Origin of the sequence: Megasphaera micronuciformis F0359 (assembly GCF_000165735.1) — a bacterium.
GTDB lineage: Bacteria > Bacillota > Negativicutes > Veillonellales > Megasphaeraceae > Megasphaera > Megasphaera micronuciformis.
This window is the reverse complement of sequence record NZ_GL538209.1, coordinates 1-57,671: the sequence shown is the minus strand read 5'-3', so window position 1 is coordinate 57,671 and position 57,671 is coordinate 1. Positions and strand designations below refer to the sequence as shown.

Genomic DNA, 57,671 nt, shown 5'->3' with positions numbered 1-57,671 from the left:
AGCCGTCCGTTTCACCGGGCTGAGTCATTACATTACAAATATAAATTTTCTTTGCCTCGCTCTCTCTGATTGCCGCTGCAATATCAGGAATAAGCAAGTTCGGCATAATACTGGTATACAAGCTGCCGGGGCCAAGAACGATAGCATCCGCTTCGCGGATAGCCTGAATAGCGGATGTTACGGCTTTCGGTTCTGCCGGCGTCGTAAAGACCCGCTTTATTTTCCCCTTCACCAAGGGAATCTGCGACTCACCTTGTACAACAGTGCCGTCTGTCATTTCCGCATTAAGCAGAATCGTTTCCGCTGACGAAGGAATGACATTACCTCGTATTTTCAAAATCTTACTGGTCGCATCCATGGCTCCTTCGGCATCGCCCAATACTTCAATAAGTGCAGCAATAAAAAGATTGCCGAAGCTATGTCCCGATAAGTTACCGGATCCGCCGAAGCGATGGTCAAAGAGTTTTTCCATCAGCCCTTCTTTATCGGCCATAGCCACCAAGCAGTTACGTAAGTCTCCGGGGGCTATCATATCCAAGTCCTGCCGAATACGACCGGATGAGCCGCCGTCATCAGCAACCGTAACAACAGCCGTTAAATTATAAGTCTTACTTTTCAAGCCGCGTAGCAGAACGGATAAGCCCGTACCGCCGCCGATAACGACAACCTTCGGTCCCTTGGACAGTTTAAGATTTTCTAAAATCAGGTCACTGAAATTACCCGACTCACCGGGCATGACAATGGATAACATATTACGAACCAGCCGGCGAGTAGTCCACCCCATGACCAATAGACCTGCAAAAAGTATGACTATACCCGACGAAGCCAACACCGTATAGTTGTAATGACCTGTCACTTCATACAGCATGCGAAAAGTCCATTCTTCCAAAGCCCCAATCCATTCATAGTTGAAGGTAAGAATCAAACCGAAGCTGGTAATCATCATTCCGATACCAAAAAGAAATAGCCATCGTTTGACATGAACACCGGGACGCAACCATCTGAAAAGTTTCATAAGAAGTCTCTCCTATCGTTCGTCCCCTTCATATCCGGGGGCATCGCATTTTACTTCATTTTTATCCATATCGCGGTGTTCAATCGTCACCGGCACCTGTTGTTCACGCAAATGCTTATACATGGCTTCCGCCATCGCTACACTGCGATGTAACCCGCCGGTACAACCGACTGCAATCACCAACTGGCCCTTTCCCTCAGCTTTATAGTGAGGTAAAAGAAAATCGATAAAAGAAAACCATTTTTCTTTGAATACGCTCGTTACATCCGACGCTTCCACATAATCGCGAACTGCCGGAACTCGCCCTGTAGAGTGACGTAGTTCTTCCACATAAAAAGGATTGGGCAAAAAGCGTACATCTTCTACAATATCGGCATCAATGGGAATGCCGTATTTAAAGCCGAAGGACACTACCGTCACTGACAGTTTTTCATCCTTTTTTCGTAACGTATATTTTTTTCGAAAAACTTCCCGCAATTCCTTCATAGTCAGCCCTGTCGTGTCAAGGATGACATCGGCATGTCTTCTCAGTTGAGCAAAACGTTCTCTTTCCACCTCAATGCCCTTACTGATTCTCCCTTGTACGGCAAAAGGGTGAACCCTGCGCATTTCCTTATAACGACTGATCAAGGTTCGTTCCGAAGCTTCCATAAAGACAACTTCACAGGAAATCCCTCGGTCTCTCATATCTTTTACGGCCTTTTCCAAGCCGCCCAGATAAGCGTCATCGCCTATATCGGCACTGACAGCTACATGCCGAACCCGGTCTCCGCCGCTTTTGGCACAAATCGAAGCAAATTCGGGAATCAGTGCCGGCGGAATATTGTCGATACAAAAATACCCCATATTTTCCAAAATTTGCAATGCATGGCTCTTTCCCGAACCGGACATACCTGTAAGAATGATTAAATGAAACTGTCCCATACAAGTTCCCCCTCGTGTTACAAAACGAATCGTTCCAAGGCAACGGCGACGCCGTCTTCATTATTGCTTTCTGTCACAAAGTCTGCCGCTTTTTTCACTTCATCCGCACTATTGGCGACAGCTACGGAAAAGCCCGCTTTCTTTAACATTTCCGTATCATTTTGTCCGTTACCGAATGCCATAGCTCGACTCACATCAATTTTATAGTAATCACACACAACTTCCAGAGCCCTTCCCTTAGAGGTTCCCGAAGCCATAATTTCCAAATATTCAGAGCGTGAAAACAACAGTTCCGCTTCCTGCCCGGTCACCTTACGCAAATACTCCTTTACGGCCGGCAACTCATCGGCTCGTCCGTGTATGAGTATCTTATCAGCCCCTTGTTGAGGAATTTTGCCAATAGTTCCCGTTTCTACGGCGCATATACCCGTATGCCGTTCATAGGATTCTACAAACGCGTTCTTTTCTCTGACATATAAAGTATCATTAATATAGGTCTGTGCCGTCCATCCGTGTCTAAAAGCCTCCTTGTTAATCTGTGCCGTAAGCTCGGGTGACAAGGTCTTTTCATACAATTTTTCACCGGATATTTTCTGAATCAAGGCTCCTGAAAATAAGATCAACGGCATGTCGGGAAGTGCAAGCAAGTCCGCATAAGGTTTGGCCGTAGCATACATTCTGCCTGTAGCAATAACGGTGATAATACCCTCTTTTGCCAAACGGTGCAGGTCATGCAGCGTTCGTTCCGATATAGTCCCGTCATCACGCAACAATGTATCGTCCAAATCAAAGGCTATCAGTTCGGGCTTATTCATAATTCTTCTCCGTCGGCTTCCACTCGAAAGGCTTTCCTTCGCTTTTGTCTCCATGTGAAGTTCTCACATCAGCCGATAGCTCGTCACCAAACTCTTTGCTTAATGCATCTATTTTCTCAACCTGCTCAGGTGTCGCCTTATCCTTATTTGTAAGGGCCGTCTCCACCATTTTTATCATTTCGTAATGGGTAAGAGGGTAGGTCGGACTTACTCTATCCCGTCCGACTCCGGTCAATCCTGCCTCTGTCAGTTCTTTTACATATATATAGGCTTGCGATTTTTTCTCGACAGCATCAAACGGATTGGGAGCATACGGATTATAAGCCCATACTGACGAAGTAATCGCCCCTACTGCCAATAGGGTCATCATAATGGCTTTTTTCATTTTTGTCTCCTATGAGATAAAAAATATACTCTCCGGCAACTGCATTCGATACAGTCACATAGAGAGCATATCATGTCATTCAAAGCTTAATTTTCTTCCGATTCCACGGTTTCCGGCGTTTCTGCAACACCCTCTTCAGAAGAGCCGTCAATAACCATATCGTCCAAAAGGCGCAACTGGCTTGTCAAGATAGCTCTACATTTAGCACGGAAAGCATTCGTCTGAGCTTTCAGGCTGTCTACTTCCTGCTGCGTCGTCTGCATGTTAATAGACGTTTCGTCTACCATTTGCTTTTTCTTGTTTTCCGCTTCCTGTAAAATAAGCTCTGCCTCTTTACGAGCCTGTACCTTGACATTTTCCGCCGTTTCTTGAGCCAGCATCAAAGTACTGTTCATCGTTGCTTCCATTTTTTCATATTGAGCCAACTTATCCTGCAACGACTCACAACGTTCCTTCAGTTCGCTGTATTCACGATAAACTTTTTCATAATCTGTCGCAAGAGTTTCCATAAAATTATCTACGTCTTCTTCAGCATATCCGCGAAAGCCCTTTTTAAACTCTTTATTATGAATATCCATAGGTGTCAGCATAGTACAATTCCTCCTCTGATCCGTTTCTTTATATAAACCGTTTAAGCAATACGCCTGTGCGTCCCTTTCTTGACGTTCCTGTAATCTCCGCCACTTCCATACGCCCTTTGCCGCGTAAAGAAATAACCGTTCCGGCACCGACTTCCTGTGCCGGTCCCTTAGCAGGTTGCCAATTGACCTGTACGCGCTCGCCTTTAATAGCCTCAGCCGCTTTTGTCCGCGATATACCGAAACCGGACGAGACAATAGCATCCAATCGCAGAGAAGCTACAGTGGTCTTTACTTCCTTGACCTTCTCTTTTCGAGGCGGTATATCAGATAAAGGAATCTCCGTTACCGTTACGGTTACCATGGCTATTTTTTCCAGGTTTTGCCGCAAATAATCATACAAAGTCGAGTCAGCTAAAATAACGGCCCCGTCTTCATGCATAATAATATCGCCGAAACGACTCCGATCAATACCGAGACCCGTTAAAGAGCCCAATACGTCGCGGTGTCCCAACAGTCGATACCGTACATCCCATGTCAGGCGGCAAGCCGTAATACCGAAGTCCACAGGACCGTCATAGTCTTGACGTACAAAGGCCAGCTTTACTCGCTCCGCGCCTTCATAACCGCCGTTGATACGAAGTTCCAAGCCTGTGGCATGAGCCTTGACCGTCTCCCCGATTTGTACAGCACCGGGCGAAGCGAATTCGCTAACTGCATAAGGTCGCCCCTTATTGGTGCTATCCGCCAAGTCGATTAGGCGGGCGGCAAACTCGCCGTTATCCATTCCCTTGTAATAGCGAATAATATTATCTCTGTTTTTCACCCAAAACTCCGTTTATACGCGAGGCGGTTGCTGTGTTTCTTCTCCGCCTGTTTGCCACGACGTAAGTTGCGCCGTGAAATCACCGTAATCACGTTTACCATGGTCGACAGCTACATTGCTGGGCACACACAGGAAGATATCCTTGCCGACTTTTTGGATATTCCCGTCCAATGCATAGGTTGCCCCGCTAATGAAATCAACAACCCGTTTGGAAACATCTGCCGCCGTATTCTCGAAATTAATGACAACCGGCTTGCGTTCACGTAAATAATCGGCAATATTTTGAGAGTCATCAAAAGTTTCCGGTTCGACAATCATCATCTTCATCGGCCGATCGGACTGGGCACTGCCTAAGGAAGAACGACGAGGCGCTGCGACGGTGCGACGAGCCGGCTGTGCTTCTTCCACTTCATCTTCTTCATCTACATAGTCGTCATCATTTTCGTAATCGTCGTCATTGAACCCGCCTACGTTGTTAACTACTTTGTTCCATAAACTTTTCAATCCCATGATAAAATCCTCCTTAGTAATTTCTCGGTCCGAATATAGCCGTACCGACGCGGACAATATTGGCGCCTTCTTCAATTGCTATCTCAAAATCGTGAGTCATGCCCATTGATAAATAACGGACCTGCCCGTCAGGAAATTTTCCTTTCATGTCATCGTACAAGGCCTTTGCAATACGAAATACGGGCCTCGTCTCTTCGACATTTTCAAAGTTGGGTGCCATGCACATAAAACCGCAAACGCGTACGTGTTGAGCCTCCTTAGCCAAACAACACAACTTTGGAAACTCTTCGACGGCAGCTCCGGTTTTACTCTCTTCTCGAGCTACATTTACTTGCAATAAAATATCCTGTACTTTCCCGATTTTTTCCGCCTCTTTGTCAATCGCCGCCAGCAAATGTTGCGAGTCGACGGAGTGAATGAGGTCGAAATGAGCTACGGCCTGCTTCACTTTATTGGTCTGTAAATGACCGATAAGGTGCCACTTCAGCTTATTATCGGGGAATGCTTTTTGCTTGTCCGTTCCTTCCTTCACCCGGTTTTCACCTACATCGGTAACGCCGCATGAAGCCGCTTCAATCATATCCTCTACAGGATGATTCTTCGTAACGGCAACAAGAGTTACCGTATCGACTCGACCTGCTCGAGCCATAGCTGAAGCCATGCGCGAGCGGACATTTTCAAGGTTTTCTGCAATCAAGCCGTATCCCCCTGTCTAAAAAAAACTTATACGTTCCTATTATATATAGTTATCTGCACAATTACCAGTCTTTTTTACAAAAAGCTTTGTTATAGTAATAAAGCGAAAACCGTATTACGCCCGCAATAAATGCCTTGCCGTCGCAAAGAAAAAAATCGCTCTCTTTCTTTATAAGTACACGAGTTGCTGACGAATATATGCTGACTGTCGACTCCGCCCTGTTTCAGCTCCCTTTCAACCGCCTCTTTCATATTCACATGCACGGTTAATCCTATCTCACCTTGCTTTTTCATCAAAGCATCGGCAACATTTACGGTTACATACTCCTCCGAAGCAGCCGGACCGATATAGGCAAACAACTCTTCGGGTCTACTTCCGTAAATGATATTCATTGCAAAAAGGACGGACGAAACCAATCTACTTTTCAATTCCGGAATATCTGCCGTCACTACGGCACAGGCATGATGTTGTGCATCAAAAAGAATAAGCGGCACTGCATCGGCGGCAAACATGAATAAAGGAGTATCTCGCAAATCCGTCATCAGGGCCTTCGTTCTTTTTAACGCACAGAAATAATCTCCCGCTCCAGCCCCCCGCTCAGCTTCTCCTACGACGACAATATGTCCCGGCTCACCGGTTCCTGTCGTCGTAATGTTCAAAGGGTCGCAAGCTAAAGCGGCACAAAGACGTCGTCTGTTCTCTAACACGGAAAAAGCGGTATCACCGCCTTCAAAGTCACAGTTCAAGGAAGCATATTCTCCGGAACTGCATCCGCCAACCCGTTCCGTCACACCGTGTAAAAATGAGAAATTCCGTAATTCAGGCCAGTCTTCCCAGATTGGATCTATTTTCTTAGAGATTCGGACAGTCATGAGAACCTCCGCAAACTCGGCACCGTTTACAACCGTCAAAGCAGGGCAGTGTATACTCACCCTTCTCGGCTTTAACTAATTCTTCCTCTAAATAGCCTTCTTTCAATCCCGTATCAAGAACGGCCCAAGGCAGAATTTCATCTAAATCCCGCTGTCTGTATAAAAAGGCGTCACTGTCGAATTTCAACTCTTTCACAGCCCGTTTCCATCCCTTCACACCGCCGTACTCCCATGACTTTGCCAAGACGGCACCGACCCGTCTGTCGCCACGTGAAAGAATGGCCTGTATATAACATTCCCGAGTTGATTCGATTAACACTTCAATACGCCTGTCCTTTTTAAAAGCCGCCTTGATAGAGGCCAACCGGGCATCAACCGTCTTTTTGTCCGTTACGGCCATCCACTGAAAAGGTGTACACGGCTTTGGGATAAAGGGGTTGATACTCAGCGTAATTTTACTCATATTGCCTATGGACGACATGTGATCACGCACACGCAACGTCATGTCGATAATTCCCTGTATATCTTCGTCCGTTTCCATCGGCAGTCCCACCATAATGTACATACGGACATGTTTAATACCTGCTGCTGTAGCCAAATCGACCGAATGCATCAGATGTTCTTCTTCAATTCCTTTATTAATAATGTTACGCATATGTACACTGCCGGCTTCAGGCGCCAGCGTAATCGTTTTCTGCCCGCTTTCTGCAAGGCCTTTGACGATTACCGGCGTTATCGAATCGGCTCGCAAAGACGCACAGGAAAACGATAATTTTTCACTGCGAATAAATTCAACCAATTCGTCAATGTGTGGATAATCGGAAATAGCCGCTCCCATGAGACCGATTTTCTTTCCCGCCGCCTTGCCGCGCAAAACCGCCTCTTTTACATACGCCAGAGGTCGCATGCGCGGCTTACGATAGCAATATCCGGCCATACAAAATCGACAATGGCGACCGCAACCGCGCCCTACTTCCACCAAATACATGGCACCGAATTCAGTATGCGGCGTATCGACTACCGTTTCTCCCGGTAAAGTTAACTCTGCCCATTGCCGTTCTACCTTTAAAGGGGCTCCGTCATGCCGTATGATGGCCAATAACCGTCCCGTTTCATCATAGCGGTGTTCATATAAGGACGGTATGTACATTCCCGGTACCTTCGCCAGTGCCTTCAAGGTCTCTTTTCTCGTATATCCTCTTTCCTTACATTCATTAAGGCAATCAAGGAAGTCGGGAATCGTCGTTTCCCCTTCACCGACAATGCATACATCGATAAACGGAGTAAGCGGTTCGGGATTGAAGAAGGCTACCGGCCCACCCATAACAACCAACGGCTCGTCTTCCCCTCGTTCGGACGCAAGAACCGTGATCCGACTGCGTGCCAACAGTTCCGGTACATGGAAATAATCCATTTCAAAATTAACGGAAATTCCGACCACTTCAAAGTCTCTTACAGGACGGGCATTTTCTACAGTTAGCAAGGGCGTATTTGACTTTTCATATAAACCGGCCAACTTGCCGTCAGGCAGAAATGCTCGTTCGCATTGCCAATCATTCCGTTTATTGACAATATCGTAGACGATTTGAAATCCCAAATTACTCATGGCTACTTCGTATGTATTGGCGTAACAGACAGCCATAGTCCGTCTCGTGCCGAAGGGATATGAGTAATATCCCCGTTCTGCACTTCTTATATTTTTAAGTTCTTGTTCAATTTCCCAAGACACGAAGTTCCTCCTGCATCTACGTCAAACTCTATATGCCCTATTTTACCACATTCGATAAAGCAAGCTTAAGACGAAAAAAATCGGACCCGGCCGAGACCGAATCCGATTTTTATAAAACTTATGCGTTTTTCTTTTCTTTATCTACTGCAATAGCATCGGAGCAGCAAACGGCAACAACGTCCGCCACATCTTCTGCCGAAGCACCGCGAGACAAGTCAAGTACCGGTTTGGCAAGGCCTTGTACCAAGGGTCCTAAAGCCGTCGCATTGGCAAAACGCTGTACCAACTTGTACCCGATATTAGCCGCATCTAAGCTGGGGAATACAAGAATATTGGCATGACCTGCAACTTTCGAACCCGGAGCTTTATTTGCGCCGACTTCCGGAACGATAGCCGCATCGGCCTGAATTTCACCGTCAAATTCGAAGTCTACGTTACGGGACTTAAGTATTTCGACAGCTTCACGTACAACATCAACAGAGCCGCCACTGCCGCTTCCCTTAGTGGAATAAGAAAGCATAGCAACCTTCGGGTTAAGAATCTGAACAGTACGACGTGCACGATCAACACACATAGTAGCAATATCAGCCAACTGTTCAGCAGTCGGATCAGGAATAACGCCGCAGTCACCGAGAACGAGAATACCGTTATCACCGTACTGAGGAGTATTGGTAATCAAAATAAAGGCACTTGATACGGTCTTATTGCCCGGCTTAGGCCCGATAACCTGTAAACCGGCACGAATAACATCAGCCGAAGTCGTAGCCGCCCCGGATACAACACCGTCAGCATCGCCGAGAGCCAAGATACCGCAAGCAAACATAGTGTAATTATTCAGCATAATTTCACGAGCTTTTTCCGGTGTCATGCCCTTTTTTTCACGTTTTTTTGCAAAATAAGCACATAATTCGTCCATACGGGCATATGTTGCAGGATCGATAATTTCAGCACCTTCCAATGTGATTTGGAATTTTTCGGCATCTTTGTGAATCTGTTCTTCACTACCGATCAGGATAATTTTGGCAAAACCGTCCGCCAATACGCGTTCAGCTGCTTTCAATACACGACGGCTGTTAGTTTCGGGCAAGACGATTCTTTTCTGTGCCTTGCTTACGCGAGCCTTCAAGTCATCTGTAAATCTCATTGAGTACCACCCCTTAATAGCTACTTAATAACAATTAATACCAATACATTATAATACAAATACGGGTACCTGCAAACACTATTTATACTTTCCTTCTATATGAGAAGCCATTAGGCGTGCCTTTTCTTCTATCTTTTCACACGCAAGAATGCTCTTCGGTTCGTGTGCCGTCTCAACGAGGGCAAAATACGGCGGTAACATGAAATTTTTGTTAAGACACATGGTTGAGGCGATTTGCTCAGCCACAATGTCCCCGCCGCTATAACCGGAAACTACCAGAGCATACAAGCGCTTTGCCGCAAAATTATCGTATTCGGAACGAAACAGTGCCGTCAGACGATTAAAAAAGGCCGCCATATTAGCTCCCACGGCATCATTGTAATTGGGACATGCGAGCAGAAGGGCATTGCATCGTTTCAAAGCCGGATATACGGATTCCACCATATGCCCGCCGTAAAAGCAGGCACTCTGCTCCCCGTAATGCAAACACATTTCGTAAGCACACCCGCGACAATCAATCAGTTCCCCGTCAAGGAGGGAGATTTCTTCTACACACGTCGCTGCCGTCAAATTTTTTTTCACCATTTCCCATAAAAGTAAGGTGTTTGATGTGGAATGCCGGCTCGCATGCACGACAAGAAGCCTCGTTGTTTCAGGCTGTTGCGGTAAGGGGCCGGACAGCTTTTCTACCAGATCGCAAACGGCAAGTATATAGGCCTCTTTCTTGGAAACCTTTCTGATGCGGGCACGAACAGTAAAATTATATAATGATCCCGTGCCTTCTACAAGCGGGGTACCGGGAAAGATGCAACCGGCACGATTAGCTATAAATAACAACTCACGTGCCGTCTTTTTAGTAAATAATTCATCGGGTCCGTCAACAAGAATGCCGCCACGAACACCTGCCAACAAGGTCTTGTTTTCGTATAATACGGCAACGAGTTTTCTGTATGCCTCATTATAACCGCCTGCACCCAATGCTATGACAAACAGACACGCACTCCCCTCTAAGCGCCCCGTTAAGTCCTGCAACTCTTCCGGGGTCTCCGTCCGGATATACTTGTGTCCGACCAACGCTTGTTTTAAAGCCTCATCCTGACGCCTGCGTACCGTTTCGTCACCGCCTTGTAATCGGATGATGTACATGATATCACCGTCCTTTTTACGACAAAGTGCAAAGGGTCAAGTAAGCCTTACAAATCCGCCTATACAAGTCATCGGGAAGATCCGGGTCTTCATACTCTATATGTCCGGAGATAAATCTGTTTCGCACCCCCATAAATGCCCCCCGTTCTTCATCTCCCAACCACACTGAACCGTAATGCCATTGTCCGCGTAAGGCATAAAGAATAGACAGTGCCGCTGATGACAAGGCCGGGGCAATATACGGTTTGTAGCCCAAATCACGGACAACAAGATTAGCCGTTACGACCCTCTCCGTTAACTGTCGAGAAAGTTCGTCATCATAATCCTTCAAACTGTCGGCTACGACTAAATCGGCCCCGTGCGGCCCGTATACGCGCCCCTCGGCTTTAAATCTTTCACCTATACCGTTTTTTTCAGCATAATACAAGGCTCGTCCGTACATCACTCCCAAGCCGAATCCTTGCACATATCCGGGCGGCACTGCCGCTTCTTTTAAAAACACTCGACATAACGGATCCACGGGATCCGACACGATGCAGGTCAGCCCGGAGAATTTTCGTTCGCGAGCTAAACAAGCAAAATGCTTCACCAATCCTTTGTTTGCTTCGTACTGGGCCATGCGCACATCCCCTCCGACACTTACCGGCGGCACAGCCTTAGTAGCACAAAAGATAAAGACATCACAATCAAAGAGTGTCTCTTCCGTCACAATTTCAACGGGCGGCACCCGCACAGACCCGTCAGGATAAATGATTTGATTCATCTCCATTTCCAGCCGTTCCAGATTGGCCTTGTTAATGTCATACATACCGCATCGGTCAAGACAATCTCCGCCTAAAAGGCGCAGACCTGTCAGCATAGTAGTCCCTACATCACCGAGAGCCGCAATATTTACTTTCAAACGCCGTTGCGGCATTTGAAACGCAACTAAGTCTATAGTCTTAAGAATGCCCGCTTCCTTTGGTAAATCATGAATATACATGATATATCTCCTATTTAGAACCTACGAATTTTTCCATCGAAATCTTAGTAATTGTTCAATATCATTTTCTATAAACCGTGACGGATTCATACTCTTATCAAAGATTACTCCGGGGTTCATATCGGGAATGCGCAAGGGTGAAACCACCTCACCCAGACGTTTCAAAGTTAGGCGTCTTTCAAATGTCTGCTGATATGTCTCCTGCAAAGTTTCCATAATGTGCAGTGCATTTTTCAGGCAAGTGAGCGAATACCGGTATACGGCCTCGTCATCCCCCTTACCGATAAATCCGGGTTTTACATAAGGCAAGACAAGATTGATGAACGGATTGTCATCGCCGCTTCCGTCAGCCTGCATAATACTGTCGCCCCCTAAGAAAGGATAACAGTCGCGTTCATTCAGCCATACCTCCAGAGTAGGCAGAAAGTAAGCACACTCAGCCCGTATTCCCCATTCACTCATCATATCGGCCGCCCGACCTGTCATTACACCTGTTAAGACGGCCTTAATATCGATTCCGCATTCCTCTAAATAAGGAACGAGCATACGCATGCGATAACCCTTATGTAATAAATCGTCAATCAACATCACCGGCCGATTAAAGGAGCGGATAGTCTTTACCTGATTTATTACAGACGAATAGTACCGTGATTCCGCCATTTTAAAACCTCGCACAGACCGTTCAAAATACTTTTCTATGTGTAAAGCCTTCGTTACCGTATTGGGTATTAAGACATCACTTAAGGTCTTACCGAAGGGTACGGACATGTACGGACCGTAACGTCGTTTACCGTCATTTACTGCGGAAACCCCGTTCAAGCGCACGGCCTCATTAATAATCTTTTTGTGTACAACGCTCGGGGTAAAGGAAAGAATAAGCTTTCCCGGATAAATGCGTCGCATGGTTTCCAGCAACCGTTCATGAGCCTTATCCAAAGCCTGTAATACCGTAAGGTTCTTGTTAAACGGATTTTTCAAAACAGTTTCCACATCTCTAAAAAGAACCACGGGACTCTTCAGGCTGACGGCATATACCGGATCGGCTCCGGGCGGGGCAATATTCTGAAATCCTCTGTCTTGCAAGGCCTCAATCATCGCTTCATCCCCGTAGCCGCCGACCGCATCAACAGGGTGATACAAGGCATATGCATAATCTTGGGCAATAAGAGCGGTCATCAGCTCCGTAATAAGAATTTCCCGAATATCTCCCGCTGCAACCGCCATCCGGGTATAAAGGAAGCCGATGGACGCAACGGATCCTTCCGCAGCCTCACGGATGCGAGACGCAATATCCGTATCACCGAATTCGGTGTGCAATTCACGAATACCCACATGATGAGCCGCCGCATAAGCGATGACTTGTCGTTCCTTTTCGGTCCACTCTATATACAAAGAACGAACATCATCACGGCAAACATAGGATGAAACACACATACCGTCGTAGCCTGCGGCATTCAATTCTCCTGCAGACGGCATCTCTTCACTCTTTTGATGCGTTTCAAAGAGGCTTATATCCATGTTCTTTGCATCAAAAACGTGCTTGTATGCCGGTTCACGTAAATATAAATTATTTTCATAAATAAACTGCTGTGCCACCGCATCGATAAGATTCGATATATCCCGATTTAAGTCGATGTTCTCACGAATACGCGTAGAGCTGATATCCTCATAAAACTTATCCAGCTTTAAGGTGATTAAGTCTCCCTGTACGGGATGACAAAACGATTCGGGATCGTATTTTCCGTCTCTTGTCTCCCGCTCAAAAGCAATATGATTCAATGTGTGAACTGAGTGTTCCGACGGCTCATTTCTGTATGCCGACGCATTTTCTATAACGTCCGTACCGACAGCCAAGTACAGTTCGCGACCCGCAAAAATTTCTTTCAACCTCTTCAGGTCGGACGGGTTAGCCATATTGATAGAAATATCGTCGGGGAAGGGGTAAATATGCTCTTTATCGGCAACGGACATATTCATAATCTTCCTTCGCATCAAGCGCGGCTGTGTATGCTTCGACCAAGAAAATTCATCAAGTGCCAAATACACGTCAAAGCCCAAATCTCGAATCTGAATGGCAATCGCTTTATGGCCCAGGCTGAAAGGATCGAAGGTTCCCGGATAAAAGCACACCTTGCGAGGTGGGGCAAAATCAAAACGTTCCCGTTCCAATCGATGAATCCCGATATAGCGATAAATGTGATTAAGCACTGCCGCATTGTTATAAAAATCGAGAGCCTCTTCTCGTTGCTCAGACAATAAGACGAGCAATTTCTTATACGCATGAGAAAAGAAAAAATCCACTTCATCCAAAGACAAGACAGGGTTGGCAAAGATAAACCGCCCCATTTGTCTAAAGGCATCGCGACTCAGTTCCCTGTTAAAGTGCGCATATGTCTTAATCATGATATACAGTAATCGCCGTTTCCGACTCTCGTTTCGAATTTCTTCCTGGGGAAAGCGTTCGGCAAATTCCTGAAAATTGCCGACCATGACACCCACCGTATGAACCATTGAGGCGGCTACATGAGTCGTGGCCGTTACAATTTGATTTTCAATATTACCGATAAATTCATCCACTTCGCTCGGCGACAGTTGTAATACAAGCCGGCCTAAATATTCGGGAACATACTTTGATATGCGCAAATCTCCCAATTCGAGACCGTTAAACAGTTCCACGGCAATTTCATTGCGTTGTGTAAACGTCATATGGGAGGCAACTCGCAACAAAGCCGCACCGGCGGCGGCTCTAACGAAACAACTTTCGCTGACTTTCAAAACATTGGCTAAATGCGTGCCCAAGTGCATAACGCTGCTCGGCTGATGTGTCATTTGTAAAAAGTGTAAAAGAATCTCTATATTAGCGGCCTTAATGACCCAGTGAGTGCTCATCTTCAAATTGTCCAGAAAAAGAGCCCCCGATTCTTCATTTAAGTCCGCCTCATTAGCCGAAAGTCTCAAGGTCTTCAACAAGTCGGCAAAGTACATCTCCTCATCATACGCATCTACCAGAGTGGCTTTGCAACGCAAAGCCGCAACGCGTACATTTAAATCGGCATGACTCAAAGCCGCTTCGATAAAAGTCCCCAAGGTTTCAATAAATCCCGTTGCACCCTGTATAATATCAGCGCGATTCAAGGCAGTAAGCAAGACAATGAAAATCTCACTTTGATAGTTCGTGCGGCTATAGTATCGTTGTAAAATATCCAAATATTCCCGGCGCTCATCTTCATCACAATATTGTAAGGCACTTTGCACAAATTCTCCCAGGCAGTAGGAAATCCAGTTCCGATGTTGCTGCGTAAAACGCCAGCCGGGCTTTACGATTAGCGACATGTAATGTGCGAAAAGGCCGGCACTGGTTACCTCTCTGGGGGGTAAAGTAACGCCTTCGGGAATTTCCTTTCGATACTTTTCTTCAAAAGTCGCGACAATATTTCCCATCAATCTGGCAGCCTGCATACGAATGTCTACATCCTGATACGACAAAATTTCATAAAGAAATTGCAGTGTAATCGTTTTCTGGCGCTCCGTCATATATGTAAAATACTCTTCAAGCGTACTTATGTAATTACGTACATTCTTCCAACTGCGCTCACTGCGAGCCCCTTCCAAAAAACGTGAAAACTCATTCCCTTTTTGGAAAAGACGCATCATACGGATATTGTGATCAATAGCCGTATAGGTCAAAGCGCGAACGACCGATTCCCCTTCCTGCAACACAGGCTCCTCATTCTCACGTTTTCCCGGACTGGCCGGCCAATCGGAAAAATCATCAGGTAAAACCGTATTGACACCGGACATAGTCATATATTGTTCAAAGTCGGCCAACTTCTCGTACACTCTTTGATAGCGATGCTTTTTAGCCTCGTCTACATTATCCAGCTTTTGCAAAATAACATCAAAAGCTTCTTTTAATGTATAGAAACAAACTTTTTCACGACCGTTTTCTCGCCGACTTTTAACGCGAAAATCAGCATAAATTAATAACAACGCCTCAACCGGCAAGTTTTCCAGTTCCAAATCCCAAACAGAGTGGTTTGCCGCAATATGACCGATTTCGGGGATACCTACACGGCGACAACAAAGATCCGTATAAAAATAGTGCAGGTACGGAACTCTGCGTTCTTCGCTCTTCTTGGACCCGTACTTTCCTATGTCATGTACAGCTGCCGCTCCGGATACAATGGCTACATCAACGGGCACCCCGGCGGCAAAAAGTTGCCGTGCCGCGTATACAGCCACATAATGCACCCCTCCTATATGTCCCAGTGTATCGTAAGGGGTAATGGCATAGCCGATACGCATAAATTCATAAATATAATACTCCGTACTGATGTCGCGAAGTTTCAGATATTCTTCACTAAAGCCGTTTTCTATAATCTCTTCCGGCGACAAAAATCTCATTTCCCGTAAAGGAGAAAACGGAAGATATCGGCGTTCAAATCTATATAGGCTACGCAAAATCTGCAACACAACGGCACGTCCCAATCCGTACTCATCATCTCGAGACAGCACCGTTTCAATGTGATCGTCTGTCCAATAAGCCACATTTTCCGGATAAATACGGGCCAGTATATAGTAATAACAATATTTTAACCAACCGCATGACGGCTCGTTTACCAGCACCGGTATATGCCGCTTTAAAACACCCGGTACGGCCTCGGTTCTAAAACGACCGTCTTCATTTGTCATGAATGCGACTTCCGCAACGGCCTCATCTACAGAAGTTCGTGTAATAATACGGTCCAAGGCTTCTGCCGTAAGATTGATTTGTTTTAAAAATCGTCTTGTATGCAAGCCTTCTTTAACCATATCCGTCAAATTTGAAAGAGTGTATGCATTCATACCCGTTCTCCTATAATTATTTATCAACAGAACTATATATCTTGATTATATATCCTTACGCAGGGCGACGAAAGAACCCCACCGCTTTATACATACGCTAAGACCTTTTTATACGTCTACAGCATAACAAAAAAACCGCACCTTATCTAAAAGGCACGGTTTTCGTTACCCTGATCTATCAGTTTTACAAGTCGACATGATATAGTTCTTTAGCCAAGGTCTTCACCCACAGGCTGATGAGTTCTTCATATTTCTTATTTTGTTCTTGTGCCGCCTCAGTCGTTTGCATAACAAAATTGTGTGCCGTTTCATAAGTAAACCGGAAAAACTCGCCGCGACGATTATATAAGTCCAGCCCGTCCAGCAAAGGTCGGAAGATGTCGTCCGTTACCTGTATTACCCGATCCGTCAAGGGATATACATACGCTTGTCCACCCATATCGGATCGCATAAATACTAATCCGATAGCCCGACTATCTCCTTCTTGTGTGCAATAATCTATATGATACGACTCAAGAGGTAACACTTTACGATCTTCAGCCTTAATCAAACTGTAAGCACCGCTTTTGATGACCTCACAAATGCGATCGTCTACCGAGCTCTCAAGTTCGATAATCTTTTCCCTCAATTCCCCCCAGCTGCGCGTAATGCGACATGTATAATCACTTATGTCCCAATTACCGATTTTTTCAGCCAAAGCTTGTTCCGTAAATTCAAACTTCGGATCAGGCATATTCCAGACGGCGATTTTCCGTTTTTCATCCACATAAATGCAAGGAGCTTCTATGCGCACCCGTTCACCGCAATGCGGACATTCATACATAAACAAATTGCTGTCTGTAAGAATTCTGTCCCTCATTTGTGTCGTTCCGTCAATTTTCTCATATATTATGGTCGTGCCGGCCGCACTGCAAGCCGGACAATTTAGTGGCAATTCGCGTGTTTGCGTATAGGTTTCCGTTTTTTCAATACCCATTATCTTCCCCTCTTTCTTCGGCTCGTATTCCGCCATGTTTCCCGTACGCCCAGTATACCAAACAGAAAGCCTGCTGTCATCGTCAGCACACATTCCCCGTCTATTCATAAGCTACACATATACCGTTATGTGCTACACTGTATTACCCATTTGTATAGTACAGTGTACAAATATGATTTTTCCGCCTTTTCAACAAAAAAGGGGTATAGTAGAATAAAATATCATTTTATATAAAATGAATAAATCTTCTTAAGGAGGCCCTTATGGCTCACGTAAACGAAAACTACAACAAACTTCCCGGGAATTATTTATTCCAAACAATTGCCAAGAAGGTTGCCGACTATGAAAAGAAAACTGACAGACAAGTAATCCGTCTCGGTATCGGTGACGTCACAAAACCTCTGGCACCCGCTATTATTGAAGCACTCCACAAAGCAGTTGACGACATGGCAACTGCCGAAACATTTCACGGCTACGGCCCCGAACAGGGGTATGATTTTCTCCGTCATGCCATCATTAAGGGCGATTATGAAACCCGCGGAGTAAGCCTTGATACGGACGAAGTTTTTATCGGTGACGGAGCCAAAACAGATGTAGCCTGCATTCAGGAAATTTTTGGCCACAATCTTACCTTTGCAATTGCCGACCCTGTATATCCCGTATACCTCGACTCTAATGTTATGTTCGGCCATACAGGAGCCTTTAATGAAAAAACGGGGCGTTACGACGGCGTCGTCTACTTACCCTGCACGCCGGAAAACGGCTTTAAAGCTACCCCGCCTACTGAACCTGTCGACATCGTTTACCTGTGCAATCCCAGCAATCCGACGGGCACAGCCATGTCGCGTGAGGATTTGCAGGAATGGGTGGATTACGCTCATCGCAATAAGGTCATCTTGATCTATGACTCGGCCTATGAGGCTTATATTACGGAAAACGACGTTCCCCACAGTATTTTCGAAATAGACGGGGCCAAAGAGGTGGCCATCGAACTACGTTCTTTTTCGAAAAATGCAGGCTTTACAGGCACTCGTTGTTCCTACGTAGTCGTACCTAAAGCCTGTGTCGCTTATACTCACGACGGCATTAAAACCCCTCTAAACCCCATGTGGAATCGTCGCCAATGCACCTTCTTCAACGGTACGCCGTATATCATTCAACGTGCTGCCGAAGCATACTACTCCGAAGAAGGTCAAAAGCAATGCCGTGCAGATATAGCCTATTACATGGAAAACGCCCGTATCATTCGCGACGGTTTAACAGATGCGGGATATACTGTTTACGGAGCTCTCAACTCTCCTTATGCCTGGGTACAAACGCCTAAAGGCATGAAAAGTTGGGACTTCTTCGACCTGCTTTTGGAACAAGCCGGTGTTGTCACCACTCCCGGTAGCGGTTTCGGTCCGCACGGAGAAGGATATATGAGGCTTACGGCATTCGGTTCAAGAGAAAATACGGTTGAGGCTGTGGATAGAATTAAAAAATTAAGGTTTTAAGCAAAAATACATACACAACAAACGACGAATGTGATACAATAAAAACCGATTTATAGAAGTAAAGGTATTTATACAGGAGGCACGACATGGACAAAATTCGCATCGGTATTGTCGGTTATGGAAACTTGGGTCGCGGCGCGGAAGCATCCGTAAAATTACAGCCGGACATGGAACTGATAGGCGTTTTTTCTCGCCGTAAGGGTATTAAAACAGTAAGCGGCGTACCGGCTTATACAATGGATGAAATGCTTAATTTCAAGGGTAAAATCGACGTCATGATTCTGTGCGGCGGTTCTGCAACGGACTTAATTGAACAAACCCCGGCAGTAGCTGCCCACTTCACATGTATTGACAGCTTTGATACGCATCCGCGTATTACGGAACACTTCAATAATGTAGATAAGGCCGCTAAAGCCGCCGGTACAGCAGCTCTCATTTCCTGCGGTTGGGACCCGGGCATGTTCTCATTGCAACGTGTTTTTGCAGAAGCTATTTTACCGCAAGGTAAGTCTTATACATTCTGGGGGCGTGGAGTAAGCCAAGGTCATTCCGACGCCATTCGCCGTATTGACGGCGTCGTAGACGCCCGTCAATATACAGTTCCTAAGGATAAATACTTAAATGCTATCCGCAACGGTGAAATGCCGGAAGTTACGGGTCAAGAAGCCCACTTAAGAGACTGCTACGTCGTAGCTGCCGAAGGGGCTGACAAAGCTCGCATTGAAAATGAAATCAAAACAATGAAGAACTATTTCGTCGGTTATGAAACGGTCGTTCACTTCATTTCTCAAGAAGAACTCGATCGCGATCACAAGGGCATTCCCCACGGCGGTTTTGTTTTACGCAGCGGCGAAAGCACTCCGGGTACGAAACATGTTGTAGAATATCGCTTGCAACTCGACAGCAATCCTGAATTTACAGGTTCCGTATTAACCGCATATGCACGTGGTTTAAACCGGTTAGCAAAACATAAGGCTACGGGGGCGTTTACGGTATTTGATATTCCGCCTGCATGGATTTCCGTTCACTCAGACGAAGAATTACGCGCACATTCCTTATAAAATAAAAAAGAACCGCAACCCTATAACTTAAACGGTTGCGGTTCTTTTTTACTCCTAAAAAGTGCCAAGTGCGGATCTCATCACAAGGCCCCGTTTTATGGTATAATGTGTATTTGAACTGATAATTTTGATTATATATTAACGATTAAAGGTGATATGATGAGTACAAATCTTGAAGTCGGTATTGTCGGCTTACCGAATGTCGGAAAAAGCACGCTGTTCAATGCCATAACCAAAGCCGGTGCCGAAGCGGCAAACTATCCGTTCTGCACTATCGAACCAAATGTCGGGGTCGTAGAAGTTCCCGATAAGCGCATTTCCGTCCTTACGGATATGTATCATCCTAAAAGCGTCGTCCCGGCAGTTATGCGTTTCGTCGATATTGCAGGCCTTGTTGCAGGTGCCTCCAAGGGCGAAGGTCTGGGGAATAAATTTCTCAGCCACATTCGCGAAACCGATGCCATTGCTGAAGTAGTCCGTTGTTTTGAGGACGAAAACATAACCCATGTCTCCGGGTCCGTAGACCCGTTGCGCGATATTGATATTATTAACACTGAACTATGCCTTGCCGACTTGGAAACAACTCAAAAACGTGCAGACAGACTGAATAAAATTGCCAAAAGCGGCGACAAGGCTGCCAAAGCCGAATTGACAGTCCTCGAGAAAGTGCTCGCCTGCCTGGAAAACGGTGAAGGCGCCCGCAAGGCACAGCTGACAAAAGATGAGTTGCCCTTACTCAAAGAATTGAATTTATTGACCCTTAAACCCATTTTATATATTTGTAACGTAGCGGAAGATGAAGCCGCCACAGCTACGGAAAATCCGCTCGTACAGAAGGTGACGGAATTCGCTGCCGCCGAAGGTTCCCAAGTCGTTGCCGTATCGGCAAAAATAGAATCGGAAATCGCCGAACTTCCCGATGATGAAGCGGCTATGTTCCTGGAAGAGCTCGGTCTTCCCGAAGCGGGGCTTACAAAGTTAATCCATGCCAGCTATGCACTCTTGGGCTTAATTAACTTCTTCACGGCCGGTGCCGATGAAGTCCGCGCTTGGACGATTGTCAAGGGAACGCGGGCACAAAAAGCGGCAGGTAAAATTCATACGGATATTGAACGCGGTTTCATTCGTGCGGAAATTGTATCATACGACGATCTCATTGCCTGCGGTAGCGAATTAGCCGCTAAAGAAAAAGGACTCGTCCGCTTGGAAGGAAAAGATTATCCTATGCAAGACGGCGATGTCACCTATTTCAGATTTAATGTTTAAGATATAAAGAAAACAATCCCTTGGCTTATATAGCCAAGGGATTGTTTTCTTTATACATATTTATCGATCAACTGTTGAAATTCATCAGCATGCTCAACTTGCCAAGCTGCAAAGGTACTTTTTGTCGCTTCAATGGACTTGCCCAGATCGACTATAAATTGGGGGATATCGATAGCTGATAATACACCTCGCTCTTTCCCTAATTTCTCTTTACCTAAGTCTTCGGACCCACCGGTAAACAAGACAAAGGCCGGAACTGTTTCCCCGTTTACTCGTTTAGCACCTCCCATAAATCCCATACTTGCCAACTCATGAGTACCGCAAGAATTGGGACACCCTGAAATATACAGACGCGGCAAGACGCCTTCTGCAAAATGATACGGTTCGACTGCCGACAGTATATCCCGCAGAAGGCCGGCCGAATCACGCAACCCGATTTGACAGATTGTGCAACCTACGCAAGAAACAGACTTTTCAAACGATGTGCGAGCCGTGTGATTTTCAATGATCCCGGCAATTGTTTTGGCTTCACGAGCCGTTAAATTTGTAACATATGCAGTTTCCTCGGCACCGAGGCGCAATTGTGCCCCGTTTATGTCAATAATCGCGGAAATCAACTCCGTAAATTCGTCAATCGTCGGCGTTCCGCCTTGGGGATGATATTCCACATAATAGAGACCTTCTTGCTTTTGACGGTGTACACAGGGATGGATTATATCTCCGCTACAACCGTTTTTCTCCACTTCTTTTTCCTTCGACTTCACCGTAAGGTCGAGAGAACTTGCCTTCTCCAGATATGTATGAAAGAGTTTTCTGAATTCATCCGCACCGAGAGTAGTTTGGAAATAGCGGGTGCGATTACGAGCCCTGTTTTTATAATCTCCCGTTTCCGAGAAAAGCATGTACATAGCATGAATATAATAAAGTACGCGTTCTCGACAGACTCCGCTTTCGATTAAAACTCCCAAACGGGGATTCGGCCCCAAGCCTCCGGCGGCATATACATCGAACAACCCGTCAGGTCGTCCGACAAATCCAAGATCGCGAACTGTCGTATGCGGAGCATTGGTACCCGTATTATTAAAGGATACCTTTAATTTACGCGGCAACCCGACTACGCCGATAAAACTCAACAAATAGTCGGCCGCCGCTTTAACCAATTCCGTAATATCGAAGTATTCCAAAGGGTCGACCCCGCGTAAAGCAGGTGCCGTAATATTACGGGGAAAATCAGACCCGGCTCCTCGAGTTAATATGCCTTGTTCATAACACTCCTTCATCAAACCGAGTATTTGATTTTCCTTGAGATGATGAAATTGTACAGATTGACATGTTGTAAAATGAACAAATTTCAAATTATATTTTTTTATCGCTTCACGGAGTTGTATAAGGTCCTCTCGTTCCAGGATACCGCCTGTAAAACGTAGGCGAATCATGGTCGTTTCACCGCCACGTTCTCCATAGCACCCGAAACCGCCGGAAATTCCTTTGTATTCTGCCGGCTTCAATTCTTTAGCATAAAACTTACGCGTTGCATCATAAAATGTCGGTAAGTCGGCTTTAAAATGCTCCGTCCATCTTTTGTTCATAACAAGCACTCCCCCTTCACTTATGCGGCATGATAAAAATAAAGATCTTTATCATGCCGGTCGTAACACAAAGCAATGACGAGGTAAGCATAAGCTCCCTCGTCATTCCTTTATTTTTTAATATATACCTTTACTGGTATAAAGGCTATTTCTTCGATATAGAATTGAGGAATTCTTCCAATTCCTTTTCATCCATCGAGCCGACCCTCATGTTTACAATGATTCCCCTCGTATCTACGAGAACGGACATCGGTATTCCCGAAATGCGATAGTCACGGCTCACCTTTTGAATATTCGGCTGATACATGGGAATCGTATATTTTCCGTCACGCCAAAAGGCAACGCCGTCATCTTTTTTCTGGTCCATATTCACGGCAATAAATTGAATTTCCTGTTTATGTGCATCATAAGCCTTTTGTATGTCCGGCATTTCTCCGACACACGGCGGGCACCACGATGCCCAGAAGTTAATAAAAACAGGGCCTTGTGCGTATAGTTGAGAAAGTTTTACGCTCTTTCCGTCAGCAGCCGGCAAATCTATATCAGGTGCAGGCGCTCCGATTTTTAAATCCGCTACCGCTTCCGCTTGAGCCGTCTGTTGTTGGGCCTCGGCCTTTTGATTACCGCACGCCGTAAGTGAGACAACACATAAAGCGGCTGCCAATACAATCATATATTTTTTAAACATTATCTCTCTCCTCAACCTTTCTCATTATAAGTTTTCTCTTGTACACTGCATGGACAGGGCAAACATCCACGCATTCACCGCAAGAAATACATTCTTTATCTCCTGCCAGCGTCACATCCGATTTGCAAACAGCTGCACAGCGTCCGCAGTGAATACATTTGTTCTTATCCACTGCAATTCCCGTCAACGCATACCGATTAAAGAATCCGTATATGGCTCCCAAGGGACATATGAAACGGCAAAAAGGACGAAAAACGAAAGTCGACATCAGCAAAATACTCCCGGCCAACAATCCTTTCCATACCGTTAAGCTTCCGGCAGCGGAGCGCAAGCCTTCATTGACAACAAATAAGGGTAGCGCACCTTCTACTGTACCGGCCGGACAGATATATTTGCAAAACAAAGGCTCTCCCAACCCGATAACGGCAAATGACATAAGGGGACCAAAAAAAACCAGGCCCAGAAAAGCATATTTTACTTTCGTCAATTGTCTCGTAATCTTTGATTTTCTTATTTTTCTGCAAGGTACACAATCCAATAAATCCTGAAGTAACCCGAAGGGACATAAATAGCCGCAAACGACGCGGCCAAATAACACTCCGAAAAGGGCGATAAAGCCCAACACATAGAACGGAATCCGCGGAATAAACCCGCTAAGCGAACTTTGTAATGCACCTATCGGACATCCGCCGACCGCCCCGGGGCAGGAGTAACAGTTTAAACCCGGTACGCACAGTGCCTTAGTATCTCCGTTATAGATAGTACCGTCCCTGAATCCCTTCCAGTTGGCATTTGTAAGAAAAGCACTGATACCTTGAATAATTCTGCGACTAACCAAGACCGATACACTCCAAGCAAATCATTGAGCCCTTTTGCCAGACAGCCTGATCCTCACCTCGACTTAGCCCTAAAGCCAATAAAGCGGCTGCTACGAGAAGGAGAACCATTCTTTTTTTTAACATGTGCCGCCTCCTTTTTCCTATTATACCATCAGTTATTATAAGGATACCATACTAAAAGATTTTAAATCCATACAAATTCGACAGTCATATCTTTTCACCCATAAGCTTTCAGGATTAATATATAATATATAAGACAGTATGTATAGTAATCATCCGGGAGGGTAAGGACCATGAAAAATACGATCACATTAACCAGCCGATATGAAATACCGCTTCTTGGATTCGGTACCTATAAGCTGACCGACCCGAAAGCGGACGAAGCGGCAATTGTCACGGCAATTCATTCCGGATACAGGCTGCTTGATACGGCTCAAGCTTACAAAAACGAAGAAATCGTCGGAAATGCCGTAAAATACTGCGGCATAGCACGAGAAGATCTATTTTTAACCACCAAGATCTGGTTCACCCGCTTTTCCGACGGTAACTGTCGTAAAAGTCTGGAAGAGTCCTTGAAAAAGCTCTCAACAGATTATCTCGACTTGGTGCTTCTTCACTGGCCATACAACGATGTATACAGAGCGTGGCGTGACTTGGAACAGGCCGTTTCCGACGGTCTCGTGCGTTCCATCGGAGTATCCAACTTCATGCCCAGCCAACTTATAGACCTGATTCATTTCAATACCCTGTGCCCGACAGTCAATCAAATTGAGACCCATTTATACTGCCAATATTCGGAGCTTCAAAAGGTAATGAAAAAATACGGAGTCATCCATCAAGCCTATTCTCCCTTCGGCAGAAATAGAGATACGTCTATGTATAAAGAACCGGCTGTCACCATACCGGCTGAAAAGTACGGAAAAACACCCCACCAAATTGCCTTGCGCTTTTTAGTGCAACAAGGTATTTCGGTCTTGCCGAAATCGTCTCACCCTGACCGCATTGCCGCCAACGCGGATATTTTCAACTTTTCCTTAACGGATGTTGAAATGAAAGCCTTGGAAGCCCTTGATAGGAATAAGATTCTTGTCGGTAACAGTCAGGACGGCGCCTACACGGAAAATATGCTCACCAGAACCTTATAAACCCAAGGGGGTGCTGAAATGTCGGTACTGACTGAAAAACAAATAAAATACGGCTTCAATTATTATCATAACGATGACGCCCATCCTAAATCCGTAGTTACGGTGTCTGAATATACAGGTGAAAAAGAACTGGTTATTAATTGTACCCAGCTGGAGGATACTTATTCGTCACGAGACAAAAAGCGAATTCTCAGAGAATGGTGCGAATTTCTGCTAGAAAACCCTGATGCTTTCAGTAAACTCGTATTCTGTACAAGGATGCCCCAAGAGTTGTTTGATGCAGTATGTTGCCAACGTAAACTGACAGACCTGCACATTAAATGGGGCGTATATCCGGATATATCAAAATTAGAACACTTACAGTCCTTAAAGTATCTGCATCTGGGATCCGGCAGAAGTGTTTCCTCTATCAATCCGATTGCAAAACTGAAAAATCTGGTTGCCCTATCAATTGAAAATTTCCAAAAAATTGAAGATTATAGCGCACTGTCCGCACTGAAACATCTGGAAAGTCTTTCTCTGGAAGGTGATTTCGCAGCCCCTAGAAATTTACGACTTCAATCCTTGAGCTTCTTACGACACATGCCCCGTTTACGTTCCTTCAGTTTGTTGACCGCACGCGTACTGGACAAGGATTACAGCCCCCTTTTAGAACTTATAGAGCTCGAAAGTCTGACTTTGAAATCTTGCAAAGAGGTGAAGGATTTGTATCCTCAATTAATAGCCCTGCCTAAATTGAAGTACGGTACGCTGGTAACTCGCCCTTATTTATACAATGACAGCGTGCCAATCACACACACCCCGAACACTTCACCGAATTAATGCCTTTGAAGGAGATTCTACTATAGATGTGTAATATACAATCAAGTAAAGATTTTTCTCAACTATACTTTTAATTTATATAGTCCTGTCGACTCTGCAAGAGTCATTTGGGTTGATTGGCATAAAAAGGTACTGATCATCCGAAAAGAGCAATGGCAAATTAATTTAGATCAATAGATGAAGGGCAAGAAAGACGGCAAACAGACTAAAAACGCATTTATGTCAAAGCACGGAGCATGATGACAACACAGAAATCATACGAGCAGATTATCCCTGCCCTATCGGCCGTCGGGTTACAGTTTACAAAAACTGATGCACTTGTAGGCAGCGGTATAACTTAACGATATCTCCATCTAAAAAGAGCTGTAAGAAAATGCGGTTTTCCGCACATACTTACAGCTCCTTTTATTAAAACGCATCCCATTCGGCAAAACGCTCATTCATACGCCGTCTTTTCACTTTTTTATTTTCATCTTTTCGTTCTTCCTCAACGGGAAAGGTCAGTTTCCCCGTCGCTGCCGTCCGTTTATAAAACAGGGCCACCGCTTCTTCTTCCGTAAGACCCGCCTTTTGAAAAACCTCGACAGCCGCATCCTTTATTTGTTGTTCAACCTGTATTTCCACTTACACTCCCCCCTTACGACGCCTCTTGGCATTCTTGTTCACTTCGTCAAGAGTTCCCATATGGCCTATGGCATACATCAGGGATTGCATAAGCGATACGGCCAATACGGCTCCCGTTCCTTCTCCTAAAGAAAAACCGCAATGTAAAGGGATTTCAGATTCATCCATGTCGATAATACGCAGAGCCAATGTCATCCCCGCTTCTCGTGACAGGTGCGATAAGAGGGCATAATCCCTCACGTCATCACGTATTTTAACAGCACAAACCAAGGCCACAGCCGTAATGAACCCGTCTACATAAAAAGGAATTCTTCGCTCCGCACAAGCCAACATAGCCCCTGTAATCGCCGCTAAATCGAAGCCTCCGACGTACCGCAATACATCGATAGGTCCAAACATAAGACTGCCGTATTGTTCCATGGCTTCGGAAATAAGTTCTTCTTTATGCCTCAACAGGCGATAATTGCCCTTAGCCGACCCGTATCCGGCAATTAAAGACGCATAATCAGGTGCCAGAGCCGTCAGTACAGCTGCCGATGTCGTCGTGTTTCCGATGCCCATTTCCCCGAAGGAAAGTAAATTATATCCCATATGAGCCGCAAAGCTGACCCGTTCCCGTCCGACTTCTACAGCCCGTTTTACTTCCGCTTCCGTCATAGCCGGTTCTACGGAGAAATTCCGCGTCCCTTGCCGGATTTTATAATTCAATCCCACTGCATCGGGAGAATCAATCCCCACATCGACGACTTCATAAGGAATTCGATTGTAATCACAAAAACAGGAGATAGCCGCCAGTCCGTCTACCATATTACGAGTCTGTAAATATGTAATTTCCGGCAGTTGCACAGCCGCTCCGGACCAGACTACACCATTATCGGCGGCGAAAATAATGTGCTTGGGCCTAAGGTCCGGTTCTGTCTTCTGCCAAGCCAAAAATATCTTTTTTGCTTGCTGCTCCAATAGCCCGAGACTTCCCGGAGGTTTCGCTAAATTCCGCAGTTTCTCTTCTACTTCTTCTTTAAAAGTCATGGCAACGCTCTTTCTTTATTAAAGTGAATGCATAATCTATCTTTATTTTCTCATTTTTATATTATATCAATCACCTTTTACAGACTCAACAGGTATATAAAATATGATGTAATTCATGAACTTCTATACATTTGTAGTTAAGTATACCACAGGTTTTTATCAATATTTTTACAGCTTCTTTTCATTCAACGCTTATAATTAAGTCCCGCCCCTTATTGAATGCGGTTCTCCTTATCGTTACCGTTCCGGAGACATATGAAATCAGGCTTATGCAGAATAATCAATTATAATTGAAAACTATGTATTTATATGGCAGAATAATAATAAAGAAGGTGACTCAAATTATGCCGACAATAAAAGATATTGCCAAAGCAGCCGATGTTTCCATTGCTACCGTCTCAATTGTACTGAACGGTAAGGGCAAAGAAAGGAAAATTTCCGGCGAAACACAAAAACGAATTCTTGAAATTGCCCACAAAATGAATTATGTCCCCAATCAATCGGCCAAAAAGTTGCGGGTCACCGGCGGTGATTCATACTCAGTCGCCTTTTATTGGGCTACGGACTTCCGTATCAATTATCTGGCCCGTATTACACTCGGCTTGCAACGAGAAATCATGAAGTACGACAAGCCGATCCATTTAACAGTTGTTCCGTACAAGGTCGATGAATTACAAAAACAACTGGAAGTAGAGCAGAACCGCTTCTTCAACGGCATTATTATTGCCAATATGTCCGAAAAAGATATGGAATACTTGGAAAATTCCGACTTCCCTTGCCCCATTGTCCTCTTTAATCGTACCTCCGAAAAATACGGGTGTGTGACCATGGACAACTATGAAATCGGTCGCAGCGTAGGACGACACTTGTTAAATAAAGGCTGCATTCACCCGGGCGTTTTGACTCACGATACTTCATTTCCCATTATGCGTATGTGGATGGACGGCTTTTTGGAAGTATTCGCTCAAGCAGGCTATCCCGTATCGGATGACGACATCTTTCTTTGTGACCAATCACTGGCAGATGCCGTTAAAGTCTGCAAAGAGCTGATTCACCGTGACCGAATGCCGCAAGCCCTGTTTTGTGAATCCGACGTATTGGCCCACGGGGTTCTTTACGGTTGTCATAACGAAGGCATTTCCATTCCTCACGATTTGGAAGTTTTTACCGTCGGTATTACCATGCCGGAAATAAATGACTTCTCCATTCCGTCTTTATCTCGCATCGATATTCCTATGGGAAAAATCGGCGAAGAATGCATGAAGATGATCATCGATTTAATCGAAAAAAAACGTACTCTACCTCTTGTTACTTATATTGAAGGAGAAAAAATTATTGCCGATTCGTCTCCTGAAAACCGAAGTTTTCAACCTCTATAACCGATTCTCTACAAAACGAAACAGCGGAAAGTCGCATAAACGGCTTTCCGCTGTTTTTATCAGAATTTCGCTATAAACTATTTCACAATCATGACAGGGCATGCCGCATGAGTAACAACAAAACTGCTGACGGACCCCATAAACAAACCTTTGAGGGGCCCTAAGCCACGACTTCCCATAACAATTAAATCGGCATTATTCTTCTTAGCTACCGAAAGAATAGCCGGTCCGGGCGAGCCGACTTCGAAGGCTTCCCCCACCGTTACCGAATCGGGAATGTTCGCCGTAACGGCATCCAGAATCTTCTTTCCTTCTTCTTCCATATCTAAGGCTACCTGCTCGGTTACATAACCGCTGGCATTAGGAATCTGATCGAAATTGGAAATAACGGATACGATGTTGGCTACGTATACCAATGTTAAGGACGCTCCTACGGTAGAGGCGATTGTAACAGCATGTTCAACTGCGCGCTTCGAGTTATCCGAACCGTCGACGGGAACAACAATTGTTCTATAATCTTTCATATTAGACCCCTCCTATGAATTCTACTTGTATTATAACAATTCGCCGTCAAAAACAAAATTCCTTCTTTTATTTTTAAAATTATAATTTTAGTCTCTATGCCCTATATGCAAAAATAGTACATTTTCATATAATATTATGATACAATATTTTAGAAGATATTAAAATAAAACTTATTTTTTATGGAAAGGCGGTTCTTATGAACAGGTTTTTAAAATTTCTTTTATCATTGTCAACCGTCGCAATGACAACCATCTTGCCTATTGCGGCTAATGACGGGCACGAGGCGGTTGCCGCCGTACTGCCGGCGTGGAGTGTTATTCCTTTTATCGGTATGCTCTTGTCTATCGCTGTCATCCCGTTAACACACCCCCATTGGTGGGAAAAGAATATGCATGTGGCGGCAGGCATCTGGTCTCTCGTTTTTATCGTTCCTTTTGCTTTTGCCTACGGTTTCAGCGAAGCCTGGTTCCGTCTCCTTGAATCCATGCTCCTCGACTACGTGCCGTTTATCGTACTGCTTTTCGGGCTCTTTGTGGCTGCCAGCGGCATTGCCGTAAGAGGCACCTTGCCGGGAACGCCGAAGGTTAATATGCTCATTCTCTTCATCGGTACGATGTTAGCCAGCTGGATCGGTACTACCGGTGCGGCTATGGTCATGATTCGTCCGTTAATTCGTGCCAACAAGTGGAGAAAGAAAGCGGCTCATGTTATCGTCTTCTTCATCTTCCTCGTAGCCAATATCGGCGGCTGTCTTACCCCTCTCGGCGATCCGCCTCTTTTCATGGGGTTCCAACGCGGAGTCCCCTTCACCTGGACCTTCCATTTGGCACCCTTTTTACTACTGAACATGATTATCCTATTTGCAGCCTTCTACTTTATTGACAGCTACTTCTGTAAAAAAGAGTTGGCCGAAGGCCGTTCCCCCTTGGACGAACTGTCTGAATCCGAAAAGGAACCCATCCGGATTGAAGGGCTGCATAATCTCATCTTTATTGGCATGATTATCGTCGGAGTTATTGCCAACGGTCTTTTACCGAAGGAATTCGCCTTCTTTGCCGATAATGCGGGAATTCCCGTATACGATGAAATCGTCTTTCCCTATGCTACCATAGTGGAAATCATCATTATTTTAGTAGCAGCTTTTCTTTCCCTGAAGACGACGAAAGAGTCGATCCACGAATTGAACGAGTTCTCTCACGCACCAATCATTGAAGTAGCAACCCTATTCTTGGGGATTTTTATCACCATGATTCCGGCGCTCATTTTCTTAAAGGTTCACGGTGCCCAATTGGGTATTCACGACCCGTGGCAGCTCTTCTGGGCCACAGGGTTCCTTTCGTCCTTTTTGGACAATACGCCTACCTACTTGGTCTTCTTACAGACAGCCGGTGCTATCGGCTCGACGACGGGCATTCACACATCCGTCGGCACTGTTTCACAAATCATGCTGGAAGCCATCTCGGCCGGTGCCGTGTTCATGGGCGCCAACACCTATATCGGCAATGCCCCCAACTTTATGGTTAAGTCCATTGCTGAAGAAAACGGCATTAAAATGCCCAGCTTCTTCGGTTATATGGGTTGGTCTATAGCTATCCTCATTCCCACCTTCATTATCGACATGGTCGTATTCTTCTTATAAGCAAATACTCAACTTTAAAAAGCGAGGAATCTCAATTCCTCGCTTTTATTTTCTATCGCCACTTATGAACGGCATCCATATAATAATCCAGTATAACAGGCCGCGTAACAGCGTTTATTTCTACATCACCGGCTATTTCATCTTTTCCGAAAACAAACATTTTATTCATAACGTCATCCGTTAAGAAGCGTGTATTTACGGCTCGAACGGGATGAATAATTGCCAAAGAGTGTTTGCTAGCCAAATTGAATCCCCAATCACCGAAAGACGGTACTTGTAAATGATAAGGGTAGACATAAAAACCTTCCGATTCAAGAGTTTTATGAATACTCCAAAACGTCTTAGTCGCATAATAGGGACTCGTCGATTGCACCACCATAACACCGTTTTCCCCCAGGGCCTTGTAGCAAAGGCGATAAAAGATGTTGCTGTACAACTTGACAAGAGTCGCATTATTGGGGTCCGGTAAGTCTATGACAATGACATCGTATATATGATTCGTCTGTTCCAAAAACTTAAGGGCATCATCATTAATAATCGTAACCCGCGGATCCGTTAAAGAGTGTTCATTAAGCTTCGTCAAGACGGGGTTGGTAGAAGCCAAGTCGGTTATAGCCTTATCCAAGTCTACCAACGTAATCTCTACGCCTTCATACTTTAAAAGCTCGCGAGCTGCCAAGCCGTCTCCGCCTCCGAGTATCAAAACACGTTGCGGATTTTGTACCTGTGCCATAGGCACATGAATCAACGCTTCATGATATCGGTATTCATCGCTCGAGGAAAACTGTAAATTTCCATCAATAAACAGCCGCACATCATCTTTATGACGAGTAACGACAATTTTTTGGTACTCCGTCTGCGTGGAAAAAATAATGGTATCGCGATACAAGCCGCCTTCAACATATTTGGAAATATTCCCTGCAAAAGCCACGCCTGTAAACAACCCGATCGTCAGCATGATGACAACAGCCCGCCAAATCCGACGCAATCTCAATTTTCGATAATGGGCTCCAATGACGATTCCCGCCGCAGCCACATTCAAAACCCCACACAAAAAAGCCGTCGCCAAATACCCTAAATGCGGCAAAAATAAAAGAGGAAAGACGACGGAACCGGCCAATCCGCCCATATAGTCAAAGGCAAATACAGATGACAGGGTATGTCGTAAGTCTCCCCGCTCCACTTCCAAAATTCGTGCCAACAAGGGAATTTCCATACCTACAAGTATGCCGATTCCGATAATAAAGGCATACATCACGACCTGATAGGCTTCCAAGTACAAATTAGCCAAAAAAATAAAGGTCGCACTAAGTCCTCCTATAATACCGATAATCACCTCAATACCGATAAACCAGTCATATAAATTACGGCGAATATATTTACTGATATAAGATCCGAACCCCAGGGCCGCCATATAAAGACCGATGGTAACGGAATACTGCCACACCGTATCACCGGATATGTATGAACTGATAGCGCCTATGATCAATTCATAGCACAGAGAACACCCTGATACGATAAAAGCTGTAAGCAGCAACAGGCGTTCCGACTTCATCACTGAATGGCCCCGGCTACGACAAGTGCCAAGCCTACAAAAATACCGAAGGTAACAATACCTGCCGCTACATTACCGCTCATAATTTCTTTAGACAAGGAATACTTACGCTGAAAGGCACTGATAAAGAAAAAGCCCATAAGGAAAACGGCTATTCCTATGACGGCATAAATAAGACTGAACATAATGCCGTGTAAAAGAAATTCTTCTACTTCTGCCGCTGTCGGTGATTGAATGGCTGTCCGAACAATCTCTCCCATGCCGATAAACGAACCGGCACAGACCCAGGCAACAGCACTATTCCCTTTTTTTATTTCCGTCGGAAAATCACCGGGAATAAACTGATCGATAATCATATTCCCGACAATCATCAAAATAATTCCCAAGAAGGAGAATATCAATACATTCACAATATCCGCAATATAAGGCATAAGTTCCTCCCGTATACATAGAAATATTTCCTAACTTTTTATTTTCCCACACTCGTACCGCCATGGGATCCGGTCCGACTGCTCACGCTGTTTCGACGCACGCTGGATGCATATTGATTGTACGGCGAATAAGTGGTATGCGATGATCCCGGTGTGTAAGCGGCGTATGAAGACGTTCCTCCGTAACGCCCGCGATCTCGGTCATATCCATTACGCCAGTAAGCATAGCGATAAAAACCGTATGAATGGGTGGTACTGTGATAGCCGCCGTCATCCGTGTTGTTGTAAGCCGCTTCCCGACTTTCAACGCGAAGCAATACCGTCCCTTCCGTCGATATATATACGGTAATAAACTCGTTATCCGTCAAAATCGTTACAGTCTGTGTGGGAACACCGGTCGTTCGCACCAAATCCGTCAATTCCTCATCAGCTTGGCTATCCATATTTTCCAGTGCCGTATCGCCGTCTTGAGTAACTTCCGAAACCTTACCGTCTACGCCCTTAATGATATCCTGTACAGTCGCATCCAAATCTTTGTCGGACTGATAAATATCGGACTTAGTATTATTGGCATCCGTGACGGAAGTGACATATGTATAAGTCCCCGGCTTATCCTTTACATATTCGGCTACCGTATAAGGATATCCGAAGAAGTCCCGTATATCGTGTCGCATAGAATAACCCATATACAAAAGAATACAAATCCCTACGACGAAAAACAAGAATACACCGGTCTTAATAAGGCGTCTACGGAGCATTTGGCGTTTAATAAAGTCGGTTAACTCCGCATTTTCCTCAATTCGCACAACCTTTTCATCTATATACCGGCCGCGCGAATATTCCGTGCAATCTTCCCACTTTTCTATAGAAAAGAACATCCCTTTATTATTCCGGTAGTTTTTATAATCGGCTTCGTCGCCGCGTTCTACATCATCGGACCCGTATATATCCCAAACGTCGGTAACACGCTCCCTACCACTGTCAACAAGACGCATGCCGGCGGGAATTATGCCTGTTGAAACAACTCGCGACAACTGATACTCGCGATTTTCGTACCCACGACTGCCGTCATCCTTCCTGAGCCAATATTCCGTATCGGTACGATGTTCTATGAGGAGATGCTCAACCCATGAGTAGCCCTCCTTATTTTCATATGCAATTGTCCCTAAAACCGTATATAAATCGTTTTCGATACGCAGTGTATCGCCGTATTTAAAGTTCATGTCACACTCGCAATCGGAAAAATTTTATATTTATTGTTTCTCTTACGAACGTCTACCGATATAGTCAAACACCCTTTTCAAAATCATCTTACACTAACCCTTCAGCCTTTTCAATACACCCGTTCTTACTGCCTTGAATTCCGTCACAATCCTTGTTTACAACGAAAAAGTCGGACGACCGAGGTGACCTCGTTCGTCCGACTTATTGGTGATCCACCCGAGATTCGAACTCGGGACACCCTGATTAAAAGTCAGGTGCTCTACCGACTGAGCTAGTGGATCATACTTGGCAGGGGTAGCTGGATTCGAACCAGCGCATAGCGGAGTCAAAGTCCGGTGCCTTACCACTTGGCTATACCCCTATGGGGCGAGTAAAGGGGATCGAACCCTTGAATAACGGAGCCACAATCCGCCGTGTTAACCACTTCACCATACCCGCCATATAGAGTCCTCGACATAATCGATGACGCTAATAATCTTACCATGACGTCCCCTCAAAGTCAAGCCTTCTGGCGAAGACTGCGGGGTTGCCGTCTACTGCGTGGCTTACAGGTCGCCTGTAAGCGTGTCCCGGAATGCAAAGCTGCAAGCGGTGCATAAATGGCTGACCCGAACTACCCTTCTCTCGCATTCCATGAATACCGGTCACCGGACGAAGTTGAATACCTCCCCTTTCTGCCTTCTATCGTTTTTATATTGAGCCGCATACATAAAAAAAAGAGCTGTTATAAAACAGCTCTTTTTTTACCGATCACTCATGTTTTTCGCCGTAAAGCAACTCTTTTACGAAGTTCGGTAATACAAAGGCACTTTTTTGAATGCCTTCATTATAGTATTTCGTTTCAAAAGTCTGCTTCCGATTGGATTCCCATGTTAAAGGGTCATATTTTTTCGAACCCATGGTAAAGCAGTGCATACCCGTAGGGTAGAGGGGTATGAAAGCCGTATATAGGCGCGTAATCGGGAAAATGGCACCTACGGCATCAAATACTTCACGTACTAATTTACGATGCATAAACGGAGACTCTGTCTGCTGCACGAAAATGCCGTCATCCTTCAAAGCCTTATACGTGTCCTTATAAAAATCGTACGTAAACAAGCCTTCTCCGGGACCGACCGGGTCGGAGCAGTCTACAATAATAACGTCGTAGAAATTTTCCGCTTCTTTCATAAAAGCAATTCCGTCTCCTACTTTAACCGTCAGCTTGGGATTGTTTTCCAAAATAGCTGCCGAAATCTTGGGGAAATATTTTTTCGACAGTTCAATCACCTTACCGTCAATATCTACCATCGTCACCCGTTCCACTTCCGGATGACGTACGGCTTCTCTTGCGGCCCCCCCGTCCCCGCCGCCGATGATCAATACATTTTTAGGAGAAGGATGCAGAAAAAGGGGGATGTGTGTAATATTTTCATGATACGTAAATTCATCTTTGTCCGACGTTTGAAAAACACCGTCCAACATCAACATTCTTCCGTACTCTTTACTATCGGCTACAACAATATCCTGGAAATCAGACTTGCCTTCAAAAAGAATATCCGTCACTTCGGCCCGTAAATCCAAATACGGGGACTGATGTTCCGTTATATAATTTTTCATAAAAAGCCTCCGTCTCTTAACATTATGCCTTTTTATTTTAACATACTTCTATACTCTCGAACAGGATATACTAAATTGGGAATTGTTACAAAACACTTGTGTTTTTAAGCTTTCTATTTCCATGCATGTGGTATAATGATATATAGACCATAAGCCTAATTTATACTATTATTGTATTCTTTATGGTCCGATTCAAATTTATTACAGGAGATTTTCATGAAAGACTTATTGCACATCGGCATTGATATCGGGTCTACTACCGTTAAAATTGCCGTCTTAAATAACGTAAAGCAGTGTCTTCACGCCTGTTACGTACGTCACTATACAGACATTCGACAAAAAGTGCTTGACCTGTTGGAAAACGCCTATGAAGTTTTCGGAGATCGGCAAATTTCTATTGCCATGACCGGTTCCGGCGGTATGGCCTTGGCTGACCACTTGCACATTCCTTTTATTCAGGAAGTCATTGCCGGTACGAAATCCGTTCGCACCTATCATCCGCAGGCGGATGTCATTATTGAATTAGGCGGCGAAGATGCTAAAATCACGTATCTCACAGGCGGTAACGAACACCGCATGAACGGGGCCTGCGCCGGCGGTACCGGTGCTTTTATTGATCAAATGGCAACGCTTTTACACACTGATGCGGCGGGATTAAATGAAATGGCGGAGCATTCAGATACGCTTTATCCTATTGCCGCACGTTGCGGCGTTTTCGCTAAAACGGACGTTCAGGCTCTGCTGAATGAAGGAGCCAGCAAGGAAAATATTGCCGCTTCCGTTTTCCAATCCATTGTTTTACAAACCATTACGGGCCTTGCCTGCGGCAGACCTATTAAGGGTTCCGTATGCTTTCTCGGCGGTCCGCTGACCTTTTTGCCCCGCCTTCGCAAACAATTTGCCGACACCTTGGAATTAACACCCGAAGAAGTTATTGCTCCGGAAAATGCCCAGGTATATGTAGCTATCGGAGCGGCCTTGGGCAGCTTCGAAGAAAAGCCACAGTCCTTTCAGTCTCTGATGGCCCGCATCCGACAGGTAGATGATTCATCGTTACCGAAAACGGACCGTATTGACCGTCTCTTCACCTCGCGTGAAGAATTGGAAGCCTTCCGCGCTCGTCATGCTCAGGCCTGTGTTCCTTTCGGTGATTTATCGACCTATACGGGTCCCTGCTATATCGGCCTCGATGCGGGTTCTACGACGATTAAAGCTGTCGTTATCGGCGAAACGGGCGAGATTCTTTATTCTCACTATCAGAATAATGAAGGCAGTCCTTTAGAAGCTGCAAAATCTATCATTAAAGATATTTATAACCGACTGCCCGAAGGCGCTTTCATTGCCAAATCGGGTATTACGGGATATGGGGAGTTTCTTTTAAAAGAAGCACTCCGTATTGATTTGGGCGAAGTGGAAACCATTGCCCATTATCAAGCTGCCGCTCATTTTTGCCCCGACGTGGACTTCATTTTGGACATTGGCGGCCAGGATATGAAATGTTGCCGTTTGAAAGACGGCCATATCGAAGATATCCTTTTAAACGAAGCTTGCTCTGCCGGTTGCGGTTCCTTCCTGGATACGTTTGCCAAGTCCTTGAACAAGTCGATTCAAGAATTTTCCGAAGCAGCTTTACTGGCGGAAGAACCCATCGATTTGGGTTCTCGTTGTACAGTCTTCATGAACTCCAAGGTAAAACAGGCACAAAAAGAGGGGTCCACCATGGCCGATATTTCAGCCGGCCTGTCCTACTCCATTATAAAAAATGCACTCTACAAGGTTATTAAAGTAAAAGACCCTTCAAAACTGGGAAAACACATTGTCGTTCAAGGCGGCACCTTCTACAACGACGCCGTATTACGTGCTTTTGAACAACTTTTGGGTCGCCGGGTCATTCGTCCCGCAATTGCCGGCCTCATGGGTGCATACGGCATGGGTCTCATTTGTCGTCAAGCGTATCAGGAAGATGCAGCACCTTCTACTCTATTGGATGTAGCGGGTATTGATTCTCTTCGTATTGATACGACAATTCGCCATTGCGGCTTATGTACCAATAATTGCCTGCTTACAGTCAATACCTTTAACGACGGTCGTTCCTTTATTACCGGTAACCGCTGTGAACGCGGTGCTGCCGGTTCTTCGGCCAAAAAGGTAAAACACTTGCCTGATTTATACAAGGTAAAATACAACCGCCTTTTTGCACATTACAAGCCCGTAAAAGGAGCGCCTCGCGGCACCGTGGGAATTCCGCGGGTCCTGAACATGTATGAAGATTACCCTTTCTGGTTTACCTTCTTTACACACCTAGGCTATGAAGTCGTCTTATCCGACCAGTCCACTAAGGAGCTCTTCCAGAAAGCGATGGATACAATTCCGTCAGACTCGGCATGTTATCCGGCTAAATTGGTTCACGGCCATATTGAAAACTTGTTGGAAAAGAAGGTGGATCGCATCTTCTACCCCTGCATCCAACACGGACCGGCCGAAGGCAGTAAGGATAACAACTTCAATTGTCCCATGGTCATGTCTTATCCTGAAGTAATTAAGCACAATATGGACGAACGTCTGGCAATTACACAGACCCCTTTTATCAGTCCGTTCCTACCTTTGCACGACAAAAAACGAATTATAACCAGACTGTCAGAGGAACTAAAATCTTGGGGTCTGTCTGGCCATGATATCAAAAAAGCTGCCCACGCAGCTTGGGATGAGGAAGAGAAGTTCAAGTCCGACTATTACGAATTAACCAAAAAGACAGTGGAAAAACTGGAAAAAGACGGGGACAGAGCCATCGTCTTGAGTGGGCGTCCTTATCATCTGGATCCGGAAATCAACCACGGCATCCCCGAACTCATTAACAGTCTCGGTCTTGCCGTCCTTACAGAAGACGGCGTGGCTCCCTTGGGGTCTGCACCCGATTCGTTGCGCGTTGTCGACCAATGGTCCTACCACTCTCGTTTGTATAGGGCCGCCCAATATGTAGCGGAACATAAAAACCTGGAGCTAGTAGAACTTAACTCTTTCGGTTGCGGCTTGGATTCTATCGTTGCCGATCAGGTACAGGAAATTCTGGCAAACGCCAACAAAATCCACACGTTGTTAAAAATCGACGAGGGTTCCAATCTCGGAGCCATTCGCATTCGCTTGCGTTCCTTGTTATTCGTCATGAATCACCGCAAAATGACTCGAGTAGAACACACCAAGCCTTATTCGTATCATAAGGCTGTTTTTACAAAGGAAGACAAGAAAACGCATACTATCTTGGCCCCTGAAATGACACCTATTCATTTCCCTCTATTCAAAGCAGCCTTTGCACACGAAGGCTACAAGATGGAACTCTTGCCCCACCAGGGTCAAGAAGCTATCGATACGGGACTTTCCTTCATTCATAATGATGCCTGCTATCCGGCCATCATGTCTCTCGGCCAGATAATGACCGCCTTGAGATCGGGAAAATACGACTTGAACCGCACATCGGTCATTATTTCCCAAACAGGCGGTTGCTGCCGTGCTACCAACTATATCGGTATGTTGAGAAAGGCTTTAGCCGACGCAAATATGCCCCAGATTCCTATCATTTCATTAAATACGAAAGGATTAAACGAACAGCCGGGCTTTAAACCGTCTCTCGGTTTCTGGCATAGACTTTTACAGGGTGTTATTTACGGCGATACATTGCAACAAGTATTGTATCGCACGCGGCCGTACGAAAAGGTACGCGGGGCAGCCGAAAGTCTCTTTAAAAAATGGCAGGAAAAGCTGGCCGTCGATTTGAACAAGGCGGACAGAAGTACGTTCGTAAAAAATATCCGTCAAATTGTTGCGGACTTTGACAGTCTCCCCATTTGGGAGGATATTAAAAAACCCCGCATCGGTATTGTCGGAGAAATTTACGTTAAGTTCCATCCTATAGCTAATAACCAGATCATTAAACTCATTGAGGAAGAAGGCGGAGAAATAGTCACTTCCGGTTTAGCCGACTTTTTCTACTACGGTCTATTGGATAACAATTTCCGACACAAATATTTGTCCGGCTCATTCTGGTCCGCCTTGGGCGGCAAAGCGGCAATCAAGCTTCTCGATTGGTATCGTAAGCCTTATGCTGAAGCCGTCGCTGCCAGCAAACGTTTCGACCCCGTTACCTCTATTTACGAAATTGCCGACGAAGCTAAAGAATACCTGTCTCTCGGCCACGTAGCCGGCGAAGGCTGGTTCCTTACAGGCGATATGATTGATCTTATCCACAGGGGTGCTAAAAATGTCGTTTGCCTGCAACCTTGGGCTTGTCTTCCCAATCATGTAACAGGTAAGGGTATGATTAAGACCTTGAAATCGGCTTTCCCCGAAACGAATATTGTAGCTATCGACTACGATCCCAGTGCCAGTGCAGTCAATCAGACAAACCGATTGAAACTCATGTTAACAACAACCTTTGAGAGCATTCGCCAACCGTCAGCTGCAGCTGAGGAAAAACCGGTATTGCCCTTTATACCCGGAGTCCACATTAACGGTTCTTTAAACAAATAAGGTATAAGTAAAACGGCTCATCTTTTTAAGATGAGCCGTTTTATCATACTCCGTTATAATATTATTTTCATTCCCGGTTTTACATGCAACCCTTCCTGCCCGTATTCCTTGTATAAACGATCAGCAAATTCCAGGGGATCGCTCTCAATAATCGGCCATGTCCCGTAATGAACGGGAATCGTAACAGAGGCTTTAACATAGGATGCGGCCAATAAGGCATCGTCCATTCCCATGGTAAATCGGTCGCCTATAGGTAAAAGAGCATAGTCAATAGGCCCGAATCGATTCAATAGACCCATGTCACTGAAAAAAGCCGTATCACCTGCATAATATATATTTTTTCCAAAAAAATTAATGAGAGCTCCTGCCGCATGACCTCCGGCTACGCCGGAGCCGTGAAAAGCCGGGACAAGGCGTATGCAGCCGAAAGGATAATCCGCCTTTCCGCCTAAGTGCAAGTAATCGCTCCGTAGCCCGTCTTTTTCAGCCAACTCTTTAACTACTTCCGGTGTCGAAATAAATAAAGCATCGTTAGCCTTACCGATACATCCGCTATCACCGTAGTGGTCGTCATGACCGTGACTGACGAAGATATAATCACAGCGAATATCATCTGCCTGTGCTATCTGCCAAGTATTTCCTGTAAAGAAAGGATCGACAACCAGAGCCGTTTTTCCCGCTTTCAGCATAAACGTCGAATGACCGTAATATGTTAACTCTACCATAATATGTACCTCGTTGGGCTATAAACCCGCCCTATCGTTTTTCAAATAAAACTTCTGCTGCTACGGCCACCATAGCCTTAGCTCCCGTAAGTGCCTGTATATAAGCAAAATCACTGTTGGCCGCTGTAGCAAACTCAGGTGTATGGGCATTAATATGATAGCCGATAGCGATTTCCGGTTGAGCTGCACGCGTCACATGACTTACGTTACCTACATCAGTAGACCCTTCCGCATCCTCTTCTTCATAAACGCCGAACTCTTCATGCAGGGCATTGAACGCTTCAATAAAATATACATTCAGAGCTGCATTGTTAATCATGTTCTTATACAAAGGTTCATAATGTTCCGTTTCCACAGGCGTATGATGGTCCTTTGCAACCTCTGCCGCCAATGCTTTAATCTGCGGCAACATGACATTCTCTAAATAATCCGTATCAAGAGCCCGTACGGTTGCCTTTAACGTAGCCCTGTCAGGTACAATATTAGGTGCCGTACCGCCTTCTGTAATAATACAGCCTAAAAGGTGCGGCTTGTCGAAGGTCTCTTCCAATTCCTTTAACCGTTTGTAAAAATCGACCAAGCTGTCCAAAGCGTTAAGGCCCTTATATTCCTTATCCGCCACATGGGCCGCCTTCCCTATGAAGGTCACCCGCAGGGGATGGGTTGCATATGACGTACCTCCGATCATGGTCCTGTCGGACGGATGAATAATCAAGGCTGCCGTCAAATCATCGAAGAGGCCTTTTTGAGCCATATAAACTTTACTGCCTTCCGTTTCTTCCGCCGGACAACCATAGAGATGAATCGTCAGTTCCTCTGAACAACATTGAGCTGTCGCCACGGCCGCAACCGTACTCATGGCAGCAATTAAATTATGACCGCACGCATGCCCCAGTTCGGGCAAAGCGTCGTATTCCGCCAAAAAACCGATATGTACAGCCCCCGACCCCTTGACGGCCTCGAAAGCTGTCGGAAATTGATCCTCAACGGGATTTGTTACCGTAAAGCCTTGGCGAGAAAGAATATTTTTTAATTCTGCCGCCGCCTTATATTCATTCTTTCCTGTTTCAGGATGTTCATATAAGGTTGTGCCGATGTGCCTTAATAATTCTTCATATTCATCGACAGCATCCCATAAGCGCTCTTTTAATTCTTTTTTATTCATCGTCTTTGCGCCCCCCATAGGTTATAGTCACACTATCACTCCGAACATCTACCGTACAATAAACGCCTAATGGTAGACAAAGATTATCTTCACCATGCCCTGCCGGAATACCGAATACTGCCGGCTTTTGCCAGCGGCGGGCATACTGACGAATCACTTCTTCAACTGTAAACTCACCATCTGCTTTTTCCGTCGGTATACAACGATGAAACTCGCCAAATAAAACAGCCGCCGCACGCTCAATAAGTCCGCTTTGCTCCAATTGACGAAACATACGATCCAGTGAATAGGCTTCCTCTCCCACTTCTTCCAAAAAGAGAATCGCATTATCTTCTTTGCAAGCATAAGGCGTACCGGACGTAACGGATAGAAGCATCAGATTCCCTCCCCCCAGTCGTCCGCAAGCCCGCCCTTCTATCAAGGGTTGCAGTCCGGCGTTTTTTTCGGTTAGTATCCGCTCCTTCCACGGACTCGTCAACATGTCTTTAAATCCTTCGCGTGTAAAGTCACTGCTTTTTCTCCCCAATGACAAAGCCATGGGACCGTGTATAACAGCCATATCACACGCTTGTCTGAAAACGGTATGCAGAGCCGTTATATCACTGAAGCCGATAAACAATTTAGCATTCCTGCGAATAAGGTCATAATCAATGAGATCTAAAATCCGTGTTGTCCCATAGCCGCCGCGCAAACAAAGAACGGCAGCGCACTCATCATCCATAAAAGCCGCCTCCAAATCCCTCGCCCGCTCCTCATCGCGACCTGCTAAATATCCCCATTGAGAGTCTACAAAGGGGCTTACCTTTACCTTATACCCCCATTCACATAATAACTCCCTGCAACGCTCCCATTCTTCGCTGCAATTATATGCCGCAGGGGCTACTACTCGAATCGTATCGCCCGGCTTTAAACCTGAAGGATAATACATTATTTCACCTGCTCTTTATATGCATATTTAAAATCTATGAGTCCTAATGGCGACCAATGATACTCCTGAATACCAGGACGCACCACATAAGGCTGCGTCGTATAATAAATCGGAATGATTACACAGTCATCAAACAACAGTTTTTCCGCCTCATGCATGAGTTCGTTCCGCCGTGTTTTATCATTGGTTTGCTGAGCCTCTTCAATGAGTGCGTTATATTTAGGATTGTGATATTGCGCATCGTTGTCTTGGGCCGAAAAGACTTCCAAAAAGGTCATCGGATCATCATAGTCGGCAATCCACGAAGCCCGAGCAATCTGGTAGTCGCCGTTGGCTCTGGCCTCCATAAAGACTTTAGATTCCTGGTTACGCAAGTATACCGTAACCCCCAAGTTCCGCTTCCACATATCCTGCAGGCTTTCAGCAATAGCCTTATGCAACTCATTCGTATTATAGAGGACTGTAATTTCCGGTAAACTCTTATTCCCATACGCTTCCTGTAAAAGCCGTTTTGCCTCGGCAGCATCTTCGTACTGTATATCTCCACCGGCCTTTCTGAATTCATGCCCTTCCGAGTCGGAGATTTCAGGAGACACCAATGAATATGCCGGTTGTTTGTGACTGCGTACAACGTGTTCTACTAAATTTTTCCGCTCAATAGCCTCGGCAAAGGCCCGGCGTACCCTTACATCATCAAAGGGCGGTACCGTCACATTGAATACGTAATAATATAGGCCCGAATACGGTGCAACTCGATATAACCCTTTTTCTTCCAACCGTGCTTCATCTGCCGGCGGCGGCTCTGTCATCATATCCGCCTGGCCGCTTTCGACCATAGTCAATCTTGTAGCCTGGGAATCACTGATAGGAAACTGTAAGCTCTCTGTCCTTACGGCAGTCGCATCCCAATAATGTTCATTTTTGACGAAGTCTATTTCTCCTGAATGGATCCACGACGTAATGCGAAAAGGTCCGCTACAGGGAAAATCAGCCGTAGCTGCCCACGTTTCGGGATTTTTTTCAACAGCCTGCCGCGGTACGACATAAAAACAATGAAAGGCGGTCAAATTCAGAAAATAAGGTACGGGATTCTTCAATCGAACTTGTAAGGTACGATGATCCAGAGCTTTAATGCCCACGTCTTCCGCCGTAGCTTTTTCGGAAAAATATTCTTCCGCCTTATCAATACAAAAGAGCATATATGCGTTTTCCGATGCTTTCTCAGGCGATAACACACGCAACCAGGAATACACGAAATCATCGGCCGTTATGGCCGTGCCGTCACTCCAAACGAGGCCGGGTCGCAATACAAAGGTCCAGGTTTTTCCGTCATCGGATACATTCCACCGCTCTGCCAAGGCGGGCTGCGGTACATTGTCCTTATCAAGACGAGTCAAGCCTTCAAAAATTTGGAGTTCCGCAATACTTTCAGGTAAAGAGGTAGTCATAGCCGGATCCAGATCGGACGGCTCCGCCTCCAATGCGTATACGACAGCGTTCTCCTGCCATACCCTCTCCTCACTACACCCGACAAGAACAAGGGCTATAAGACACATACATAGTACAACTATCCGCCGCATACAGCCCCTCCTTCTACATAATGACAAGCTATAACTCGATTATTTTCATGTTTTTTCAAAACCGGGACTTCTATCAGACAACGACGATTCGAAAAAGAACAGCGAGGATAAAAAGCACAGGCCCCTTCTTCTGCCTTTTCTTCTGTAAGTACCGACACAATCGACTTCTTACGGGACGGTTCCGCCTTCGGTATCGATTGAAGCAACAACTTTGTATACGGATGTAGCGGCCGCCTGTAAATATCTTCACTACATCCATATTCGACGATACACCCGCCGTACATAATCCCTATATAATCGCTCATATAATAGACGACCGACAAATCATGAGAAATAAAAAGATACGATAAGTCTCGTTCTTTTTGCAATCGTTTCAGCATGTTAATAATCTGAACCTGTACGGATACATCAAGAGCCGATACGGGTTCATCACAAAAGATACACTCCGGATTCAGAGCCAGGGCTCTGGCGATTCCGATTCGTTGTCGTTGTCCCCCGCTAAACTCGAACGGGTAGCGATGAGCCGCCTCTTTGGGAAGTTCTACTTGTTCCAAAAGCTCGGCAGCCTTCTGCCGCCGCTGTGAAGCTGTGCCGATTCTATAATTATATAGAGGTTCACTGATAATGTCCTCTATATTCATGCGCGGATCCAAGGATGAATAAGGGTCCTGGAAAATCATTTGTACATTTCGTCTGAATTCCTGTGCCGTTTCAGGCTGTAAGACATTACGGCCTTTATAATAAATCTCCCCGCCCCAGGTTCCGGCAAGACCGAGTACGGTTTTAAGAAAAGTGGATTTACCGCAACCGGATTCGCCGACGAGCCCGACTGTCATACCTCTCAATATGCCCAGGGAGACATCCAGAACAGGCGTAATGGTACGGACCGGCTTGCCGAAAATATTCCGCTTCGTCACAAAGTCCTTGCGCACGTGCCGTGCCTCTATCAGATACATGAAGACGCACTCCTTTCAGGGCTATACAGCCAGCACGCCACCCTTTGTCCCTTTTCCAGATCAAAAGTAGGCGGTTCCAAGCGTTCACAAATGCGCATGCCGTCACGACAACGCGAAAAAAAGCGGCAGCCCTGCGGCAAATGGAATAAGTCCGGGGCCTGTCCTCCTATTCCTTTCAATATCTCCCCCTTATCATGTAAAGCCGGTAGGGACGATAAAAGGCCTTTCGTATACGGATGGGCCGGTTCGTCAAAAAGTCGTTCTGTCGTTGCCTCCTCCACGACGGTACCGGCATACATGACATAAACTCGCCGACACATACGGGCAATAACGCCCAAATTATGAGAAATAAGGAGTACGGCCATATGTAAGTCTTCCTGCATTTGTTGCAGAACGTTCAGTACCTGTGCTTCCGTCGTGACATCAAGGGCCGTCGTCGGTTCGTCGGCGAAAAGAAGTCGCGGCTTACAGGCAATGGCTGCCGCTATGAGACAACGTTGGCGCATCCCTCCCGACAGTTCGTGCGGATAGGAGCGGACACGTTGAGATGCCCCGCTTATCCCTACAGATTGAAGAAGCCGAACGGCTTCTTCAGCAGCTTCTTTCTTTGACAAGTGAAGGTGGAGTCTCAGGCCTTCTTCAATTTGCTCGCCTACCGTAAGCACGGGATTTAATGAGGTCATAGGATCTTGAAATACCATGGCCATGTCCTTACCTCGTAGCGTATTCATTTCCCGTTCCGAAAAGTTTTCAATATTAAAACCGTCCCAAATAATTCGTCCCGATGTAAGTTTTGATACGGACGGCGGTAAGAGCTTCATTACAGTTTGGGAGGTAACGGACTTACCGCATCCCGATTCGCCCACAATACCGACCGTTTCTCCCTCATCAATATAAAACGATACGCCGTGAACGGCCTCTACCTGACCGTGAGGTGTCGCAAAAGAGACGGAAATATTATCTACCTCTAATAAATGCTTCATATATTCCCATCCTTTCCCGTCTGCGGATCCGCCAAATCATATAGACCGTCACCTAAAAAAACAAATCCCAACATAGTTAAGCACAAGGCCGCGGCGGGGAAAAAGAGTTGGAACGGAAAGGATCGGATGCTGTTAATCCCCTCGGACGTCAAAACACCCCAGCTGGCCATGGGAGCCGACACCCCCAGGCCTATAAAGCTTAAAAAAGCTTCCGTGAAAATTGCATCCGGTACTGACAACGTCAAGGCGGCAACAATCGGACCGGCCGCATTGGGCAATAAATGTCGTCGCAATAAATCAAAAGAGCCTGCATTACAGGAGCGTGCAGCCGTAATGTAATCAGACGTCTTCAAACTCAAAATTTGACCGCGCACAATGCGTGCCATGTTCAACCAATAGGCAATGCCCAAAGCAATGTAAATATTAAGTAGTCCCGGCTTAAAAACAACCATCAATAAAATAACATATAATAAAACAGGCACAGAGTACAAAACATCCACGATATGCATCATAATCCGATCTGTCTTACCTCCGACAAAGCCGGCAATACCGCCGTAAATAACACCGATAGTCACATTAATAAGTGCCGCTACGATACCGATGGATAAGGATATCCGTGCCCCGTAAAGCACACGCGTATATAAATCTCGGCCCAAAGAATCGGTACCGAACCAATGCCGTACCGATGGAGCCGCATTGGCTTCGGCAAAATTCTGCCCGTCATACGTATAGGGCGAAAAGGCGGGCCCGATGAGGGCCCAAAGCGCAATTAGACAGATAATAATGCCTCCCGCCACGGCCAAACGATTTTTCTTTAATCGCTGCAGGCCTCGATAAGTTACGGGCCTACGACTTCTTTGCACCGCCTTTCTTGTTGCAAACGGTACAGGCTCGAAATCATCATGTCGTATCATTTCTTTTCTCCTCCCTTCGTGACAGAAATACGCGGGTCCAACAAGGGATATATTAAATCTGCTAAAAGGTTCACGAAAATAACAAAAATACTGTAAAAAAGGGTGATTCCTAAAATAACCGTATAATCTCGGTTATATATACTGGTCACAAAATATCGACCCAATCCGGGTATGGCAAAAAGCGTCTCGACAACAAAACTGCCGGTAAGGAGAGAGGCTGCCAGCGGTCCCGTATAACTAACTACCGGTAAGAGTGCGTTACGAAGTGCATGATGGTATAAAATTCTCCATTTACCGACACCGGCAGCCCGCGCCGTACGGATATAGTCCTGCTCTAATGCATCAAGTACGCCGGCTCTGGTGAGCCTCATAATAAACGCCGTAGGAGCGGCTGCTAATGCCAGAGCCGGTAAGACGGCATAAGTCGGTCCCTTCCACAGAGCTGCAGGTAATACGGGCCACCAAAAAGCAAATACTTCAACAAGGAGGGCCGCAATGATAAATCCGGGCACGGAGACACCCAAGGTAGCAAAAATCAGACAGACATAATCAAGAAGTGAATTTTTGCGAGATGCCGCCGCAAGTCCCGATACAATGCCGACAATCAAAGATACAATCAGACTGATACCGCCTAATACCGCTGAGACCGGAGCCGTTTCGGCGATAATATTGTTTACCGTACGTCCGGGATATTTAAAGGACGGGCCGAAATCTCCCTGCACGACATGACCCAAATAGTCCGTATACTGTTTCCACAAGGGATCATTTAACTTATACCTGGCTTCTACAGCTGTCAAAACTGAGGGTGGTAATTTCTTTTCAGCTGTAAAAGGGCCTCCGGGAACGGCATGCATTAAAAAAAAGGTAAGTGTAATAACGGCCCATAAAACGATCAGGGCCCCGCCGAGTCTTTTCAACAGATAAGGAACCATAATACACCTCGTTAAAAGCTTAAATAATCCTGCATAACATAAGTTTCATTATACCGTCCTCCCCGGTAAAAGTATAGCAATCGCCTTGTCATACCACATCTGCCCTCGTATAATAAAACAATAGTTTATTCACATGGAAAAGAGTGTGCTTATGAATTGGAAATTATGTCTTGCCGTCTTAACCTGTAACGTACTGTTTATGTCTTCAAGTTATACGATGATTATCCCTTTTTTACCCGTCTATTTAACGAAAGAACTGGGGGTAATCCCTGCCGAAATCCATCTTTGGTCGGGTATTATTTTTTCCGCTTCTTTCATTGTCAGCTCTGTTATGGCTCCTATCTGGGGACGTATGGCCGACAATCGCGGCAAACGGATCATGGCATTACGTGCCAGCTTTTTATTATCAATCAGTTATTTTCTCGGAGGTATCGTAACGACACCGATTCAACTCATGTGTGTCCGCCTATTCCAAGGATTTGCATCCGGACTGTGGCCCATGAATTTAGCCATCATGACCTCCTATGCCCCTACCGAGAAAACAGGCTTTTGCCTCGGCATTATGCAAGGCGCTTTGACGGCCGGCAGTGTAATCGGCCCGCTGTTCGGAGGCGTACTTTCCGAGATTTTCGGCATGCGTACCTCCTTTTTTATAGCTACAGGCGCCTTATTTTTTAACTTTATCATGCTACTCGTCGTCATTAAAGAGCCGCCACACACCCTCCCGTCTCCGGAGGAAAAGCAGCCCTCCTTCAGTGTGCTTAAATCCCCTATCATTCGCGACATGCTTCTTTTCGCCGTCTTAGTCCAAATGGTCATCTTTCTCGTCCAGCCGATTATGGCACCTTACATTGAAGAGTTGACAGGCACCTCCGATTCCATTGCCATGAAAGCCGGCGTCGTTTTCTCATTAAGCGGCATTGCGGGAGCTGTTACTGCCCCTTTATGGGGACGGTTCGGCCAAAAACACGGCTTTTATACATCTTTAATCTACGCACTCACCTTGGCCGGTATCGTAGCTGTTCTTCAATCGCTGCCGAAAACGCTCACGCTTTTCGCTGTCTGCCAATTTGGAGTCGGCCTCTTCTTCTCCGGCATTAACCCGTCTATCAACGCGATTCTGGCAAATGCTACCACAAACAATGTGAAAGGTCGTGTTTTCGGTCTTCTCTTTTCCGCTCAGCAAACCGGTTCTTTCATGGGCCCGTTGGCAGGAGCCGCCATTGCTACCGTAACGGGTATGCATTCAATCTTTATTGTTGCCGGTGCTGTCCTTTTATTGATCAGTTTACTCGTACGAAAACATAGGCCCAAGCCCTTATAAACATAAAGCAAGAGAATACACTCTGAAGAAATGAATAAAGCCGCACATCAAAGATGTGCGGCTTTACTATATGCTTTATTCGATCTCTACAAGGCAATCACCGGAAATAATGGCTTGGCCCTTTGTTACATGAATATCGGCCACTGTCCCGTCCATAGGAGCTGTAATAGTCGTTTCCATCTTCATAGCTTCCGTAACAACAAGAGGTTCACCTTTCTTAACCTTCTGTCCCTTCGAGACGAGAATGTTGACTACGGAACCGGAGAGAGTTGCACCTACGTCACCCGGCTTCGTCGGGTCGGCCTTTTTCTTGGCTACCGTCGTCATGTCGACACTCTTATCCAGCATGCGAATTTCACGTTCCGCACCGTTAAACATAAACGTAATGGTACGTACACCGTCATCATCACAATCACTGATATTAACCAGAGTAATGACGAGATCTTTACCCTTTTCAATGCCTACATGAATTTCTTCATCTTTTTTCATGCCGAAGAAGAAGGTCGGCGTATCGAGAACGCTCACATCTCCGAATTCTTTCAAGCGTTCACTGTAATCAGTGAAAACCTTCGAATATTGGCAATAAGCGTTGACATCTTCCGGCGTGTGGCCATACCCGGCATCAGCTAACTTTTTGGCAATAGCTTCAAAATCCGCCGGCGGTAAAACCTTGCCCGGTCGTTCCGTTAAAGGCTTCTTACCCTTTAAGATAATCTTCTGCAGCTTTTCGGGGAATCCCTGATAAGGAACACCGATACGGCCTTCGAAAAATTCTACAACCGATTGCGGGAAATCGAGTGTGTCTCCTTTTTCGTAAATATCCTTTTCCGTCAAGTTATTTTGTACCATGAAGAGAGTCATATCCCCGACGATTTTAGAAGACGGCGTAACCTTGATAATATCACCGAACATCATGTTAACATCGTGATACATTTTCTTGACTTCATTCCAACGTTCGCCCAAACCGACTCCTTTAGCTTGCTGACGCAAGTTGGAAAACTGTCCTCCCGGCATTTCATGCTGGTATACTTCCGTATTGGAATACGGTTCCGCCTTATCAACACCCTTGTAGTACGGACGAACGGTAGCCCAATAACGAGACAGCTCTTCCATTGAATCGATGTCCATTTCAGGCTGACGTTCCTTACCCGTCAAGGCATAATACAGGGTATTCATGCTCGGCTGACTCGTATTGCTTGCCATGGAAGACAAGGCTACGTCAACGATGTCTACGCCTGCATCAATAGCACGGCAATAGGTCGTCACACCGTTACCCGAGCCGTCATGAGTATGTAAATGAATCGGTAAGGTAACCGCATCTTTAAGAGACGAAACCAGCTGATATGCCGCTTCCGGTTTCAAGAGGCCGGCCATGTCCTTAATAGCAATAATGTTAGCACCCGCATTTTCCAATTCCTTAGCCATCTTAACGTAGTAGTCAAGATTGTACTTCGGTCGATTGGGATTTAAAATATCTCCTGTATAGCACAAGGCTACTTCGGCAATCTTACCCGTTTCCCGTACGGCCTGAATAGTTTCATACATATTATCCAAGCTGTTCAGACTATCAAAAATACGGAATACGTCAATGCCGTTTTTAGCTGACAAGTCAACGAAATTCTTAACTACATTATCGGGATAACTCGTATAGCCTACGGCATTGGCACCGCGAATCAACATTTGTAAAAGAATGTTGGGAGACTTTTCTCTCATTTCACGCAAGCGTACCCAAGGATCTTCATAAAGGAAACGATACGCTACGTCGAAAGTCGCCCCGCCCCAGCATTCAAAAGAAAAGAGATTCGGCATCTTCTTGGCAGCCGCATCCATAACGCGCAACATGTCAATAGAACGAACACGTGTCGCCATAAGAGACTGATGAGCATCACGCATAGTGGTATCGGTAAAAAGAACTTTCTTCTGGTCAAGAATCCACTTGGACAGACCTTCAGCACCCTTTTCATCAAAAATCTGCTTCGTTCCTTGAGGGAAGTCCCCTTTCGGTGTAATCGGTAATTCCAAAGGCTCGAATTCGGGCTTTTCCTGATGACCTGCTGCCATATATCCGTTAATAGTCGTGTCGGCAATATATCGGAGCAACTTTGTTCCGCGGTCATGCGTAACCGGCAGATCAAAAAGTTCCGGATGTTCATCAATAAAGTTAACGTCATAATCTCCGCTTTCAAACAAGGGGCTGGATAATACGTTGATGAGGAAACCGATATTTGTCTTAACACCACGGATACGGAACTCCTTCAAGACACGAATCATCTTTTGTACGGCCCCGGCATGAGTCAAATTATACGTCGTAGCCTTAACAAGAAGTGAATCGTAGTACGGTGTAATGATGGCTCCCGTATAAGCATTGCCGCTGTCAAGACGAACACCGAAGCCGCCGCCGCTACGATATGCAATAATCTTACCCGAGTCAGGCATAAAACCGTTTAAAGGATCTTCCGTCGTAATACGGCACTGAATGGCATTGCCGATGCATTGTACCGATTCTTGCGAAGGAATACCTATCTCTTCACTATCCAATGCATAGCCTTCGGCAACCTTAATCTGTGTCTGTACAATATCGATGCCTGTAATCATTTCCGTTACCGTATGTTCAACCTGAACACGAGGGTTAACTTCAATGAAGTAGAATTTTTCATCGCTTGTAACAAGGAATTCTACCGTACCCGCATTGACATAGTTAACGTTTTTCATCAACTTCAAGGCCGCATCACAAATGTCCTGACGCAATTTTTTCGAAAGAGAAAAAGCAGGAGCAATTTCGACCACCTTTTGATGACGACGCTGAATAGAGCAATCTCGTTCGAAAAGATGGATTACATTGCCGTGCTCGTCCCCCATGATCTGTACTTCAATATGCTTGGGGTTGATAATGCATTTTTCCAAATAAATTTCGTCACTGCCGAAAGCAAGCTTCGCTTCGGATTTAGCGCGTTCATATGCATCCTTAAGGTCGGCCATTTTATCGACCATACGCATACCGCGACCGCCACCGCCGTTAACAGCCTTTAACATAATCGGCAAACCGACTTCTTTGGCAAAGCGTTCAACTTCAGCATAGTTCATAACCGGACCGTCACTGCCGGGAATAAACTGAATACCCGCCTTTTTAGCTTGAATACGAGCGTTAATCTTATCACCGAACATAATCAGGTGCTCTACCTTAGGTCCGATAAAGATAATACCTTCCTCTTCACAACGTTTAGCCAATTCCGCGTTTTCCGACAGGAATCCGTAGCCCGGATGAATAGCGTCGACATCGTGTTCGTGTGCAATACGGACAATATCCTCAATATCAAGATATGCGTCAACCGGTTTCTTGCCCTTACCTACCAAATAAGATTCATCCGCCCGAAAACGATGCAGCGAAAGGGAATCTTCTTTGGAGTAAATCGCTACGGTACGAATACCTAATTCATTACAGGCACGAAATACACGAATAGCGATTTCGCCGCGGTTTGCAACTAAAACCGAATTAATCTTTTTCATATAATAAAAACCTCCTACTGTCATAGAGATGTGGTACTTGCGTCTTATATACCAGCATAGACCTACTCGTATATTATAACAAAAGAACCGCCCCGTACAAAGGGGCGGAGCCTATAAATACTGTATACAAAATTTATTTGTGCATGACTTTACACACAATAAACAGGCTGATTTCATACAATACAATGAGCGGCACGGCAATCATTGTCTGCGTAAATATATCCGTAGTAGGGGATACGACAGCGGCAAAGATAAAGGCAATAACAATTAAAATCTTTCGTTTTCCCTTTAAAAAGTCGCCTGTTACCAACCCGATCTTGGCTAAAAAGACTACAATAAGCGGTAATTCAAAAATGAACCCGAAGGGTAATGTCAAGGCCAAAATAAAGGAAAGATATGATTCCAGCGAGAACATGGGTTGAAGTGTCTGCGTCGCAAACCCCATAAAGAAGGTCACCGCTGCAGGAATGACCAAATAGTAGGCAAAAACAAGACCTACGTAAAATAAAATAACTGCCGTCGGCAATATAACCAAAACGGCCCGTCTCTCCTCCGGCCACAGGGCCGGCGCCACGAAAGCCCATACTTCATACAAAAGGACGGGCAAGGTGAATAAGATCCCCGCATATAGGGCTATTTCCATATAGGTAAAGAAAACCTCCGACGGGTTCATAAAGTACAATTTACCTGCCGGTCCCGATAACAAGGCAATAATATCATCTACATAGTTATAACAGGCCAAGGCCGCTATGGCGACGACAACCAGACAGATAATGAGGCGTTTTCTGAATTCCTGTAAGTGGTCGCGTAAGGGCTGTTCCGTCTGTACATCAGGTTTCAAGGTCATGCTCCTTTACCGAGTTTTCTTCCTTCCGTGCAATGTCAGCGGCCTTTGTGACCGCCTCTTTTCTGACCGGTGCCGTAATATCGGCTGTCATACTTTTTCTGGCTACTTCATCAGCAAGCTCTGTCGTTTCCTCCACTTCGTTTCTCACCGCATCACTGCCTTCAGCCAACATATCATGTGCTTCTTTAAACTTTTGTAACGACTCTTCGACTTCTTTCATTTCTATCTGACTGACGTTCTTTGCCGTATCCTTCGTTTCCGTCGCCGCGTCGACAATATCATTGCCCATTTTTTTCAATTCATTGACGCTCTTTCCCAATGTTCGTGCAATTTCCGGCAACCGGTCAGGACCGAAGACTATGAGAGCCACGATGAAGACCAAAATCATTTCACTCATGCCGATATTAAACATGAACGACTTCCCCCTTTGTATATCTGTGCCCAGTATACCACAGGACGGAAAGAGTGAAAATGACAAAAAGGGTTGACTACAAACGTCTTACAGACGAATAAAATTCAACCCTTTTTACTCAATTATACGGTCTTTTGACGAACTATTGACCTATTAATCGTTTCACTATGCCTTTTAAATCGGCTACTTCCTGTTTTAGCGATTGAATTTCACCGTCTTGAGCCGCTACCTTTTCCACAAGACCCTAGTTTATTTCTTTCATAGCCGTCATTTCATCTTCCAACACGTAAACGGCACTGATAGGACCGCCTCTATATCGTTCGGGAACAGCCTTTCTTTCACCCACATTGCCGAATTTATAGGTTACACCCATATTTACAAGATTCACATAATAGTTATATAAGTATTCATTGATAAGGTTAAAAACTCGGTACTCCACGATTTTAAGGATACTTAGACCGGTTTATATCCATATTCATACCTGAAAACGTGAATTTCATTGACCGCCCACATTGTAACCTGCCTCGTTTTAAGACTCTGATCCCTTTATATTTCTTAACCGAATAAAAAACGATACATCGGAGATGTATCCGATGTATCGCACCTAAAGCCAACACAACCGTCCTATACTACGCCCGCACTCCCCCAGATAATCCGAAAATAAAAACAGCCCCGTTACCGGGACTGTTTTTATTTGGTGCCGGAGGTGGGACTTGAACCCACACGACTATTCATCGCTTGATTTTGAGTCCCAGAAATCGGCTTTTACAAATCCCTAGAACTAGCTATTTTACTGATTTTAAACGGTTTTTCCCTCTGTTATTATCTGACTACACAAGATAGTTTTCGGTAAGATGAGGTCAGGATGTAGTCAGGACAGGTTCTCGCAATAATATGTATATTTATGTATTCACCGCTATCCTAAATACTTCAACATCTGTACTAGCGTTTGATGCTGAAACCCTCGTTCGTCTCCATCTAGCTCACGCTCTCCAAATTCAATGAACCCATTGCACCCATAAAACTCTCGAAGTTTTGATACTGGCTCACATTCAAGATAGACAAATTTCCCGCCTATATCTAATTGAACGGACTGAATTATCTTACAGGCAATCCCCAGTAATTCATTACCAGTTATTAATTGGGGGTACCTGTAATTTTTTCCTAACTGCCCAATTAAAGGCGCAGATATATGATACTGCTTTAAATTAGCATCATATTGCCCAAATCGGGAAATTCGCTGTTTCATTTTTGCCGTAATTGCCTTGCTCTTAGCTTTTACAACAAAAAACTTATTGCCGGATAATGCAAAGTATCCGGCAATCCTATCCTTATTCTGATATGAAGCTATAACTAAGTGGGTTTTCGCAATTCCTTGTTTTGAAAATTCTATTGCCTTGTACCGCAAAAACGCTTCTACATCCTTGTTTAGCGGTGATTCAAAGTCGCTAAGATATTGTCGTGTTTCCTCTTCCCCAATTTCATCAATTACGAAATCAAGCCGGACAATTTTATAACCTCGACTCATTTAGCAAACATCTTTCTTACGTCTTCCCGCGTAGCAACCGAATAACTTTTGGAAAAGGTAATCTTAGGTTGATGCTTATTGGCAGCATTTTCTAATGCTTTTACTAAATTGTTGCACTCTCTTTTATTTTTTATAGTGATGTTTTTCAAAAAACTTTTAGTTGCCATCTGTTATCACCCCTTATAGATATCCGCTTATAGAGCAATCCCGCTTTTCGAAGAACGCGATCTATTTGTCTATACATTATAATATTTTAAAAATTTCTAATCAAGCACCAAAAAAGGCTCTCAGAATAATTTCTGAGAGCCTTTTACATTACCATTCTTTAATTGTATATAACAGGGTACCCCCCTGTCGGCCATCTTGTCCGATATGGGCTATGCCTTCCACACGGCCCGCTTGATACCCGATAGATAGATATGGTTTCCCGTCTATGTAGGTGCCGCCGGCCTTTACTTTGTGGTTGTTTCTAAGGTTAATTTTGTATACGTCGACTTTCTGCTTGGTATCGTCTACCGTGACTACCGTGCGATCACTTTTAGCTACCGCCTCTTTCGGTAAGCGCGGGTCCTTATTTCGAATAGCGGCCTCTGTCGTATCGGCAGCCGTTTGTAAATCAGGAGCCGATACGTAATAAGTTACATTCGGTGATACGGTCCCCTCATGAATTCGTTCAATTCTCGTCACCAGTTCCCCCGCAGTCTTATCGTCGACGTGTAAATTCTTCTTTACCGCATTTTTATCGGTCGTGTCTGAAAAACGCATTCGCACGGGGCTCTCTACGGGCTTTTTCTCATGCTGCACGGCAAAGTATATACATCCTAAGCAAAAAGTCGTCAAAATCGCAATGAGCGTGATTCTTACAAGTTTCGCCTGTTTCTCATCTTTTATCATCGGAATTTTCATCATGTCACCTCGGTTAGTCGTACATAACGTCTAAATCAACGGCGCATCCGTTAATCTGTCCCTCGTCGGAGTATTGCCAGAGGCT

The 57,671-nt window shown here is 45.3% G+C and carries 50 protein-coding genes and 3 tRNA genes (1 of these 53 running past the window's edge); 9 read left to right on the top strand and 44 right to left on the bottom strand.

The genetic code is table 11. The annotated features are described in order from the left end of the window. The 15 genes from HMPREF9429_RS08225 to HMPREF9429_RS08155 all read right to left on the bottom strand — a co-directional run. Nucleotides 1-1,015, bottom strand: partial view of a gluconeogenesis factor YvcK family protein gene (locus tag HMPREF9429_RS08225; RefSeq protein ID WP_006943055.1) — the 5' portion only. The gene continues 329 nt to the left of window position 1, outside the view; the window shows 1,015 of its 1,344 coding nt (coding positions 1-1,015); it begins with the start codon at nt 1,013-1,015; its stop codon lies off the left edge, out of view. 12 nt (nt 1,016-1,027) lie between these two features. Beyond that, complete coding sequence (gene rapZ / locus HMPREF9429_RS08220) at nt 1,028-1,939, bottom strand: RNase adapter RapZ (protein ID WP_006943054.1); 912 nt, start codon at nt 1,937-1,939, stop codon at nt 1,028-1,030. 17 nt (nt 1,940-1,956) lie between these two features. Then, entirely contained in the window at nt 1,957-2,754 is a 798-nt protein-coding gene (locus HMPREF9429_RS08215) for a Cof-type HAD-IIB family hydrolase (RefSeq protein ID WP_006943053.1), read from the bottom strand. Beyond that, nucleotides 2,747-3,139 carry a hypothetical protein gene (locus HMPREF9429_RS08210; protein WP_006943052.1) on the bottom strand — a complete coding sequence of 131 codons (393 nt, stop codon included), beginning with the start codon at nt 3,137-3,139 and terminating at the stop codon, nt 2,747-2,749. Before HMPREF9429_RS08210 ends, HMPREF9429_RS08215 begins: the two co-directional genes overlap by 8 nt. Nucleotides 3,140-3,225: 86 nt before the next feature. Further along, nucleotides 3,226-3,729 carry a DivIVA domain-containing protein gene (locus HMPREF9429_RS08205; RefSeq protein ID WP_006943051.1) on the bottom strand — a complete coding sequence of 168 codons (504 nt, stop codon included), beginning with the start codon at nt 3,727-3,729 and terminating at the stop codon, nt 3,226-3,228. 28 nt (nt 3,730-3,757) lie between these two features. Then, nucleotides 3,758-4,543 carry a YlmH family RNA-binding protein gene (locus HMPREF9429_RS08200; RefSeq protein ID WP_006943050.1) on the bottom strand — a complete coding sequence of 262 codons (786 nt, stop codon included), beginning with the start codon at nt 4,541-4,543 and terminating at the stop codon, nt 3,758-3,760. Between the two features lie 12 nt (nt 4,544-4,555). Continuing rightward, entirely contained in the window at nt 4,556-5,053 is a 498-nt protein-coding gene (locus tag HMPREF9429_RS08195; protein WP_006943045.1) for a cell division protein SepF, read from the bottom strand. A 13-nt stretch (nt 5,054-5,066) separates the two neighbouring features. Further along, nucleotides 5,067-5,750 carry a YggS family pyridoxal phosphate-dependent enzyme gene (locus tag HMPREF9429_RS08190; protein ID WP_040774491.1) on the bottom strand — a complete coding sequence of 228 codons (684 nt, stop codon included), beginning with the start codon at nt 5,748-5,750 and terminating at the stop codon, nt 5,067-5,069. Between the two features lie 89 nt (nt 5,751-5,839). Next, nucleotides 5,840-6,622 (bottom strand): polyphenol oxidase family protein, encoded by a 783-nt coding sequence (locus HMPREF9429_RS08185; RefSeq protein ID WP_006943043.1) that lies wholly within the window; start codon nt 6,620-6,622, stop codon nt 5,840-5,842. Further along, complete coding sequence (locus HMPREF9429_RS08180) at nt 6,603-8,351, bottom strand: B12-binding domain-containing radical SAM protein (RefSeq protein WP_040774490.1); 1,749 nt, start codon at nt 8,349-8,351, stop codon at nt 6,603-6,605. The genes HMPREF9429_RS08185 and HMPREF9429_RS08180 overlap by 20 nt, the downstream gene beginning before the upstream one ends. Nucleotides 8,352-8,469: 118 nt before the next feature. Continuing rightward, a complete protein-coding gene (gene pta / locus HMPREF9429_RS08175; protein WP_006943040.1) occupies nt 8,470-9,495 on the bottom strand; it encodes a phosphate acetyltransferase in 1,026 nt (341 codons plus the stop codon). 78 nt (nt 9,496-9,573) lie between these two features. Further along, nucleotides 9,574-10,641: a flavodoxin family protein gene (locus HMPREF9429_RS08170; RefSeq protein WP_006943039.1), complete on the bottom strand. Its 1,068-nt coding sequence runs from the start codon at nt 10,639-10,641 to the stop codon at nt 9,574-9,576. Between the two features lie 16 nt (nt 10,642-10,657). Further along, a complete protein-coding gene (locus HMPREF9429_RS08165) occupies nt 10,658-11,623 on the bottom strand; it encodes a lactate/malate family dehydrogenase (protein WP_006943038.1) in 966 nt (321 codons plus the stop codon). Nucleotides 11,624-11,644: 21 nt separating this feature from the next. Next, nucleotides 11,645-16,468, bottom strand: a complete 4,824-nt coding sequence (locus HMPREF9429_RS08160) for a nicotinate-nicotinamide nucleotide adenylyltransferase (RefSeq protein WP_006943037.1) — start codon at nt 16,466-16,468, stop codon at nt 11,645-11,647. A 184-nt stretch (nt 16,469-16,652) separates the two neighbouring features. Continuing rightward, nucleotides 16,653-17,552: a CpXC domain-containing protein gene (locus tag HMPREF9429_RS08155; RefSeq protein WP_083801182.1), complete on the bottom strand. Its 900-nt coding sequence runs from the start codon at nt 17,550-17,552 to the stop codon at nt 16,653-16,655. A 155-nt stretch (nt 17,553-17,707) separates the two neighbouring features. Here HMPREF9429_RS08155 and HMPREF9429_RS08150 point away from each other — a divergent pair, with 155 nt between their 5' ends. From HMPREF9429_RS08150 to ychF, 3 genes are all read left to right on the top strand, one after another. Then, nucleotides 17,708-18,940, top strand: a complete 1,233-nt coding sequence (locus HMPREF9429_RS08150) for an LL-diaminopimelate aminotransferase (RefSeq protein ID WP_006943035.1) — start codon at nt 17,708-17,710, stop codon at nt 18,938-18,940. Nucleotides 18,941-19,026: 86 nt separating this feature from the next. Further along, nucleotides 19,027-20,001 (top strand): diaminopimelate dehydrogenase, encoded by a 975-nt coding sequence (locus HMPREF9429_RS08145; protein WP_006943034.1) that lies wholly within the window; start codon nt 19,027-19,029, stop codon nt 19,999-20,001. A 159-nt stretch (nt 20,002-20,160) separates the two neighbouring features. Beyond that, on the top strand, nt 20,161-21,267 hold the full coding sequence (gene ychF, locus HMPREF9429_RS08140; protein ID WP_040774488.1) for a redox-regulated ATPase YchF: 1,107 nt from the start codon (nt 20,161-20,163) through the stop codon (nt 21,265-21,267). Nucleotides 21,268-21,317: 50 nt separating this feature from the next. Here the strand turns inward: ychF and HMPREF9429_RS08135 are convergent, their stop codons facing one another. The 4 genes from HMPREF9429_RS08135 to HMPREF9429_RS09400 form a co-directional block, all read right to left on the bottom strand. Next, the gene (locus HMPREF9429_RS08135) at nt 21,318-22,856 is read right to left on the bottom strand and encodes a nitrite/sulfite reductase (protein ID WP_006943032.1); all 1,539 of its coding nucleotides are present in this window, start codon (nt 22,854-22,856) and stop codon (nt 21,318-21,320) included. Between the two features lie 145 nt (nt 22,857-23,001). After that, entirely contained in the window at nt 23,002-23,544 is a 543-nt protein-coding gene (locus HMPREF9429_RS08130; RefSeq protein ID WP_006943031.1) for a TlpA family protein disulfide reductase, read from the bottom strand. Continuing rightward, entirely contained in the window at nt 23,537-24,382 is an 846-nt protein-coding gene (locus tag HMPREF9429_RS08125) for a 4Fe-4S binding protein (RefSeq protein ID WP_006943030.1), read from the bottom strand. The genes HMPREF9429_RS08130 and HMPREF9429_RS08125 overlap by 8 nt, the downstream gene beginning before the upstream one ends. Beyond that, a complete protein-coding gene (locus HMPREF9429_RS09400) occupies nt 24,375-24,506 on the bottom strand; it encodes a CD1871A family CXXC motif-containing protein (protein ID WP_006943029.1) in 132 nt (43 codons plus the stop codon). The genes HMPREF9429_RS08125 and HMPREF9429_RS09400 overlap by 8 nt, the downstream gene beginning before the upstream one ends. A 170-nt stretch (nt 24,507-24,676) precedes the next feature. On the opposite strand from HMPREF9429_RS09400, the gene HMPREF9429_RS08120 reads away from it, so the two are divergent. Further along, on the top strand, nt 24,677-25,528 hold the full coding sequence (locus tag HMPREF9429_RS08120) for an aldo/keto reductase (RefSeq protein WP_006943028.1): 852 nt from the start codon (nt 24,677-24,679) through the stop codon (nt 25,526-25,528). Nucleotides 25,529-25,546: 18 nt separating this feature from the next. After that, nucleotides 25,547-26,350, top strand: coding sequence for a leucine-rich repeat domain-containing protein (locus HMPREF9429_RS08115; protein ID WP_006943027.1), 804 nt, complete (start codon nt 25,547-25,549; stop codon nt 26,348-26,350). 408 nt (nt 26,351-26,758) lie between these two features. On the opposite strand, the gene HMPREF9429_RS08110 is transcribed toward HMPREF9429_RS08115, so the two are convergent. After that, a complete protein-coding gene (locus HMPREF9429_RS08110; protein WP_006943026.1) occupies nt 26,759-26,974 on the bottom strand; it encodes a type II toxin-antitoxin system RelB/DinJ family antitoxin in 216 nt (71 codons plus the stop codon). Continuing rightward, the gene (locus HMPREF9429_RS08105) at nt 26,975-28,003 is read right to left on the bottom strand and encodes a nicotinate-nucleotide--dimethylbenzimidazole phosphoribosyltransferase (RefSeq protein ID WP_006943025.1); all 1,029 of its coding nucleotides are present in this window, start codon (nt 28,001-28,003) and stop codon (nt 26,975-26,977) included. 344 nt (nt 28,004-28,347) lie between these two features. On the opposite strand from HMPREF9429_RS08105, the gene HMPREF9429_RS08100 reads away from it, so the two are divergent. Next, on the top strand, nt 28,348-29,382 hold the full coding sequence (locus tag HMPREF9429_RS08100) for a LacI family DNA-binding transcriptional regulator (protein ID WP_040774486.1): 1,035 nt from the start codon (nt 28,348-28,350) through the stop codon (nt 29,380-29,382). Nucleotides 29,383-29,459: 77 nt separating this feature from the next. Here HMPREF9429_RS08100 and HMPREF9429_RS08095 read toward each other — a convergent pair whose 3' ends face one another. After that, a complete protein-coding gene (locus HMPREF9429_RS08095) occupies nt 29,460-29,906 on the bottom strand; it encodes a universal stress protein (RefSeq protein ID WP_006943023.1) in 447 nt (148 codons plus the stop codon). A 197-nt stretch (nt 29,907-30,103) separates the two neighbouring features. On the opposite strand from HMPREF9429_RS08095, the gene HMPREF9429_RS08090 reads away from it, so the two are divergent. Then, on the top strand, nt 30,104-31,546 hold the full coding sequence (locus HMPREF9429_RS08090) for a sodium:proton antiporter (RefSeq protein ID WP_006943022.1): 1,443 nt from the start codon (nt 30,104-30,106) through the stop codon (nt 31,544-31,546). A gap of 52 nt (nt 31,547-31,598) precedes the next feature. Here the strand turns inward: HMPREF9429_RS08090 and HMPREF9429_RS08085 are convergent, their stop codons facing one another. The 7 genes from HMPREF9429_RS08085 to speE all read right to left on the bottom strand — a co-directional run bounded on the left by HMPREF9429_RS08085 (nt 31,599) and on the right by speE (nt 36,355). Further along, nucleotides 31,599-33,101, bottom strand: a complete 1,503-nt coding sequence (locus tag HMPREF9429_RS08085) for a polyamine aminopropyltransferase (protein ID WP_006943020.1) — start codon at nt 33,099-33,101, stop codon at nt 31,599-31,601. After that, complete coding sequence (locus tag HMPREF9429_RS08080; RefSeq protein ID WP_006943018.1) at nt 33,101-33,532, bottom strand: DUF350 domain-containing protein; 432 nt, start codon at nt 33,530-33,532, stop codon at nt 33,101-33,103. Before HMPREF9429_RS08080 ends, HMPREF9429_RS08085 begins: the two co-directional genes overlap by 1 nt. A gap of 38 nt (nt 33,533-33,570) precedes the next feature. Beyond that, nucleotides 33,571-34,755, bottom strand: coding sequence for a DUF4178 domain-containing protein (locus HMPREF9429_RS08075; RefSeq protein ID WP_006943017.1), 1,185 nt, complete (start codon nt 34,753-34,755; stop codon nt 33,571-33,573). 206 nt (nt 34,756-34,961) lie between these two features. Next, nucleotides 34,962-35,037: transfer RNA gene (locus HMPREF9429_RS08070), tRNA-Lys, on the bottom strand. Nucleotides 35,038-35,042: 5 nt separating this feature from the next. Then, nucleotides 35,043-35,117 (bottom strand) — tRNA-Gln (locus HMPREF9429_RS08065). A 1-nt stretch (nt 35,118) separates the two neighbouring features. After that, a tRNA-His gene (locus tag HMPREF9429_RS08060) sits at nt 35,119-35,194 on the bottom strand. A gap of 312 nt (nt 35,195-35,506) precedes the next feature. After that, nucleotides 35,507-36,355 (bottom strand): polyamine aminopropyltransferase, encoded by an 849-nt coding sequence (gene speE / locus HMPREF9429_RS08055; RefSeq protein WP_006943016.1) that lies wholly within the window; start codon nt 36,353-36,355, stop codon nt 35,507-35,509. 216 nt (nt 36,356-36,571) lie between these two features. Between speE and HMPREF9429_RS08050 the strand changes: the two genes are divergently transcribed. Then, the gene (locus tag HMPREF9429_RS08050) at nt 36,572-40,879 is read left to right on the top strand and encodes a 2-hydroxyacyl-CoA dehydratase (RefSeq protein WP_006943015.1); all 4,308 of its coding nucleotides are present in this window, start codon (nt 36,572-36,574) and stop codon (nt 40,877-40,879) included. A 53-nt stretch (nt 40,880-40,932) separates the two neighbouring features. Here HMPREF9429_RS08050 and HMPREF9429_RS08045 read toward each other — a convergent pair whose 3' ends face one another. From HMPREF9429_RS08045 to HMPREF9429_RS08010, 8 genes are read right to left on the bottom strand one after another with little or no spacing between them, the layout of a single operon-like run. Further along, on the bottom strand, nt 40,933-41,607 hold the full coding sequence (locus tag HMPREF9429_RS08045; protein WP_156780743.1) for a metal-dependent hydrolase: 675 nt from the start codon (nt 41,605-41,607) through the stop codon (nt 40,933-40,935). Between the two features lie 28 nt (nt 41,608-41,635). After that, nucleotides 41,636-42,769, bottom strand: a complete 1,134-nt coding sequence (locus tag HMPREF9429_RS08040) for an amidohydrolase (protein WP_040774482.1) — start codon at nt 42,767-42,769, stop codon at nt 41,636-41,638. Continuing rightward, the gene (locus tag HMPREF9429_RS08035) at nt 42,762-43,697 is read right to left on the bottom strand and encodes a S66 peptidase family protein (RefSeq protein WP_006943012.1); all 936 of its coding nucleotides are present in this window, start codon (nt 43,695-43,697) and stop codon (nt 42,762-42,764) included. Before HMPREF9429_RS08035 ends, HMPREF9429_RS08040 begins: the two co-directional genes overlap by 8 nt. Beyond that, nucleotides 43,697-45,277: a peptide ABC transporter substrate-binding protein gene (locus tag HMPREF9429_RS08030; RefSeq protein WP_040774480.1), complete on the bottom strand. Its 1,581-nt coding sequence runs from the start codon at nt 45,275-45,277 to the stop codon at nt 43,697-43,699. The genes HMPREF9429_RS08035 and HMPREF9429_RS08030 overlap by 1 nt, the downstream gene beginning before the upstream one ends. Continuing rightward, nucleotides 45,265-46,233, bottom strand: coding sequence for an ABC transporter ATP-binding protein (locus HMPREF9429_RS08025; RefSeq protein ID WP_006943010.1), 969 nt, complete (start codon nt 46,231-46,233; stop codon nt 45,265-45,267). Before HMPREF9429_RS08025 ends, HMPREF9429_RS08030 begins: the two co-directional genes overlap by 13 nt. Next, entirely contained in the window at nt 46,224-47,216 is a 993-nt protein-coding gene (locus tag HMPREF9429_RS08020) for an ABC transporter ATP-binding protein (protein ID WP_006943009.1), read from the bottom strand. The genes HMPREF9429_RS08025 and HMPREF9429_RS08020 overlap by 10 nt, the downstream gene beginning before the upstream one ends. Further along, nucleotides 47,213-48,130, bottom strand: coding sequence for an ABC transporter permease (locus tag HMPREF9429_RS08015; RefSeq protein ID WP_006943008.1), 918 nt, complete (start codon nt 48,128-48,130; stop codon nt 47,213-47,215). Before HMPREF9429_RS08015 ends, HMPREF9429_RS08020 begins: the two co-directional genes overlap by 4 nt. After that, nucleotides 48,127-49,062 (bottom strand): ABC transporter permease, encoded by a 936-nt coding sequence (locus HMPREF9429_RS08010; protein WP_006943007.1) that lies wholly within the window; start codon nt 49,060-49,062, stop codon nt 48,127-48,129. The genes HMPREF9429_RS08015 and HMPREF9429_RS08010 overlap by 4 nt, the downstream gene beginning before the upstream one ends. A 151-nt stretch (nt 49,063-49,213) precedes the next feature. Here HMPREF9429_RS08010 and HMPREF9429_RS08005 point away from each other — a divergent pair, with 151 nt between their 5' ends. Next, nucleotides 49,214-50,386, top strand: coding sequence for an MFS transporter (locus HMPREF9429_RS08005; protein WP_040774478.1), 1,173 nt, complete (start codon nt 49,214-49,216; stop codon nt 50,384-50,386). A 75-nt stretch (nt 50,387-50,461) separates the two neighbouring features. Here the strand turns inward: HMPREF9429_RS08005 and HMPREF9429_RS08000 are convergent, their stop codons facing one another. From HMPREF9429_RS08000 to HMPREF9429_RS07980, 7 genes are all read right to left on the bottom strand, one after another. Then, the gene (locus HMPREF9429_RS08000; RefSeq protein WP_040774476.1) at nt 50,462-53,893 is read right to left on the bottom strand and encodes a pyruvate carboxylase; all 3,432 of its coding nucleotides are present in this window, start codon (nt 53,891-53,893) and stop codon (nt 50,462-50,464) included. Between the two features lie 133 nt (nt 53,894-54,026). Continuing rightward, complete coding sequence (tatC, locus tag HMPREF9429_RS07995; protein ID WP_006943004.1) at nt 54,027-54,740, bottom strand: twin-arginine translocase subunit TatC; 714 nt, start codon at nt 54,738-54,740, stop codon at nt 54,027-54,029. After that, a complete protein-coding gene (locus HMPREF9429_RS08925; protein ID WP_006943001.1) occupies nt 54,724-55,152 on the bottom strand; it encodes a Sec-independent protein translocase subunit TatA/TatB in 429 nt (142 codons plus the stop codon). Before HMPREF9429_RS08925 ends, tatC begins: the two co-directional genes overlap by 17 nt. A 244-nt stretch (nt 55,153-55,396) precedes the next feature. Next, complete coding sequence (locus HMPREF9429_RS09305) at nt 55,397-55,591, bottom strand: hypothetical protein (protein ID WP_006943000.1); 195 nt, start codon at nt 55,589-55,591, stop codon at nt 55,397-55,399. Nucleotides 55,592-56,068: 477 nt separating this feature from the next. Continuing rightward, nucleotides 56,069-56,680 (bottom strand): hypothetical protein, encoded by a 612-nt coding sequence (locus HMPREF9429_RS07985; protein WP_006942999.1) that lies wholly within the window; start codon nt 56,678-56,680, stop codon nt 56,069-56,071. Next, nucleotides 56,677-56,847, bottom strand: coding sequence for a hypothetical protein (locus HMPREF9429_RS09300; RefSeq protein WP_006942998.1), 171 nt, complete (start codon nt 56,845-56,847; stop codon nt 56,677-56,679). Before HMPREF9429_RS09300 ends, HMPREF9429_RS07985 begins: the two co-directional genes overlap by 4 nt. Nucleotides 56,848-56,995: 148 nt before the next feature. After that, nucleotides 56,996-57,589, bottom strand: a complete 594-nt coding sequence (locus tag HMPREF9429_RS07980; RefSeq protein WP_006942996.1) for a hypothetical protein — start codon at nt 57,587-57,589, stop codon at nt 56,996-56,998. Nucleotides 57,590-57,671 lie beyond the last annotated feature (82 nt).

Coding starts and splice junctions, on each gene's coding strand:
- rapZ (WP_006943054.1), bottom strand. CDS start 1,939: ATGGGACAGTTTCATTTAATCATTCTTACAGGTATGTCCGGTTCGGGA.
- HMPREF9429_RS08215 (WP_006943053.1), bottom strand. CDS start 2,754: ATGAATAAGCCCGAACTGATAGCCTTTGATTTGGACGATACATTGTTG.
- HMPREF9429_RS08210 (WP_006943052.1), bottom strand. CDS start 3,139: ATGAAAAAAGCCATTATGATGACCCTATTGGCAGTAGGGGCGATTACT.
- HMPREF9429_RS08205 (WP_006943051.1), bottom strand. CDS start 3,729: ATGCTGACACCTATGGATATTCATAATAAAGAGTTTAAAAAGGGCTTT.
- HMPREF9429_RS08195 (WP_006943045.1), bottom strand. CDS start 5,053: ATGGGATTGAAAAGTTTATGGAACAAAGTAGTTAACAACGTAGGCGGG.
- HMPREF9429_RS08185 (WP_006943043.1), bottom strand. CDS start 6,622: ATGACTGTCCGAATCTCTAAGAAAATAGATCCAATCTGGGAAGACTGG.
- pta (WP_006943040.1), bottom strand. CDS start 9,495: ATGAGATTTACAGATGACTTGAAGGCTCGCGTAAGCAAGGCACAGAAA.
- HMPREF9429_RS08170 (WP_006943039.1), bottom strand. CDS start 10,641: ATGTACATCATCCGATTACAAGGCGGTGACGAAACGGTACGCAGGCGT.
- HMPREF9429_RS08165 (WP_006943038.1), bottom strand. CDS start 11,623: ATGTATATTCATGATTTACCAAAGGAAGCGGGCATTCTTAAGACTATA.
- HMPREF9429_RS08160 (WP_006943037.1), bottom strand. CDS start 16,468: ATGAATGCATACACTCTTTCAAATTTGACGGATATGGTTAAAGAAGGC.
- HMPREF9429_RS08155 (WP_083801182.1), bottom strand. CDS start 17,552: ATGAATAGACGGGGAATGTGTGCTGACGATGACAGCAGGCTTTCTGTT.
- HMPREF9429_RS08150 (WP_006943035.1), top strand. CDS start 17,708: ATGGCTCACGTAAACGAAAACTACAACAAACTTCCCGGGAATTATTTA.
- HMPREF9429_RS08145 (WP_006943034.1), top strand. CDS start 19,027: ATGGACAAAATTCGCATCGGTATTGTCGGTTATGGAAACTTGGGTCGC.
- ychF (WP_040774488.1), top strand. CDS start 20,161: ATGAGTACAAATCTTGAAGTCGGTATTGTCGGCTTACCGAATGTCGGA.
- HMPREF9429_RS08135 (WP_006943032.1), bottom strand. CDS start 22,856: ATGAACAAAAGATGGACGGAGCATTTTAAAGCCGACTTACCGACATTT.
- HMPREF9429_RS08130 (WP_006943031.1), bottom strand. CDS start 23,544: ATGTTTAAAAAATATATGATTGTATTGGCAGCCGCTTTATGTGTTGTC.
- HMPREF9429_RS09400 (WP_006943029.1), bottom strand. CDS start 24,506: ATGTTAAAAAAAAGAATGGTTCTCCTTCTCGTAGCAGCCGCTTTATTG.
- HMPREF9429_RS08120 (WP_006943028.1), top strand. CDS start 24,677: ATGAAAAATACGATCACATTAACCAGCCGATATGAAATACCGCTTCTT.
- HMPREF9429_RS08115 (WP_006943027.1), top strand. CDS start 25,547: ATGTCGGTACTGACTGAAAAACAAATAAAATACGGCTTCAATTATTAT.
- HMPREF9429_RS08105 (WP_006943025.1), bottom strand. CDS start 28,003: ATGACTTTTAAAGAAGAAGTAGAAGAGAAACTGCGGAATTTAGCGAAA.
- HMPREF9429_RS08100 (WP_040774486.1), top strand. CDS start 28,348: ATGCCGACAATAAAAGATATTGCCAAAGCAGCCGATGTTTCCATTGCT.
- HMPREF9429_RS08095 (WP_006943023.1), bottom strand. CDS start 29,906: ATGAAAGATTATAGAACAATTGTTGTTCCCGTCGACGGTTCGGATAAC.
- HMPREF9429_RS08090 (WP_006943022.1), top strand. CDS start 30,104: ATGAACAGGTTTTTAAAATTTCTTTTATCATTGTCAACCGTCGCAATG.
- HMPREF9429_RS08085 (WP_006943020.1), bottom strand. CDS start 33,101: ATGAAGTCGGAACGCCTGTTGCTGCTTACAGCTTTTATCGTATCAGGG.
- HMPREF9429_RS08080 (WP_006943018.1), bottom strand. CDS start 33,532: ATGCCTTATATTGCGGATATTGTGAATGTATTGATATTCTCCTTCTTG.
- HMPREF9429_RS08075 (WP_006943017.1), bottom strand. CDS start 34,755: ATGAACTTTAAATACGGCGATACACTGCGTATCGAAAACGATTTATAT.
- speE (WP_006943016.1), bottom strand. CDS start 36,355: ATGAAAAATTATATAACGGAACATCAGTCCCCGTATTTGGATTTACGG.
- HMPREF9429_RS08050 (WP_006943015.1), top strand. CDS start 36,572: ATGAAAGACTTATTGCACATCGGCATTGATATCGGGTCTACTACCGTT.
- HMPREF9429_RS08040 (WP_040774482.1), bottom strand. CDS start 42,769: ATGAATAAAAAAGAATTAAAAGAGCGCTTATGGGATGCTGTCGATGAA.
- HMPREF9429_RS08035 (WP_006943012.1), bottom strand. CDS start 43,697: ATGTATTATCCTTCAGGTTTAAAGCCGGGCGATACGATTCGAGTAGTA.
- HMPREF9429_RS08030 (WP_040774480.1), bottom strand. CDS start 45,277: ATGCGGCGGATAGTTGTACTATGTATGTGTCTTATAGCCCTTGTTCTT.
- HMPREF9429_RS08025 (WP_006943010.1), bottom strand. CDS start 46,233: ATGTATCTGATAGAGGCACGGCACGTGCGCAAGGACTTTGTGACGAAG.
- HMPREF9429_RS08020 (WP_006943009.1), bottom strand. CDS start 47,216: ATGAAGCATTTATTAGAGGTAGATAATATTTCCGTCTCTTTTGCGACA.
- HMPREF9429_RS08015 (WP_006943008.1), bottom strand. CDS start 48,130: ATGATACGACATGATGATTTCGAGCCTGTACCGTTTGCAACAAGAAAG.
- HMPREF9429_RS08010 (WP_006943007.1), bottom strand. CDS start 49,062: ATGGTTCCTTATCTGTTGAAAAGACTCGGCGGGGCCCTGATCGTTTTA.
- HMPREF9429_RS08005 (WP_040774478.1), top strand. CDS start 49,214: ATGAATTGGAAATTATGTCTTGCCGTCTTAACCTGTAACGTACTGTTT.
- HMPREF9429_RS08000 (WP_040774476.1), bottom strand. CDS start 53,893: ATGAAAAAGATTAATTCGGTTTTAGTTGCAAACCGCGGCGAAATCGCT.
- tatC (WP_006943004.1), bottom strand. CDS start 54,740: ATGACCTTGAAACCTGATGTACAGACGGAACAGCCCTTACGCGACCAC.
- HMPREF9429_RS08925 (WP_006943001.1), bottom strand. CDS start 55,152: ATGTTTAATATCGGCATGAGTGAAATGATTTTGGTCTTCATCGTGGCT.
- HMPREF9429_RS07985 (WP_006942999.1), bottom strand. CDS start 56,680: ATGAGTCGAGGTTATAAAATTGTCCGGCTTGATTTCGTAATTGATGAA.
- HMPREF9429_RS09300 (WP_006942998.1), bottom strand. CDS start 56,847: ATGGCAACTAAAAGTTTTTTGAAAAACATCACTATAAAAAATAAAAGA.
- HMPREF9429_RS07980 (WP_006942996.1), bottom strand. CDS start 57,589: ATGATGAAAATTCCGATGATAAAAGATGAGAAACAGGCGAAACTTGTA.